The organism is Chromobacterium sp. (assembly GCF_041912965.1).
GTDB classification, from domain to species: Bacteria; Pseudomonadota; Gammaproteobacteria; order Burkholderiales; family Chromobacteriaceae; genus Chromobacterium; species Chromobacterium aquaticum.
This window is the reverse complement of the sequence record NZ_JAYSGF010000031.1, coordinates 1-55,208: the sequence shown is the minus strand read 5'-3', so window position 1 is coordinate 55,208 and position 55,208 is coordinate 1. Positions and strand designations below refer to the sequence as shown.

Genomic DNA, 55,208 nt, shown 5'->3' with positions numbered 1-55,208 from the left:
TACAGACCGACACCGATTCCGTGGTGGCCAGCATGGGCGAGGTGGGGCCGCGGGTGGACAGCGGCGTGAGCATGGCGCGGCAGGCGGCGGACGCGCTGAGCCGCATCCGCGGCGGCGCTCAGTCCGCGCGCGACAATATCCGCGCGGTGGCCGGCGCGGCGGCGGAGCAGGCCGAGGCCAACCGCGACGTGGCCGGCAATATGGAGCAGGTGGCGGGCCTGGCCGGGCAGACCCGGGCCACCGCGCTGGAGGCCGAGGCCGAGGTCAAGGCGCTGGAGACGCTGGCGACCGGGCTGCGTCAGGCCGCGGCCAGCTTCAGGCTCTAGCGCCGCCGCCGGCCGCAGATGGTAAACTGCCGGCCATCGCGACTGAATGAAACAGGATGGATACCTTGTCGGCAAACATTATGGATACCCGCTCCACGGCGCCTCAAGAACCGCTGGATCCCACGCCGGCATTGGCGCGGCTCTTGGCCGCCCATGGCCTGCCTTGCCAGGAGGCCAAGGGCTGGTTGCTGCCGCACGCTCAGCTGCCGGCGATGGGCGCGCACTGGACGCCGGGCGAGAACAATGGCCGGCTGGACGTCCATGTGTTGCTGGACAACGATGTCCGCATGATGGAAAGCTTCGCCGGCCTGGGCGCGGGCCAGCAGGGGCTGGACGACGCGCTGGAGAATTTCAGCGCCAATGTGCTGCACGTGCTGCTGGCCGGCCTGTGGGGCATCGCCGACGAGGCCGAGGTCACCGAGCGGCGCTGGGAAATCGCCGGCCGCGATTATATGGCCTACATCGGCAACTTCGGCCTGCGCGGCGCGGCCGAGCATCTGGAACAGCCCTTGTTCGAAGCCTTGTTCCGCCAGGCCACCGCCGCGCTGCGCGCGGAAAAGCTGGACCAGGACACGCATTGGTCGCGGCTGTTCTTCTGTAATCTGAACGGCGAGTTCGTCACGGAAGCGCTGCTGGACAATCAGCGCTGGGAGGCGGGGCTGAGCATGCTGGGCGCCTTGCCGTGGCCGGCGGCGCAGGGTTATTACAGTCTGCGCCATTTCATGCTGCTGCGCGCGGTGTGAGAACCTGTTTACGGTCTCGCGAGCTAGGGCGAGACAAGGCGAAAACGAGCGAAAAAGCGGAATGTACAGGTGGTACATGAGCATTTTGAGCTTGGTTTCAACGCCCATTTCTATCCATCCCGCCGACGCGCAGCAGATCGTAAACCGGCTCCTCAGCCGCGGTAGCCGTCCGGGTCTATGCCATGCTTGGCGAACTTGTTGTACAAGGTCTTGCGCGGAATGCCCAGCAGCTCCGCCGCCTGCATTACCTGGCCCTGGGTGCGCAGCAAAGCCTGTTCTATCAACTGTTTTTCATAGGCGTCCACCCGCGCGTCCAGCGCGCTGGGCGCATAGGCCTCCGGCTCGCCGCCGTCCGGCGCCACGCCCAGCACATAGCGTTCCGCCGCATTGCGCAGCTCGCGCACATTGCCCGGCCAGGTTTGCGCCTGCAAGCGGCCCAATAGCGCCGGCGGCGCGTCCGGCACCGGGCGGTCGAAGCGCGCCGAGGCCTGTTCCACGAACCACTGGAACAGGTCCGGGATATCCTCGCGCCGTTCGCGCAGCGGCGGCAGCCGCAGCGACACCACATTGAGGCGGTAGTACAGATCCTCGCGGAAGCGCCGCTGCTGGCTGGCCAGTGCCAGATCGTCCTTGGTGGCGGCCACTACCCGGCAATCCACCGGCACCAGGCTGTTGGAGCCCAGCCTTTCCACCACCCGCTGTTGCAGCACCCGCAACAGCTTGGCTTGCAAGGCCAGCGGCATGCCTTCGATCTCGTCCAGGAACAAGGTGCCGCCGCTGGCGTATTCGATCTTGCCGATGCGGCGCTTGAGCGCGCCGGTGAAGGCGCCGGCCTCGTGGCCGAAGATTTCGCTCTCGAAAATGGATTCAGGCAGTCCGGCGCAGTTCAGCGGCACGAAATGACGTTCGCGGCGGCGGCTCCAGGCGTGCAGCGCCTGCGCCACCATTTCCTTGCCGGTGCCGGTTTCACCGTGGATCAACACGTCGGCGTCGGTGTCGGCGATATTGGCCAGCGTCTCGCGCAATGCCTGCATCGCCGGGCTGTGGCCGATCAGCACCGGTCCGTTGCTGCGCGCCAGGCTGGCGCGCAGTTGGCGGTTTTCCAGCGTCAGCCGCCGCTTGTCCAGCGCGCGCAGCACGGTTTCGCTCAGCCGGCCCGGCGCATAGGGCTTCTCGATGAAGTCGTAGGCGCCGGCGCGGGTGGCCGCCACCGCCATCGCGATGTCGCCATGGCCGGTGACCAGGATCACCGGCAGTTCCCGGTCCAGGTTCAGCGCCTGTTCCATCAGCTCCAGGCCGCTGAGGCCGGGCAGGCGCACATCGCTGAGCAGCACCGCGCGCTCGTCGCGCCGCAGCAGGGCGAGCGCGCTTTCGGCGTCGGCGCAGGCTTGCACCGGCAGGCCGGCCAGTTCCAGCGATTGCAGCGTGGCCATGCGCACCGCCGTATCGTCTTCGACATAGATCACGCCGATGCCGGCGCTGGCGGAGGAAGGAGGGGGGCTTGTCATGGCGTGGGCTCGCAGGGCCAGTTGATGATGAAGCAGGCGCCGCCGTCCGGATGGTTGCCGGCCTCGATGCGGCCGCCGGACTGCTCGACGATTTCCTGCACGATGGCCAGGCCCAGGCCCAGGCCCTGACCGCGCGGCTTGGTGCTGTAGAAGGGCTCGAACAGATGCGGCAGATCGGCGTCGGCGATGCCGGGGCCGTGGTCGCGCAGGCGGAATTCCAGCATGCCGGCCTTGTGCAGCAGGCTGATTTCCAGCTGGCCCTGTCCCTGCGGCCGCATCGCGTCTATGGCGTTGCTCAGCAGATTGGTGAACACCTGTTCCAGGCCGATGGCGTCGCAGGCGATGGCCGGACATTGCTCAGGCAATTGCTGCGTCAGCGTGATGCGCGCCTCGGTCAGCGCCGGTTGCAGCAGGGTCAGCGTATCGCGCAGCGCGGCGAGCGGGTGGGTCTGGCCCAGCGGGCCGCGGTGGCGGCGGGCGAAGGTTTTCAGATCCCGGGTGATGTGGGCGATGCGTTCCACCAATTGCGAGATCTGGCCCAGATTATCGCTGGCGGCGTCGGCGCGACCGCGTTGCAACAGGGTCACCGCGTTGTCGGCGAAGGCGCGCAGCGCCGCCAGCGGCTGATTGATCTCGTGCGCGACCCCGGCCGCCATCTGGCCCAGCGCCGCCAGCTTGCTGGCCTCGGCCAGTTGACCGCGGGTGATGCGCAGGCTGTTTTCGGTCTGGATGCGTTCGCGGATTTCCGCCGACAGCTGGGTATTGCTCAAGGCCAGGTCGCGGGTGCGTTCCGCCACCTTGCGTTCCAGTTGATCGTGCGCCTGCTGCAAGGCTTGCTGCGCCGCCAGTTGCTCGCGCAGCCGGCGCAGGCGCAGCCGCCAGTAATGCCACAGCGTCAGCAAGCCCAGGCAGCTGACCAGCAGCGTGCTCATGATGGCCAGCAGCGTCAGGTTGCGGCCGTGCATGTCCACCAGCAGCGTCAGCGTCCAGCCGGTTTGCGGCAGTTGCTGCCGGATCTGCAGATAGCGGCCGGCCAGCAGCTTGCGCTCGCTGTCCGGCGCCAGCCAGGCCTGCCGCCGCCAATCGGCATGCGGCTGCAGCAAGGCGAAAGGGTGCAGCTTGGCGCCCAGGTATTGGCGGGTGGCGTCGATCTGGCGGCGCACCTCGGGCGGCAGCGGCTGCCAGGTGGCGAATTTCCAGTCCGGGTTGGCGCTGAGGAAGGCGACGCCGTGGCGGTCGCTGACCAGCACCGGCTCCGCGCCTTTGCGCCAGGCTTCCTCCAGCGGCGCCAGGCTGACCTTGACCACCGCGACGCCGACGATGCGGCGGCCGGACAGCACCGGCCAGGACAGAAAGTAGCCGGGCTCGCGGCTGGTGCTGCCTATGCCGTAGAAGCTGCCGGACAGGCCGGCCAGCGCCTGCTGGAAATACGGGCGGAAGGCATAGCTGTTGCCGACGAAGCTGTATGGCGACATCCAGTTGCTGGACGCCAGCGCGATGCCGTCCACGTTGACGATGAATAGCGCCGAGGTGCGCGACTGCCGGTTCACCTGCTCCAGATAGCGGTTCAGCGCTTCCACCCGGCGCGGATTGCGCGGCTCCGCCAGCAGGTTGAGGATGTCCTGGTTCAGCGCCAGCACATAGGGCAGGTAGCGGTATTGCTCCAGCGTGGCGCTCAGGTTGGCGGCGTGCATCTCCGCCCGGTGTCGGCCCTCGCGCTCCGCCTCGGTCACCAGCATGCGGCTGGCCAGGATCCAGCCGCCGCCCAGCACCAGCGCCGGCAACAACAGGTAGGGCAGGCTTTTCAGCAGAAAACGCAATGCGCGGATGAGCATGGCAGCGGGCGGAAATCGGTGACGCCTCAGTCTACCGCAGCTTGCAGCTCCGCGGCCTCGTGGCGTGAGTGTTCCTCCATCACCAGCCGGGTCAATTCCCGTTTCAGGTCGTTGAAGCCCGGCGCGCTGGGATCACGCGGCCGCGGCAGCTCCACCCGCACGTCGCGCTTGATGGTGCCGGGGCGGTAGGTCATCACCACTACCCGGTCCGCCAGGTAGATGGACTCCTCTATGCTGTGGGTGACGAAGATGATGGTCTTGCCGCTTTCCTGCCAGATGCGCAGCAGCTCGTCCTGCAAGGAGCGCCGCGTCAGCGCGTCCAGCGCGCCGAAGGGCTCGTCCATCAACATCACCGGCGAATCCAGCGCCAGCACCCGCGCGATCGCCACCCGCTGGCGCATGCCGCCGGACAGGTCCTTGGGAAAGCGGTGGCGGAAATCGCGCAGGTGCAGCTTGTCCAGCAGCGGCTCCACCGCGGAGCGGATCTCGGCCGGGGAGCGCTTCTGGATTTCCAGGCCGAAGCCTATGTTTTGCTCCACCGTCATCCATGGAAACAGCGCGTATTCCTGGAACACCATGCCGCGGTCCGGCCCGGGCGCGGCGACGCGTTGGCCGGCCACCAGGATCTGTCCGCCGCTGGGCGGCGCGAAGCCGGCGATGGCGTTGAGCAGGGTGGATTTGCCGCAGCCGGACGGACCCAGCAGGCAGACGAACTCGCCGGCCTGGATGTCCAGCTGGATATCGCGCAGGGCGATCACGTCGCCGCCCGGCGTCTTGAATACTTTTTGCACTTGTTGCACTTCGATCTGGGCGCTCATGCCTCATCCTTCCATGTCGCGCAGCAGTGGGGGCCGCTGTTGCGCGAATTCGTTCTTTGCGCCGCGCCCGTGTCGAGACGGGCCCGGCGGCGCGTTGTGATCAGCGTCTGTTCAATGTTTCGCGAGCTAGGGCGAGACAAGGCGAAAACTGCCGCGAAAGCGGAATGCACGCGTGGTACATGAGCATTTCGAGGCGGCGCTCACCTTGCGACGATCCACAACGCGCAGCAGACATTGAGCGGGTTCTTATTGGTCGATGCCGCGATGCCACTTCAGCAGACGGTTGTTCAGCCCCTGCATCAGCACATCGATCAACAGGCCGAGAATGCCGATGGTGACCATGCCGGCGATGACCTTGTCGGTCCAGAAATACTCACGTGCCTCCATGATGCGGTAGCCGACGCCGCTGTTCACCGCGATCATTTCCGCCACGATCACCACGATGAAGGCGGTGCCCATGCCCACCCGCGCGCCGGTGAAGATGAAGGGCGTGGCCGCCGGCAGGATCACCCGGCGGAACAGGGTGGCGCGGCTGGCGCCCAGGTTGCGCGCGGCGCGGATATAGATGCCATCCACATTGCGCACGCCGGAGATGGTGTTCATCAGAATGGGGAAGAACGCGCCTATGGTGATCAGGAACACCGCCGGCGGATTGCCCAGGCCGAACCACAGGATGGACAGCGGGGTCCAGGCGATTGGCGGAATCGGCCGCAGGAACTGGATCAAGGGATTGAACGCCCGGTACACCGGGTCGCTGACGCCCATGAACAGGCCCAGCAGCAGGCCCAGCCCGCCGCCCAGCGCGAAGCCCAGCACCACGCGCCACAGGCTGGCCGCCACGTCGTGGATCAGCTCGCCGGACAGCAGCCAGGCGAGATAGCCGCCCGCCGCCGGATCGTAGGCTTCCAGTGGCTGCCAGTAGGCCAGCCATTTCTGCAGCACCGCCAGCGGCGAGGGCAGGATTTGCGGATTGATCCAGCCCAGGCTGGAACTGGCCTGCCAGAACAAGAGGATGGCGATGGGCACCGCCAGGCTGGACAACAATGGTCTCAGCCGGGAAAACACAGTCTGCTGCATGAATACGCTCCCACCGCCGTCAATTAACCTTGAGTTCCTGTTTGGCCTTGCTCAGCAAGTCCAGCTTCACCCAGTCCGCCGCCTTGGGCGGCTTGGCCATCTTGCCGATGCCGTACTGCTGCATCATGTCGGTGGTGGTCTGGATATGGGCCACGCTCAGATCGTAGCTATAGGGGGAGTTGGAGATCGCGTCCTGGAAGTCGTCGGCGCTGATCTGATTCTTGAACATATTCTCGCGCACGTATTTTTCCGCCAGCTTGGGGTTCTTGATGAAGGTATTGGTGGCCTCCACGAAGCATTTGATCAAGCGTTCCGCCACGCCGCGGCGCTCCTTGTACATCTTCTCGGTCATCACCAGGGTGCGGATGGGCTCGCCCAGCGGGGTGTCGTAAGGCTTCAGCACTTCCACGCCGAAGCCCTTGTTGATGGCCTGGGACGATTGCGGCTCGGACTGGCTCATCGCGTCTATCTGCTTGCCCAGCAGGGCCTGGTTCAGGTCGGCGAAGGGCATGTAGATCACCTGCACATCCTTGCCCGGCTTGTCGGACCAGCTGAGCTTGTACTTGGCCAGCTCCGCCGCCAGCAGCAATTCCTGCGCGCCGCCGCGCGCCACGCCCACCTTCTTGCCCTTCAAGTCCTTGACGCTCTTGATGCCGCTGTCCTTGGCGGCGACGATGCGCGCGCCGCCCTTGGCGAAGCCGGCCACCGCGAAGATGGGCGCGCCACCGGCGCGGCCGGCCACCGCCGCGTCCGCCGCGCTGGCGGCGATGTCCACTTCGCCGGCGACGATGGCGGGCATGATGTCTATGCCCTTGGCGAACATGCGCTCTTCGATCTTGAGATCGTACTTGGGCGCAATTTCCTTCATATAGCTGATGGCGCCATAGTGAGCGAACTTGAGATTGCCCAGCCTGACCACGTCGGCGGCCTGGGCGGACAGAGAGATGCCGGCGCTGACGGCGGCGAGACAGAACCAGGTGCGGATGCCTTGCATGATGTTTCTCCTTTGTGAGTAGGGAGCCGGGCTATGCTCGGCAACCTTTTATTTATACGACGTTTGCATTTCAACGGCGCGGCCTTGCGCTGCGGTCTGACTTACTTATGCAAGGCGCGTGCCAGCGCGCCTGGGGCGCAAACGACTGATTTATATGGGTAGAAAGGGAGGCGCGTGGCCGGATTCAGCCAGCGTCGCCGCGGACTGTGCCAAAACTGGCGCAGATGCGCGGCGACCTTGGTTATTATTAATTTATTTAATATTTCGCGGTCGTGAACCCATCATCTCGCGCAGCGCTTCCTCCCTGGTATTGACGCGGTCGATGTAGTCGAAGATATCGATGGGGAAGACCAGCACCTGCTCGATCAAGGCGAAGAAGCCGGCCCAGTAGCCGCGGACCGCGCTTTGATCGCTGAAGTCGATGTCGCCGGCAATGCGCGCCAGCAAGGCATGGCCATGGCCGTTGGGATTGTCTTGCACATACTGGATGTAGTGGCCGGCGAACTCGCGGCCTATGCGGTAGGCCTGGTGGTAATTGTCGGCGGGCGGCACTTGCCAGCAATGCAGGCGCAAGTGGCCGGGCATGATGGCGACGAAGGGCAGCTCCTGGTGCGGCACCGGCTTGGTGCCGGGCCGATAGTGCCGACGGAGTGGGAGTTTGACTGACATGCGCTCTCTCCTGAAACAAGGTTTAGCCGCATCCGGGTCGGAGGGCTGGGCAGACTGGCGTGAAGATATTGGGGCTCGGGACTTGCCCGATGCCCCCCATGGTCTATCCGGTAAGGAAGGACGGATGGTTCTGGGACGGGGACAAGACGCTGTTGGCGTCCGGTCCGCGGTGGCGAGGCCAGATTGATGATCTGGGCGCCGCGGGTTTGGCGGCACGCTGAAATAGTGCCGAGCGCTCTCGCGGGGGTCAAGGCGGCACGGAGCGGCGCGAGCGGGCGGCGCCGGCGGAGGCCGCAAAATGTATTCATCTCGTATGGCGGGATGTGGATAATGACGCGCTCGCGCTATTGGCTTATCGCTTCCGCGCGGCGGCGCGCTGCCGCGCTTGACCAGGATATCTTTAGAATCATGTTGAACGACATCAAGACCCCGCAGCCCTTTCTGCAAGTGTTCCCGGAACCGGAGTCCGTGTTCGCCGAGCCGGTGCGGCAATACGCCAAGCATCTGCTGCCCTGCGTCTCCATAGACCTGGCCGCCGTCGATCCCGCCTGGTCCGGCTGGATTCACTTGGTGGCGCCGGTGGAGCCCTGTGATGGCTATGTCGGCGACGGCAGCGAGGCGTTTCATAATGACTATCTGGCCAGCAACTGGCTGGCTTTCCGCCTGGATGAGGCCAATCGCTACCATTTGCTGGGCGATTTCCGCTATTTCCTGGCGGAGGACATGCCGGAGCCGCCACCGGCGGACGCGGCAGACGAGCATGGCTGGCTGCGCGAGCACTGCGCAGCGCAACATGCGTCCTACCAGGCGGCGAAAGCGCGTTATCGGCGTCTGGGCGCCTTGCACTACGTCGGCGGCCCTTTCATCAGCGAGGACAGCGATTTCAGCGCCGATGAACCATCCAATCTGATCGATCAGCTGGGCGGCGGCGTCTACGGCGGCAACTGGACCAGCCCCAGCGCCTTGCCGCTGGATGAGGAGGACGAAGAAAACGTGGTGCCGATAGACCCGGACGGCAAGCGCTTCCGCTTTGTCGCCTGCGTGACCGGGTACGATTACGTCGCCAATGGCGCGGACACCATCCTGCTGTTCTACGAACCGGACAGCAAGGTGGCCTTGTTGACCTTTGACTGGTCTTGAAAGGCCGCAGCGGCCGGAGCGCCTTGGCTCGCGGTGGTGCGCGAGCTGATGAGCCAATGCTTGGTCGAGTTTGATCAGGAGGGAGCATGGAAGAACAATCGATGACGTTGCCGATCACGCGCGGTCTGCTGCGACAGGGCATAGACCCCGGTCTGCCCCTGGAGGCGATGTTGCGTATCGTCGAGGCGGTACAGGAGTTGCTGGCCTTGCCGGACAACGACTTCATGTGGACATCGTGGCGCGATGCGGAACAGGCGCTGGCCGAGGTGGTTCCGGAGCTGGCGCGGCTGCGCGCCGGCCAGTTGCCGGAGCGGTCGGCGCTGGTGCGCTGGTTCGCGCCCACCTGCTATTTGCAGGAAGTCAGCATCAGCAGCGGCTGGAGCGATGCCTATATCCAGTTGGCGGCCTGGTTCGACGAATTGGAGCCGCGATTGTGGCCGGCGGCCTAGCGTCCGCCGCTACAGGCATGAATCACCACCGCCGCTTGCGGCGGTTTTTTATTGCCCTTGGCATTGGTTTTTTTGTGTTTTATGCGCAATGAGCGATTTTTGCAATTTCCGGCGGAACCCCGGCTTTACGCTCATGTCCATTAGCAATTCATGTTTCTCTTATTTTTGGACGGGCTAAGAACGTGTTCACGATCTCGCGAGCTAAGGCGAGACAAGGCGAGACAAGGCGGAAACGAGCGAAAAGCGGAATGTACTCGTGGTACATGAGCACGGAGCTCGGTTTCAACGCGGTATCGCCGACGCGCAGCTGATCGTAAACAGGTTCTAAAACCGACCTCCGAAAGCCGATCATGCCCACCTCCTGTTGATAATCACTTGGAGTCCGTGATGACCCAAAGCACTACTCGGCGTTCGCGCTGCTTGTGCGGCCTGGCAGCCGCCAGCTTGCTGCTGACGTCGCCGGCGATGGCCGCCAGCTTTGTGCCCGACACCTTGTTGAAGTCGGTGTTGTATTACAAGACCAAGAACCGCAGCCATGCCGATCTCGGCGGCGACAAGATCGCCGGAGAGTTTCTGAAAACCCCCGGCTCGGCCTATTCCGAACTCAATCTCCAGCCGCCCATCATCAACTCCATAGAGTGGAATAACGCGCTCAGCGATTTCAATCGCTATCATCGCGTCAATCTGACGCTGGACGATTCGGTCAAATTGTTCGCCAGCGAGGCGGGCCTGAACAAGGCCTTGCCGGGCGTGGACGTGGATCTCAACCGCCGCCGCGCCGGCTACCGCCAGGACGAGGACAAGCTGGTGTTGGCCAATGCCTTCAAGGCCGGGGTGGATGGCGACATCTTCTACAAGAGCCTGGACGTGTTCGGTTATGGCTACAGCACCATAGCCGCCAAGTTCGCGGTGGCGGCGCAGTTGCTGCGCAACGCGACGCAGCAAGTGCCGGTGGCCAAGCAGTTGCAGAACGGCATCCGCAAGGAGGTGCTGGACCGTTATCTGAGCGGCGCCACCACCGGCGTGAACAGCCTGTCCGAGTACGACAAGCATTATCTGATGAACCTGCTGCACAACGAGGTGCGGCGCACTCGCTTTAACTCGGCCGGCTTCAAGAACGGCCAGTTCCAACCGGCCGCGCAGTTCCGCGTGGCGCGCCTGGCCGCAGCCTACCAGGACCGCAAGGGTTATCTGTTCGACTTCCCCTGCGCCAAGGACGGCAAGAATCTCTACCCGGAGAGCAGCGGCAAGCTGTGCTACGCCAATATGACCGACCAGAAGCTGAGCGACTGGTATCGCAAGCTTTATCAGCAACAAATGAAGCCGCATCCGCCGTCCGAGCGGGAAAGCAGCGGTTTCCAGCGCCTGGCCAAGCTGTTGCTGCCGATTGCGTTGCTGATGGAGGGCATGGCGGCGATGGAGTTCTTCTCCACCTTGGAAGCGTCCGAGCTGGGGGCCGAGGCGGCCTTGACCGAAGAAGAAGTGGCGGCCAGCGAGTCCGGCTATCTCAGCCGCTTCTGCCGGATTTGAGCTTGGCGATCAAGCGATGCGAACAGGATTGAAATCATGACGATGCATACATTCAAGCAAGCGCGCGCGGCGGCGGCCGCCGTTCTGATGCTGGCGCTGTCCCAGGCTGCGCTGGCCGGGGCGACGGTGGATATCAGCAAGGTGAGCGACAAGAACAGCCTGGTGCCGGGCGAGTTGGTCAACGCGATGGAGTACCATGTCAACGGCGTCAGCGGCGCGGCCAAGGCCAACCCGCCGTCCTCGTCCAAGCTGAAGAACCTGGCGGCCAAATGGCGTGGGGCCACCGTGGCCCGCTTCGAGTACAGCTATCCGGGCGGCACCCGCGTCTACAACGCGATGTCCGGCCAGGACACCGCCGATTTGCTGTACGAGGCCAATTCCGCCGGCCACAAGGCCTATCCCGGCTATCTGCGCCAGAGCAGCGTGGAAAAGGCCGCCACCAATGTGAACGTACCCAACGGCAAGCTGTCCGCCACCATAGGCCAGCAGGCGACGGACGCGGAATTGAAGGCCTTGAAAACCTTCGAGAAGGATATTCTGGACGGCGCGGTGCCGCGTGGCGGCCGCATGGTCGGCTATATTTCGCAGGCGCCGTGCGCGTCTTGCGACAATGTGATCCGCCAGCAATTGGCGAATCAGACCGACTATGTGTCCGACATCAAGATATCCTATCTGCCCAAGGCGGCGGAGGAGGCGGAAGGCAGCGCGGCGCGCGAGCTGGCGCACGAGTTCAACGGCCGCCGGCTGCAGTCCTTGAAGGATAATGTGATGTCCTTGCGCGGCAATGCCGCGGCCAGGCTGAATGTGGGCGGCGGCACCGCCGGCTGCTTGTAGATCGTCCGGCTTAAGCCCGGTTTGGCGCCTGTCGGCGCCGGCCGGGCTTTTTCGCGCCTGGAAGCGGGCTGTTCATTGCTGCCAGTGGTTGTAAATCGTTTGCAGTTTTCCGTTTTGCTGCAGCCGGGCCAGCGCGGCGTTGAACGCCGCGGCGCGGCTGTCGCCCTTGGCGAAGGCGACGAAGCGCGGCATTTCCACCAGCGGCTTGGGCAGGATGCGCACATGCGGCAGCGCGCGCAGCTGGCGCGCGTAGTAGAGCAGCTGGCCGCGATCGCCGACGATCAGATCGATGCGGCCGGCCAGCAGCATCAGCAATAGTTGCTCGGGATTGGTGGCGCTGGCGTCGCGCTTGAGCGGAGCCTTGTCGTAGGAGGATTCGTAGGCATAGCCATGGACCTGGCCGACGGTGAAGGGGGCGAGGTCGCCCAGGGTGCTCCAGTTTTGCAGCGAGTGCTGCTTCAGCACCATGAAAACGGTGCGGCCGGTGCGTATCGGGCCAGCCAGCTCGTACTGGTTGCGCCGCTCGGCGGTGCCGGCGAACTGGAAGGCCATGTCCACGTCGCCGTTGCCCAGCATCTGTTTGACACGCTCCCAGGGATAGAGGTGAAGCTGGTAGGGAATTCGGGTTTCCGCCATTACCGCCTGCACCAGCTCCACGTCCAGGCCCTGCGGCTTGGCATCGGCCTCGCCCTGATAGCTGTAGGGCGCGAACTGGACATCGCCGGCGATGCGCCATGTTGCCGGCGGAGCCGCCCAGGCCGCCCCGCAAAACAACAGCATGCTCAACACACGCCTCATGGTTGCTCCCGCCGTCGTCGCCCTTCGTCGGTATAGCCGGGAGCGGCCGCAGCGGCAAGGGGGAGGCGGGCGGCGATGGCGAATGAAAAAGCCCATCCGTAGCCGGATGGGCCGGGCTTGGCGTGGCGGGGCTTAGGCTGTCGCCGCCGCCGCGGGCGCCGGCTTTTTCAGCGCGCGCAGCATCAGGGCGGTGATGGCGGTGCCGGCCAGCAGCGCCAGCAGATAGAAGCCCAGATGGCTGACGGCGTTGGGAATGGGCAGCACGAACACGCCGCCATGCGGCACTTTCAGCTCCACGCCGGCCAGCATGGAAATGGCGCCGGCCACGGCCGAGCCCAGCATCAGCGCCGGGATCACCCGCAGCGGGTCGCGCGCGGCGAAGGGAATGGCGCCTTCGCTGATGAAGGCCAGGCCCAGCACGCCGGCGGCCTTGCCGGCCTCGCGTTCGTCGGCGCTGAAGCGGTCGGCGAACAGCTTGGTGGCCAGCGCGATGCCCAGCGGCGGGGTCATGCCGGCGGCCATGGCCGCGGCCATCGGCGTATATACCTGGCTGGCGATCAGGCCGGTGGAGAAGGCGTAGGCGGCCTTGTTGACCGGGCCGCCCATGTCGAAGGCCATCATCGCGCCGATGATGGCGCCCAGCACCAGCGCGCTGCTGCCCTGCAGGCTTTTCAGCGCCTCGGTCAGCATGCCCAGCAAGGCGGCCACCGGGCCGCCGATCACGTAGATCATCAACAGGCCCACCAGCAGCGAGCCCAGCACCGGCAGAATCAGCACCGGCTTGAGGCCGTCCAGATTACGGCCCAGCTGGATCTTGCGGTTCAGCCAGTCGGTGCCGTAGCCGGCGATGAAACCGGCGATGATGCCACCAAGAAAGCCGGAGCCCAGGCTGGCGGCCAGCATGCCGCCCACCATGCCGGGCGCGATGCCCGGGCGGTTGGCGATGGAGTAGGCGATGTAGCCGGCGAGGATGGGCACCATCAGCGCGAAGGCGGATTTGGCGCCGATCTGGAACAGCGCCCAGGCCAGCGTGCCCTTGTGGGCGTCGTCGAAGGCGTAGATGCCGCCCAGCGCGAAGGCCAGCGCGATCATGATGCCGCCGGCGGTGACGAAGGGCAGCATGAAGGACACGCCGGTCATCAGATGCTTGTACGGGCCGCTGCGCTCGCTGGCCGGTTTTTCCGGCGCGGCGGTGGCGCCCAGGTGGGGCGCGGCCTCGGCGAGGGCGCGCCGCAGCAGGCCCTGGCCGTCGCTGATGGCCGGCTTGGTGCCGCTTTGGAACAGGCGCTTGCCGTGGAAGCGGCCGAGTTCCACCTGGGTGTCGGCGGCGATGATCACCAGGTCGGCTTCGGCGATTTCGCCGGCGCTGAGCGTGCTCTGCGCGCCGACCGAGCCCTGGGTTTCCACGCGGATGCGGTGTCCCAGCGCCTGGGCCGCCTGGCTCAGGCCTTCGGTGGCCATGAAGGTGTGGGCGATGCCGGTGGGGCAGGAGGTGATGGCGACGATGAACAGCGGCGCGGCGTCCGGCGTCCGGTTCAAGGCGGCATCGGCGGCTTGGCGCAGCGCGGCGGCGGGATCGGCCAGCGCCAGATCCAGGCTGACGGCGCGGCTGGGCAGCGCGGCCAGCGCCGGGCGGGCGGCGGCGCCGACCAGCAGCAGGCCATGCGCGGCGGCGATGTCGGCGTCGCTCAGCGGCGGCGCGCCGTCCAGTTCCACGCTGAGCTGGTGTCCTTGTTGCAGGGCGGCCTGACGCAGCGCTTCCGCGGCCAGGCGGCCCTGGGTGCTGCGGTCGCCGGAGGCGATGATGGCGAGCAGGTTCATGTTGTCTTCCTCTGGTGTTGTTCGTTGCGGCCGATCGTAAACAGGCTCTCAGAACGTGTTTACGATCTCGCGAGCTAGGGCGAGACAAGGCGAAAACGAGCGAAAAAGCGGAATGTACAGGTGGTACATGAGCATTTTGAGCTCGGTTTCAACGCCGTATCGCCGACGCGCAGCAGATCGTAAACAGGTTCTCAGTCCAGATGGCGTAGCTGGGCCTGGGCCGCCAGCGCGCGCACTTGCTCCGCGGGCGGCAGATGCGGTCCGACCCGCGCCAGCTTGGCGGCGGCGAAGGCCACCGCCAGCCGCGCGGCGGCGGGCAGCGCCAGCGCGTCGCGCCAGCCGGCGGCCAGGCCGGCCACCAGCGCGTCGCCGGCGCCCACCGTGCTCAACGGCCGCTGCGCCGGCAGCGTCGCCAGCAGCGCCTGGCCGTTCTCGACGAAGAGCGCGCCTTCGGCGCCCAGCGACACCACCACCCGTTCCACGCCGGCTTGCAGCAGTTCGCGCGCGCAGGCGAGCAGCGCGGCGCTGTCGGGCAGGCTGCGGCCGGCCCATTGCTCCAGTTCTTGGCGGTTGGGCTTGACGCAGTGCGGCGGCGCGGCGCCGTTCAGCGCCAGGCGCAGCGCCTCGCCGCTGCTGTCCAGCAGCAGCCGCGCGCCTAGCGGGCGCAGGCTGCGCAGCAGGCGGGCGTAGCCGTCGGCCGGCAGGCCGGGCGGCAGGCTGCCGCACAGGGCGACGATGTCGCCGGGTCGCAGCGCGGCTTCCAGGTCGGCGCTGACTCGATCCAGCTCGGCGGCGTCGGCGGCGATGCCGGGCAGATTGATGTCGGTGGTGTCGCCGCCGGCGAGCTCGGCCAATTTGATATTGATCCGGGTGTCGCCGGGGAGGCGCAGCATGCGGTCGGCGATGCCCTTGGCCTGGAACAGTTGTTCGAAGGCTTCGCCGTTATTGCGGCCCAGCAGGCCGCAGGCGCTGACCGGCGCGCCCCAGTCGGCCAGGCAGCTGGCCACATTGACGCCCTTGCCGCCGGCGTTGCTGCTGGCGCTTTGCGCCAGGTTGACCGCGCCGGGCGTCAGCCGCTCCAGGGTCACGGTCTGGTCCAGCGCCGGGTTCAGCGTGACGGTATAGACGCGCGCGCTCATGACAGCTCCCGCGCCAGCATGCGCACTTCGTCGGCGCTGTCGCAGGCCAGCGCCTGTTCCGCCAGCTCGCGCAGTGTCTGCAGGCTGTTGGCGCACAGCTTGGCCTTGACCGCGGCGGCGTCGCGCGGGCTCATTGATAGCTCGGACACGCCCAGGCCGGTCAGCAGCGCCGCGCCGAAGGGGTCGCCGGCGATGCCGCCGCAGACGCCGACCCAGCGCTGGCGGCGGGCGGCGCCGGCCACGGTCTGGCGGATCAGCCGCAGCACCGCCGGGTGCAGGCTGTCGGCCTCGGCGGCCAGCTCCGGGTGCTGGCGGTCCATCGCCAGCGTGTACTGGGTCAGATCATTGGTGCCGATGGAGAAGAAGTCCACGTAGTCGGCAAGCTGATCGGCCAGCAGGGCCGCGGCCGGCACTTCCACCATGATGCCCAGCGGCACTTCCGGCGCGTCCAGTTCGCGGCGTATGCCTTCGCACCAGCCCTTGAGGCGGGTGATTTCCTTCAGCGAGGTGATCATGGGGAACATGATGGCCAGCGGCTTGCCGCCGCGGGCGGCGCGGTAGAGCGCGCGCAGCTGCGGTTCCAGCAGATCGCGGCGGCGCAGCAGCAGGCGCGAGCCGCGCATGCCGAGGAAGGGGTTTTCCTCGGCCGGCAGCTTCAGGTAATCCACCTGCTTGTCGCCGCCTATGTCCAGCGCGCGCACGATCAGCGGCCGGCCGTCCAGCGCCGCCATCATCGCGCTATAGGTGTGGAATTGTTCATCCTCGCTGGGCGCCTGCTCGCGCTCCAGGAACAGGAATTCGGTGCGCATCAGGCCCACACCCTCGGCGCCGGCGTCCAGCGCGGCCGCCACCTGGTCCGGGCGGTTGATATTGGCGGCGATTTCCACGCGGTGGCCATCGGTGGTTTGCGCCGGACGCTGTCTTTGCTCGGCTTGCTGCTGCAAGGTCAGCAGTTGAGCGTCCTGCCAGGCGCGGGCGGAGGCCAGGTCCGCGGCGCCCGGATTCAGGTAGAGGCGGCCGCCGATGCCGTCCAGAATGGCCGGGGTGCCGTCGGCGATGTCCAGCAGCGCCGGGCCGCCGGCCACCAGCGCCGGCAGGCCCAGGGTGCGCGCCAGGATGGCGGTGTGCGAAGTGGGGCCGCCCTGAGCGGTGGCCAGCGCGCGCACGCGGCCGGTGTCCAGGCTGGCGGTGTCGGACGGGGTGAGGTCGGCCGCCAGCAGAATGCAGTCGTCGCCGTCGATATCGGCCAGGGTGGCGCCGTTCAGCGCAGGGTCCAGCTGGCGCAGCACGCGGCGGCCGACGTCGCGCAGGTCGGCGGCGCGCGCCGCCAGCAGCGGATTGCCGAGCGCGGCCAGCCGTTCCGCCATGCGTTCCACCGCCTGGTGCCAGGCCCATTCCACGCCGTGGCCGGCCACCATCAGTTGGCAGGCCAGGGTGATCAGATCGGTGTCGCTCAGCAGTTCGGCCTGGGCGCGGAAAATGCCGGCCTCTGCTTGGCCCAGCTTGGCGGCGGTGGCGGCGGAGAGTTCGGTCAGTTCGGCGCGGGTGGCGTTCAGCGCCGCGTGCAGGCGGTCGCCGCCCTCGCCCAGAGCCACCGGGCGGTCCGGCACGTTCAGACGGCCGGCCTGCAGCACGCGCACGCGGCCGATGGCGAGGCCGGGGCTGGCGGCGACGCCGGCGATGGACAGCGGCCGGCCGGGCGGGGTCCAGCCCTGCTGCGCCGCCAGCAGTTGCGCTTTTTGCGCGGCCAGCGCGGCGTCGGTCTGTTCCTGGGCCGAGGCGTCGCGCATCGCGGCCAGCAGGCCGGACAATGCGGCGGCGGCGTCCTGGCCCTGGGCGGACACGGTCACGGTATCGCCGTGGCGCAGGCCCAGCTGTAGCAGGCTGATCAGGTTCTTGGCGTCGGCGGCGTCCTGGCCGTGGCGCACTTGCAGTTGGGCGGCGTGACGGCGCGCAGCCTCCACCCATTGCGCGGCCGGGCGCGCGTGCAGGCCGTTGGGGTAGTCGACTATCCATTGCGCGCGCTCGGCCAGGTCGGCCGCCGCGGCGTCGGCGTCTGGCACCGGCGCCGGGCTCTCCTCCAGCAGCGCCAGCATCCGGGCCGGATCCGCGGTGGTGAACAGCTGTTCCAGCCGTACCTGGTCTTGCAGCAGCCGGGTCAGCCGGCGCAGCAGGGTGATGTGTTCGTCGGACTGGGCGGCGATGGCGAAGACCAGGCGGGTGTGCTGACCGGGGTTCCATTCCAGCCCGTCCGGAATCTGCACGATGGCGATGCCGGTGCGGCGGATCAGCTGGCGGTCTTCCACCATGCCGTGCGGGATGGCCAGGCCGTTGCCCAGAAAGGTGTTGGCCACTGCCTCGCGTCGCAGCAGGCTGTCGATATAGGCCGGGTCTATGCAGGCGGCGTCGGCCAGCAATTGACCGGCCAGCCGAATGGCGGCCTCCTTGTCGGCGGGCTGGCAAGCCAGCCGGATCAGTTCCGGCTGGATCAGGGAGGAAGGCGATCCGGTGTCGTGCATGGCGGTCTCTATCTATCTGTTCAGGGGGGCGGCTCTGGCCCGGTACGCTTGAGGGCCGCGAACAGGTTCATAGAACCTGTTCAAAGCCTGCTGCGCTTTGGCGATGCGGCGCTGAGAACACCCTCGGAATATTCATCTCAGCCGCAAAGCCTTGTTTTGTCCTAGCTCGCGAGATCGTAGACACGCTCTTGGGAGCTGTTCAATACAGTGCTTAGCGGATAGGCCTGGTTTCCGCCATCCGTCTTTAACGGTGGCTTGACCGGCTCATGAGCTGAGTGCATTGAAAACGATTACATTTTGACTGTCAATATGGCGCAGTCGCTGCCGCTACAGATTTGCGATGTCGCAAGATACCATGTTGTAAAATGGTGTTTTCAGAGTATGCTTGCTGGCATTTAACCCGGATTACGGCTAAGAAAACGATTTCATATGACGGTCAGCATCAAGGATGTGGCGCGGGCGGCGGGCGTGTCGGTGGCCACGGTGTCGCGGGCCTTGGCCGACGGCCCGGTGAGCGAGGGGCTGAAAGCCAAGGTGGCGGCGGCCATCGCCGCCACCGGCTATCGGCCCAATCTGTCGGCCAGGCGGCTGCGCTCGCAGCACAGCGACACGATAGGCCTGATCGTGTCCGACATCCGCAACCCCTTCTTCACCGCGGTCAGCCGCGCGGTGGAGGATGTGGCCTATCAGGCCGGCATGCGAGTGATTCTATGCAATACCGACGAGAACCCTGACAAGGAGGCGATGTACCTTCGGCTGATGCAGGAGGAGCGCGTGACCGGGGTGATCTTCGCCGCCACCCGCGCGACGGCGGAAGCGCTGGACGCGCAGGCGCTGGGTTTCCCGGTGGTGCTGATAGACCGCGCCGCGCCAGGCGGCGCGGCCGACGCGGTGGTGCTGGACAATGCCGCCGCCGCCGGTTTGTTGGTGGACCATCTGCGCGAGCAGGGCCATGAGCGCATCGGCGGCCTGTTCGGCAACACCAGCAGCACTGGCGCGGAACGCCACGCCGGCTTTGCCGCGGCGCTGACGGCGGCCGGGCTGGACGCGCCGGCGCGTTTCGTCGCGCCCACGGCGGAGGCGGCGCAGCAGGCGGTGTCCGCCTGGCTGACAGAGGCGGAGGCGCCGCGGGCGCTGGTGATCAGCAACGGCTTGCTGCTATTGGGCGCGATGCGCGCGGTGCGTGAGCTGGGCCTGGAACTGCCGCGGCAACTGGCGTTGGCCGGTTTCGACAACGACAGCTGGACCGAGCTGGCGGGGCCGGGGCTGACGGTGATAGAGCAGCCGGTGGACGAGATCGGCCGCGCGGCGATGGCGATGTTGCTGGAACGGTTGGAACAGCCGCAGCGGCCAACGCGCAAGGTGGTGTTGAGCGGGCGGCTGGTGGTGCGGGGTTCCAGTCTGGCCGCCGGCTAGCCTCCGCGGTAGCGAGTTGATGTGGGGACAAACACGGCCGGGCGCTTGCGCCCGGCTTTTTCTTGGCGGAGCCACGCTCCAGCGCTTACGCGTTTTCTTTCTTCTTCACCGCGCCGTCATCGAGATTCCGCATGATTGGGATTTCTGCGCAATCCAGCTGCGTCTCCCGCTCCGAGATGAAGTCCGGGGGACCGCTGCCTGCCGCAGACCTAGCGCTCCCAACTTTCGCGATGAAGAGCAAGTTGCTAGCCTATTGCAAATTTCTTCCACACATTGTTGCTTAGTCGGAAAGAAAAACCCATGAGTAAGCTTGATCCATGCAATCACAGGCAAGGATGGGAAGCCGCGCTGATTTTAGTCACTGCCTTATGGGGATGGTCGTTTGTTGCCATTCATGATGCGCTACGCTATCTGAGCGACTCAGCGTTTAATGCCTATCGGTTTCTCATCGCTGCGCTGGTGATGCTGATGGTGGTGTTGCTAAAAGGGAGTCGATTCTCTCGGCAGGATATTGGCGGGGGTATTGCCGCCGGGCTTGCGTTATATTTGGCCTTCTTGTTTCAAACCAAGGGATTGGCTTACACCACCGCCTCCAATGCTAGCTTTATTACTGGATTAGCCGTTGTCTTCACCCCGCTGTTTGCTTATTGGCTGTTAAAGACCCGCCCGGAAAAACGTCAGCTACTCGGCGCAGCCACGGCGACGATTGGGCTTGCCTTGCTGACCTTGAAAAATCTGGTCATGCATTGGGGAGATCTGCTGGTTGTGCTCTGCGCGGTTTCATTTGCTTTGCATATTGTTATTTTGTCCAAGGCCAGCAAAACAGCGAGGGTGTTAAATATCGCCTTTGTCCAGGTCGCGGTTGTGGGAGGCTTATCCTTGCTGCAGTCGTTGGCATTGAATGAGTTTGCGCTTCCCTTTCGAAGCGAGACGATTAATGCGATTCTTGTTATTGCCCTATTGGGAACGGCAGTCGGTTTTTATGTGCAGACCCAGGCCCAGGTTGCCTCGTCACCTAATCGAATCGCATTGATCATTGTGTTGGAACCGCTTTTTGGTGGTGTTTTTGCTTATTTTCTGGCAGGTGATCGGTTATCGCCTTTGAATTTATTGGGGGCAGGGTTGATTGTTCTGGGCATGCTGATCACGGAGTTTAATTTTAAGGCAAGCCGCGCTGAAACTGATTAGAGCGGCTAATATTGTCGGTTTCACGGCAGAGGCAAGTCGGCGCAACGCAGTATCAGGGGTTTGTTAACCGATCTTACCTTCACTGCGCGCCTTGACGTCGCCGCACTCCACGGACCAGGCCGCGCGGCGTGTTGACCACGCGGTCACAGGGTTTTGGAAAGAATGTGAGCGGCGCCCGCTGCTCGTCACCTTGATAAAGGATGAAGACGGCCGGTATGTGGATTTAAGAACCTGTTCAAAGTCTGCTGCGCTTCGGCGGGATGGATATAAATGGGCGTTGAAACCAAGCTCAAAATGCCCGTGTACCACTTGTACATTCCGCTTTTTCGCTTGTTTTCGCCTTGTCTCGCTCTTGCTCGCGAGACTGTGAACAGGCTCTAAGGGGCTGTCGTCCGGCGGGCCGCGCGCGGCGGTCTCGACCCGGCGCGCCACGGGCCTCGACCGCCGCGGACGCGCCGGCAGGAGGGTTTAGCCTTGTTGGATCAGCGCGCGCAGCACGCGCTTGCAGGCGGCCAGGTCCTGCTCGTCCAGCCCGGACTGGATATCTTGCTGCTGTTGTCTGGCGATGCGCCACAGCGTGGCGGCTTGTTCACGGCCGAGCGCCGTCAGTTCATGGCCGGTGTCGCCGCGCGCCAGCAGCCCTTTGCGCAGCAATACCATTTCGGCCAGTTCTATTTCCGTCGCCGGCATCGCCACCTCGCGCTGCAACGCGCAGGCATCCAGGCCGGAATGCTGCTCCAGTACCAGCAACATGCGCGCCTCGCCGCTACTGAGCCCGGTGGCGAGCTGGCGCGGCTGATAGCTGGCCTGGTAGGCCTGCAGCGCCTGGGTCAGCAGGTAGAGCAGATTGTCGCCCAGCCAGCCCGGCAGCGGTTCCGCTGCGGTGGCCGGCCGGCTGCGCGGCAGCGCGGCGGCATACATGCCCTGGTGGTAGAGCAGCGGCGCGGCGCCGAAGTCGTCGAAGGCTTCGACCAGGCCCAACAGAATCCAGTGATCGCCGCCGTCCAACTGCTGGTGCAGCCGGCAATGGAAGCGGGCGGCGCAGCCGTCCAGCAGCGGCGCGCCGCCGCGCCCGGCCTCCGGTTCCAGGCCGGCGAACTTGTCGGCGGCGGCGCGGGCGAAGCGGTTGGACAGTTCGATCTGGTCGGCGGCCAGCACGTGGACGACGAAGTGGCTGGCCTGCGCGAACACCGGATGGCTGGCCGAGCGCTTGTCCAGGCTCCACAGCACCAGCGGCGGGTCCAGCGAGACGGAGTTGAAGCTGTTGGCGGTGACGCCGGCGCGTTCGCCGTCCGGCGCGGCAGCGGTGACGACGGTGACGCCGGTGGCGAAGTTGCCGAGCGCGCGGCGCAGCGCGCGCGCGTCGTGGGCAGGGGCGGGTGCGTTCATGGCGTGTCCTCGGGGCCGCCCGGCGCAAGGCCGGGACGGCGCGGGTGGGGAGCGGAGAGGGCGGTTTGAAGCCTGTTCACGATCTCGCGAGCTAGAGCGAGACTTTGACCTGTTTACGATCTGCAGCGCGTCGGCGATACGGCGTTGAAACCGAGCTCAGTGCTCATGTACCACTCGTACATTCGGCTTTTTCGCTCGTTTCCGCCTTGTCTCGCCTTAGCTCGCGAGATCGTAAACAGGTTCTTAGAACCTGTTTACGATCTGCTGCGCGTCGGCGGGATGGATAGAAATGGGCGTTGAAACCGAGCTAAAAATGCTCATGTACCACCAGTACATTCCGCTTTTTCGCTCGTTTTCGCCTTGTCTCGCCTTAGCTCGCGAGATCGTAAACAGGTTCTTAGACCATGGCCGGGTCCGGCTCCAGTCCCAGCAGCGAGCGGCCGAGGATCTGCGCGCAGACGTCGTAGTCGGTATAGGCGTGGGCGCCGGTCATGTGCGCGTCGCGGAACAGCCGCTGCGCCTCGTTCTCCAGCCGCCAGCAGTTGCCGCCCATGGATTCGAACAAGCGGTCCACCGCCTGGATGCACATTTTCACCGCATAGGCCTGGTTGGTGCGCCAGAACGCCAGCGTCTCAGCGTTGGGGTAGCGCTTGGCCACGCCGTGTTCGGCGTGTTCGCGCCAGGTGGCTTCCAGCAAGGCGCGCGCGGCCAGCACCTGGTGGGTGGATTCCGCCAGCCGCATATAGGCGGGCAGGGCGGCGCCGACCTGGACGCCGGTATAGGCGCGGATGCGATTGCGGCTGCGCTCCTTAAATACTTGCAGCATGCGTTCGGCCACGCCCAGGCTGACCGCGGAGAAGCCGCTGGCGAAATAGGGGCGGTAGGGCGCGTAGAAAATCTTGCTGTCCGGGTACAGACCGAAGCCGGCGGAGCGGCCTTCCATCATGTCCTTGGCGGCCTCGATGCGGTGTTCCGGCACGAAGACGTCGCGCACGATCAGGGTCTTGGTGCCGCTGCCCTGCATGCCGGCGGCGTGCCAGTCGTCGCGGATCTGATAATCCGCGCGCGGCACCACCGCGAAGCAGTACTGCGGGCTGCCGTCGGCGCCCGGGCGGCGGAAGCCCAGTATCGCCCATTCGGCGTGATCGCAGCCGCTGCTCCAACCCATTTCGCCGCTGAGCAGCACGCCGCCGTCCGCGGCTTCGGCCCGGCCCAGCGGCGCGATGCTGCTGCTGGCGGTGGCGTCCGGATTGCTGCCCCAGACCTCCTCTTGCAGCTGGGCGGAAAACAGCGCGATCTGGTGGCTGTGGGTGGCCAGCAGGCTGATCGCCCAGGCGGTGCTGGCGCAGGCACCCGCCAGCGTCGCCACGCAGTCGGCGAACTCGGGCAGGCTGATTTCCAGGCCGCCGTATTGCTTGGGTTGGAAGGCGCGGTGAAAGCCTATGCCTTTCAGCAGGGCGACGTTTTCCGGCGGCACGGTGCGTTCTTCTTCCGCCCGGCGCGCGTTGGCGGCGATGGTGGGCAGGATGGGACTCAGGGTTTCCAGCAGGGGATTGGGATGGCGCATGGTGGTCTCCTTTGTGCTTGATGGCGCTGAAGCGGCCCGCTATCCATGGCGGGCGGCATAATAATGAATACCTTCAGCGAATTTGCATTATGGGTAGCCTTATGGCGCAGTGGAATGCACCTTACGAGCCATTGCTGGTACTTTTCATGAGATTCCGGCGCCACGGATATCGGTGGCCGGCGCGCGCGGCAGCCGTATCGGCGACGCGGCCTGCTCGGCTTCGTGTTCCGGTCCCAGCGGGATGTCGCGGCGGTCGCGCAGCAGCAGCACGGCGGCCAGGCCGATCAGCGTCATGCCGCTCAGGTAGGCGGCCACAGCGGCGGTGGAGCCGGTCTGGGCGATCAGCGCCTTGGCTATCATCGGCGCGAAGGCGCCGCCCAGGATCGCGCCCAGCGCGTAGGAGATGGATACGCCGGAGAAGCGCACCGAGGCGGGGAACAGCTCGGCGTAGAACGCCGATTGCGCGCCATAGGTCAGGCCGGTGCCCACCGACAACAGGCACAGCGCCAGCAGTACCGCCGGCAGGCTGGCGCTGTTCACCAGCGGGAACAACAGCAGCACGCCGGCCAACTGCACGCCGAAGCCGATGATGTAGACGCGGCGGCGGCCGATGCGATCCGACCAGACGCCGGCCAGCCAGGTGAAGGCCATCCAGCAGGCGGAGGCGAAGGCGACGGCTAGCAACACCGGGGTGCGCTCCAGGCGCAGCGCGCCGGCCGGGTCGGTGGTGTAGTTCTGGATGAAGCCGCCGGTGGTCATGTAACCGACGGCGCTATTGCCGGCGAACACCAGCGCGGCCAGCAGCACCAGCGGCGCGTGATGGCGGAACAGGTCCAGCACCGGGGTGCGCGAACCGGCCTTGCGCGCCTTGATTTCCTCGAATACCGGGCTTTCCTCCACCGAGCGGCGCACCCATTGGCCGATGAACAGCAGCACCACGCTGAACAGGAAGGGCACGCGCCAGCCCCATTCCAGGAAGGCGTCGCCGGGGGACACCACCCCGCTCATCAGCGCGAACACGCCCGAGGCCAGCAGCAGGCCCAGCGGCACGCCTATCTGCGGAAAGGCGCCGTAGCGGCCGCGCTGGCCGGGCGGCGCGTGTTCCACCGCCATCAGCACCGCGCCACCCCATTCGCCGCCGGCGGAGATGCCTTGCAGCACGCGCAACAGGATCAGCGCCAGCGGCGCCAGCAGGCCGGCGCTGTCATAGGTGGGCAGCAGTCCGATCAGCGCGGTGGAGGCGCCCATCAGCACCAGGGTCAGCACCAGCATCGCGCGCCGGCCCAGCCGGTCGCCGTAATGGCCGGCGAGAAAGGCGCCCAATGGGCGGAACAGAAAGCTGACGCCGACGGAGGCGAAGGCGATCAGAGTGGCGAACTGCTCTCCGGCCGGGGCGAAGAACAATTTGTTGAACACCAGCCCGGCGGCGCTGGCGTAAATGAAGAAGTCGTACCACTCGATGGCGGTGCCGATCACGGTGGCGTAGGCGACTTTGCGCGCATTGGCGGGCGCGCCGGGGTGGGGATGCTTCATCTTGCGTTCTCCTCGGGGTGGTGCCGACTGGCGGCGGAGCGCGGCGCCTTGTTATTGTGTGGTCGCCGCGCCGTGGTTCAGTAGCTGGAACCGTCCGGCGGGGCCGCCGCCGGTGTGAAGGCGGCGGCCAGCGCTTCGGCGCGGCGCGCCAGCAAGGTGGTGTCGACGCCGACGGCGACGAAGCGGGCGCCCAGTTCGAGCAGGCGGCGCGCCTGGGCCTCGTCGGCCATCAGGATGCCGGCGGCCTTGCCGTGACGCTGGATGCGGACTATGGCGTCGTCTATCGCCGCGCGCACGTTCGGGTGGTCGGGCCGGCCGGGATGGCCCATGTCGGCGGCGAGGTCGGCCGGGCCGATGAACACGCCGTCCACGCCGTCGGTGGCGGCGATGGCGTCCAGCTCGGCCAGACCGCGCCGGGTTTCCACCTGGACCAGCACGCAGATTTCGCTGTCGGCACGCGTCAGGTAGTCCGGCACGCGGTTCCAGCGCGAGGCGCGCGCCAGCGCGCTGCCCACGCCGCGGATGCCGCGCGGCGGATAACGGGTGGCCGCTACCGCCTGCGCGGCGTCCGCCGCGCTTTGCACCATGGGCAGCATCAGCGTTTGCGCGCCGATATCCAGCAATTGCTTGATGCGCACCGGGTCGTTGCTGGCGGCGCGCACCACCGGGTGGCAGGGATAGGGAGCGATGGCCTGCAGTTGCAGCAGCACATCGTTCAGCTCATTGGGCGCGTGTTCGCCGTCTATCAGCAGCCAGTCGAAGCCGGCGCCGGCCAGCAGCTCGGCGCTGTAGGGGCTGGCCAGGCCCAGCCACAGGCCGATCTGGCTGCGGCCGTCGCGCAGCGCGGCCTTGAAGGGGTTGGCGGGGAGTTGCATGGCGGTTCCTCGAGCGGGTTCAGACGAAGCGGCAACTGATCGCGCCCAGCGGGCCGTAGTCGACGTGGAAGGTGTCGCCGGCGCGCGCCGGCACCGGCCGGGTGAAGGAGCCGGCCAGGATCACCTGGCCGGCCTTGAGTTCGACGTCGAAGGGCGCGAGCTTGTTGGCCAGCCAGGCCACGCCGTTGGCCGGGTGGTTCAGCACCGCGGCGGCGACGCCGGATTCCTCGATCACGCCGTTGCGGTACATCAATGCGGCCACCCAGCGCAGGTCCAGCTCGCGCGGGCGGATAGGGCGGCCGCCCAGCACCACGCCGGCGTTGGCGGCGTTGTCCGCTATGGTGTCGAACACCTTGCGCGGGCGCTGGCTGTCCGGGTCTATGGACTGGCTGCGCGCGTCGATGATTTCCAGCGCCGGAATCACGTATTCGGTGGCGTCGTAGACGTCGAACAGCGTGGCGCCGGGGCCGGACAGCGGCCGGCCCAGGATGAAGGCCAGTTCCACTTCCACCCGCGGCACGATGAAGCGCGACACCGGAATATCGGCGCCGTCGTGGAAGAACATATCGTCCAGCAGCGCGCCGTAGTCGGGTTCGTCTATCTGCGAGGACATCTGCATCGCGCGCGAGGTCAGGCCTATCTTGTGGCCCTTGAGCTTGCGGCCTTCCGCCAGCTTGAGGTCCACCCAGCAGCGTTGGATGGCGTAGGCGTCCTCGATGGTGATGTCGGGGTGGTCCAGCGAGATCTGGCGGATCTGCCGGCGCTCGCGCTCGGCGTCGTGCAGGCGGCAGGCGATGCCGCGGATCTGGTCTTGGCTCAGCATGCGGGGTCCTCAGGAGGGCTGGCGGAAGCGTTGATGCACATTGTTGTGCTTGAAGTTGAGCGTGGCGGACAGCTCGGTCAGTTCGAAGCTGAGCGCCAGGTAGCGCTGGGCGAACAGCGGCTCGAAGTGGCGCTGGATCAGCGCGAATACCTGTTCGGCGGTGGCGCGGCGCTGCGTCTCGCTGCGGCCGCTGCCGATCTGCAGCCGACAGTGGACGAAGGCGTAGTCGGCTTCGCCGTCGGCCATGCGCCAGGTGTCCAGCCAGTGGGCGCGGCTGCGGATGCCGGCCAGCGGATACAGGCCGCTGGCGGCCAGGCAGTCGTGCACCTGGCGGAACAGGCCGGGCAGGTCGGCCTGCTCGCGCAGGTTGTCGGTGCATTCAACGGTGAAGTGCGGCATGGCGCTCTCCTTGCGGCTCCACCGGCAGCACCACATTGATCTGGCCGGTGCCGGAGCTGCCGAAATAGGGGGTGATGATTTCGGCGCGGCCGCGGTAGCCGTCCCAGCCCAGCGCGCCCAGCAGCATCGCGGTGTCGTGCATGAAGCCCTCGCCGTGGCACTTCTCGGCGTACTCCGGCAGCATGCGGCAGAAGGTCTGCCAGTCGCCGCGCCGCCACATTTCCACCACTTCCTGGTCCATGCTCTCGAGGAAGGGGCTCCAGGGCTTGTGCAGGTATTGGTCGGCGGTGCCGTTCTGGGCGAAGCGGTGCGATAGCGAGCCGCTGGCGAAAAAGGCGACGCGGCCGTCGTAATCGCGCTCCACCGCCTCGCGCATCGCCGCGCCCAGCCGCGCGCTGTCGGCCAGGTCGTGCACCGTGCACAGCGCGGCCACCGACACCACCTTGAAGTGCTGGTCGGCGTTCATATAGCGCATCGGCACCAAGGTGCCGTATTCCAGCGCCAGCGTGGTGGCGTCGTGGGCGCGGGTGTGCACGCCGGCGGCGGTGGCGGCCTCGGCCAGCAGCTTGCCCAGCGCGGGGTTGCCCGGGTAGGCGTAGGGCATGTTCTTGATGAAGTGCGGCAGCTCGTTGCTGGTGTATACGCCTTCGAAAGCCGGCGCGCAGTTGACGTGGTAGCCGGAATTGACCAGCCAGTGGGTGTCGAACACCACGATGGTGTCCACGCCCAGTTCGCGGCAGCGGCGGCTGATCTCCTTGTGGCCGTCTATCGCCGCCTGGCGGCAGCCTTGATGCGGGCCGGGCAGTTCCGACAAATACATGGACGGCACGTGAGTGATCTTGGCCGCCAGGGCTAGGGTTCCCATTGCATTCTCCTCGGTGCGACTGGCCGCGGGCCGGCGCAGTCTCGCTGCTGGGTTTGGTGTCGCGCCGGGCCGGCCGTCTGCGCGGCCTTGGCTCCGGCGCCGCGTCAGGCTTGCTCCGCGCCCCAGCGCGGAATGAAGTGGCCGCCCATGGAGACGCAGACGTTCTTCACCTCGGCAAAGGCCTCGAAGCTGTATTCACCGCCTTCGCGGCCGACGCCGGAGGCCTTGACGCCGCCGAAGGGCTGGCGCAGATCGCGCACGTTCTGGCTGTTGATGAAGACCATGCCGGCCTCGATGCCGCGCGCCAGCCGGTGCGCCTTGCCGATGTCCTGGGTCCAGACATAGGACGCCAGGCCGTAGTCGATGTCGTTGGCCAGGCGCAGCGCGTCGGCCTCGTCGTCAAAGCGCAGCAGGCAGGCCACCGGGCCGAAGATTTCCTCCTGGGCGATGCGCATGCGGTTGTCGACATCGGCGAACACGGTGGGGCGGATGAAGTTGCCGGCGGCCAGCGTGTCCGCCAGGCCGGCCGGGCGTTCCAGGCCACCGGCCACCAGCCGCGCGCCTTCTTCCAGGCCCATGCGGATATAGCCGGTGACCTTGTCGTAGTGCTGGCGGGAGATCATGGCGCCCACCTGGGTGTCGGGGTTTTGCGGATCGCCGACGATCAGCCGCTGGGCGCGGGCGGCGAATTCCGCGACGAAGCGGTCGTAGATGCCGTTCTGCACGAAGATGCGGCTGCCGGCGGTACAGCGCTCGCCATTGAGGGAGAAGATGGTGAACAGCGCCGCGTCCAGCGCGCGATCGAAGTCGGCGTCGTCGAACACCAGCACCGGCGATTTGCCGCCCAGCTCCATCGAGTATTTCTTCAGCCCGGCGTTCTGCATGATGCGCTGTCCGGTGGTGGTGCCGCCGGTGAAGGACACCGCGCGCACGTCCGGATGGCGCACCAGCGCCTCGCCGGCGTCGGCGCCATAGCCCTGCACCACGTTGAACACGCCGGGCGGAATGCCGGCTTCCAGCGCCAGCCGGCCCAGTTCATTGGCGGTCAGCGGGGATAGCTCGGACATCTTCAGCACCGCGGTATTGCCCAGCGCCAGGCAGGGCGCGGTCTTCCAGGTGGCGGTCATGAAGGGCACGTTCCACGGCGACACCAGCGCGCACACGCCCACCGGCTGGTACAGCGTGTAGTTCAGCATCTGCTCGTCCACCGGATAACTGTGGCCGTTCATGCGGGTGCAGACTTCGGCGAAGAAGTCGAAATTGTGCGAGGCGCGCGGGATCAGCACATTGCGGGTCTGGTGGATGGGCAGGCCGGTGTCCAGGGTTTCCAGTTCCGCCAGCAGCGGCACTTCGCGCTGGATCAGCTCGCCCAGCTTGCGCATCAGCCGCGCGCGTTCCTTGGCCGGGGTGGCCGCCCACTTGGGAAAGGCGGCCTTGGCGGCGGCCACCGCCAGGTTCACTTCCGCGGCGCCACCTGCGGCCACTTCGCAAATGGCGGCGCCGGTGGCCGGATTGTAATTGGTGAAGCTGTGCTGACTGGCCACTTCGCGGCCGTCTATCCAGTGCTTGATCATGCTGGCTCCTTGATTGCGGCCTGGCGGGCAAGCCAGTCCGCTTCGCTGACGATGTGATTGAGCAGCCGCCCGACGCCCTCGACTTCCACGACGACTTCGTCGCCGGGGCGCACGTCGGACAGGCCTTGGGGCGTGCCGGTGGCGATCATGTCGCCCGGCTGCAGCGTCATGAAGGCGGACAGGTATTCGATCAGGTGGGGGATGTCGAACACCATGTCGCGGGTATTGCCGCTCTGGACCCGGCGGCCGTTGACATGGGTGGCCAGCTCCAGGCTGTGCGGATCGGGTACCTCGTCGCGGTCCACCAGCCAGGGGCCGATGGGGGTCAGGCCGTCGCGGTTCTTCACCCGTAGATTCGGCCGGTAGTAGTTTTCCAGATAGTCGCGCACCGCGTAGTCGTTGCACACGGTGTAGCCGGCCACATAGTCCATTGCCTGGGCTCGGCCCACCTTGCGCGCGGTCTTGCCTATCACCGCCACCAATTCGCACTCGTAGTGCATATATTCAACATTGTCCGGGCGCATCGAATATTGGCGATGGCCGGTCAGCGTGGCGGGCGTCTTCAGGAACACCAGCGGCTCGCTGGGCGGCTTGAAGTCCAGTTCCGCGGCGTGGTCGGCGTAGTTGAGGCCCAGCGCGAACAGGGTGCCATGGCAGGGCGGCAGCCATTCCACCTCGGTCTCGCCCAGGCGGCGGCCGTCCGGCAGCAAGAGCGCGCCGTCGGCGTCGGCTTGCGCGCGCCAGATCTGGCCCTGGTAACGGATGCGGGCGTGTTTCATCGCGGTTCCTCCTCGGAGGTGACGATGTTTTCCAGGCGGCCTATGCCGTCTATCTCCACCGCCACGGTGTCGCCGGGACGCAGCCGCGCGCCGCGCGGAGGCGTGGCCACGATCAGCAGATCGCCGGCGTAGAGGGTGAGGAACTGGCTGACGTCGGCGATCAGTTGGGCGACGCCGCGCAGCCAGTCGGCGCTGTCATTGGTTTCCACCAGCGCGCCGTTGACATAGGTGCGCACCTGCACCCGCTGCGGATCGATCGCGTCGGGGCCGGCCTCGGGGCCGATCGGGCAGAAGCCATCGCGGCACTTGGCCTGGATCGCCGGCCGGTAGAAGCTGGTTTCCGCCAGGCTGACTTCGTTGACCACCGCGTAGCCGCCGACATGGGACAGCGCGTCGGCCGCGTTCACGCGGCAGGCGTCGCGGGCGATGCGTACCGCCAGCGCGCCGCCGGCATAGACGGCGTCGCTTGCGGGGCAGGGAATGGGCGAGCCGGCGGCGCTGAGGGTGTTGTGCGGCTTGACGAACAATACCGGCGCCCGCGGCGGACCTTGGTAGGGCGGCTGTTCAAAATCCGCCGCCAGCGCCTGTTGCAAGCGCCGGTGGTTAAGCGCCGCGCCATATACTGCGGCGGGGCGCTGCTCCATGGCAAGACTGGCCAATGGCATTTTTTAACTCCTTGTTATTGAAGTGGAAGCACGCTGATTAAAATATTCATTAATATGTTAAAGTTTATAGCGGCGATGACAGCGGCCTGTCAATGCTTATCGATGTTGCACTGCGGATAACACCCGGACGGAAACCTGGAGCGCGCGGCGCGGTCAAGGGCCAAAGGGCATGCGAGGCCATGCCGCCAGCCTGATTCGGCGCGATTGGCGCCCGCGGCTGGGACTATGGCGAAAAAGTCACAAGGAGGCATGAGATGGGCAAAAGCCAGCGCGATGCCGGCGCGCGGATACCGAATATCGACATCGGCAAGGCTTACGACAGCCCGTGCGAATCCGTCGACATCCATTGCGAGTCCTTTGGCCGGCTGGCGGCTTTCTTCGGCCGCAACATGCCGGTGCACCGGCACGATCGCTGCCTTCAGCTGCACTATCTGGCCAGTGGCGATATCCGGCTCTACCTGGAGGAGGTGCACTACCAGGCGCGGGCGCCGCTATTGTTCCTGACGCCGCCGACGGTGCCGCACGCCTTCATCACCGGCGCCGACGCCGACGGCCATGTGCTGACCCTGCGCCAGGAGCTGGCGCATGACTGGCTGGCGGAGGCGGGGCTGCCGGCGCTGGACGCGCCGTTCAGCGTGGAGCTGGCCGCTGTGCCGGCGGCGGCGGAGATAGGCGGGCGGCTGCCGCAGCGGCTGGCCCAGCTGCAACAGGAGGGCATGGCGCGGCGTCCGGGCGGTGGGCTGGCGCAGCGGGCGCTGGCGCAATTGATCCTGATCGACGTGCAGAGGCTGGCTCAGCAGCCGCGGCCGGACGGCGGGCGTCGCCGCGCGCCGCGCGGCGATTTGCAGCTGTATCACCGTTTCAACGCCTTGATCGACGCGCGTTACCGCGAGCACTGGGGGCTGGAGCGCTACGCGGCGGAACTGGGCGTCGGCGCGGCGCGACTGAACGACATCTGTCGCCGGCTGGCGGACCTGTCATCCAAGCAGCTGGTCTATGAGCGGCTGCTGCTGGAGGCCAAGCGCCTGCTGATCTTCTCCAATGCGTCGGTGCATGCGATCGCCTACGAACTGGGCTTCAAGGACCCGGCGTATTTCTCGCGTTTCTTCCTGCGGCAGACCGGGCTGACGCCCAGTGGCTACCGGACCGGCCATGCGTGAGCGGCGCGCGGCGCCGCCTGGTGGGCCTGGCCGCGCTCCAGCGTATGGGAGGGCAATTCGCCGAACAGCTTGCGATAGTCGCTGGCGAAATGGCCCAGATGATAAAAGCCCCAGTTGCCGGCCGCTTCGCGCACGCTGCGGCCGGGGCCGGCCTGCAGCAATTGGCGGCGCACCGCGTTGAGGCGGATCGAGCGCAGATAATCCACCGGCGTGGTGGCGGCCACCCGCTGGAAGCTGTTTTGCAGCGTGCGGCGGCTGACGCGCAGGCGGCTGCACAGCTCCAGCACCGTCACCGGTTCGTCCGGCTTGGCCAGCGCCAGCGCCTGGCTGCGCCGCACGATGTCGCAATGCGTGGCGTAAGTGAGGTCGTCGCGGCGCTCGCGCAGCCCGCCGTCGGCCAGCGCCTCTTGCAGCAGGCCCAGCAACTGGTGTCGGATCACTTTCTGATTGCCGGCGAAGTCCAGCAATTCCGGCCGCCGCCGCGCTTGCTCGAACAGGCCGGTCAATAGCGCGCGCAGGGCCTGCAGCGCATCCGGGCGCGCGGTGAACACCGGCGTCTTGCCGCGCGCCTCGCGCACGACGGCGCACAATTCCGGCGTCAGCTCGGCCAAATCCTCATAAGGCAGGGATACCTGGATGGAGTCCGCGCCGGGCGGCAGGTGGAACACGAAGTCCTCGCCGCCGCGCAGCACCATCAGCGCGTCGCTGGGCACGGCCACGCCTTGCAGGCTCAGCGGCGACGGCGCTTGTATCGGTATCGCGAAATGCGCCATGCCGCCGGGCGCGCGCCCCTGCTGCACCACGCGCTGGTTGAAGCTTTCGCGGAACACGTCCAGGCGCGCCGCGCATAGGCGGCTCAGCGCGCTCTGGAAGCGGCCGCCGCTGATCTGGCTGTACAGCTGCTGCCAGCCGGGCAGGGCCTCGGCGTGCAGGTGGGCGTCGTCGAAACAACTGGCTGCGGCAATCATCTGTCTTCTCCGGTGGATGAGACGGTTTTTGCTGTGGCGGCGGAATGTCCGCCGCTGGTTCCGTCTGTCGATTATCAGATGATTAATATGTTATTGAAATCGAAATGTCCAGTTGAGAATGGGTGCTTAATCATTGTTTTTGCTTGGTGTTTCCCATGCGCGACATGCTGCGCCGCAATGCGCGGAGCGGGCTTTGCGCTTTGCCGATTTGGGATCAGCCGCCGCGGCGCCCATGCGTATATTGGGCCATCGCCGTCCGGGATTGAGCGGCGGCAGGCTGGGTAAACCAAGGAGACGAGCATGGATCAGCAACTGGTGCCGGTGCTGGCGGCGGTGCAGGACTTTCTGCAGCGCGAGCACGGCTTGTGGATTGACGGCGGGTCGCGGCCGGCGCTGTCGGGACGGCGCAGCGAGGTGCGCAACCCGGCCAGCGGCGCGGTGATCGCCAGCGTTGCGGCCGGCGACGCCGCCGACGCGGACGCGGCGGTGCAGAGCGCGCAGCGCACTTTTGCCAGCGGCGCCTGGTCCGGGCTGCGGCCGGCCGAGCGCGAACGCATCCTGCTGCGGCTGGCGGACTTGCTGGAAGCACACGCTGAGGAACTGGCGCAGTTGGAAACCCTGAACCAGGGCAAGTCCATCCAGCTGGCGCGGGCAATCGAGGTCGGCGGTTCCATCGAGTTCGTCCGCTACATGGCCGGCTGGGCCACCAAGATCACCGGCGAAACCATGGAGGTGTCGATTCCGGCGCCGCCGGGCGCGCGCTTCACCGCGTTCACCCGGCGCGAGCCGATAGGCGTGGCCGTCGGCATCGTGCCGTGGAATTTCCCTTTGATGATCGCGGTTTGGAAGCTGGTGCCGGCCTTGGCCGCTGGTTGCTCGGTGGTGTTGAAACCGGCCAGCGAAACGCCGTTGACCGCGCTGCGGCTGGCGGAGCTGGTGCAGCAGGCCGGGGTGCCGCCGGGGGTGGTGAATGTGGTGACCGGGCCTGGAGCCAGCGTCGGCCAGGCGCTGGCCGGTCATCCGCTGGTGGGCAAGGTCAGTTTCACCGGCTCCACCGAGGTGGGCAAGACCGTCGGCCACGCCGCGCTGGACAATATGACGCGCTTGGGGCTGGAGCTGGGCGGCAAGAATCCGATGCTGGTATTGGCCGACGCCGATATCGAGCGCGCGGCGGAGGGCGCCTTGCTCGGCGCCTTCCTGAATCAGGGCCAGGTATGCGCGGCCGCCTCGCGCTTGTATGTGCATCGCAGCAAGTTCCAGGCGCTGACCGAGGCGCTGGCGGAGGCCATCGCCGGCATGCGGCTGGGGCCGGGACTGGATTTGAACGCCCGCGTCAATCCGCTGGTGTCGCAGCGCCAGCAACAGGCGGTGTGCCGGCTGCTGGAGCGCAGCCGCGCCCAGGGCGCGAGGGCCTTGACCGGCGGCGGCGCGGCGGCGCTGCCCGGCTACTTCGTGCAGCCCACGCTGCTGGTGGATGTGGCGCCAGACAATGTGGCGGCGCGCGAGGAGATCTTCGGCCCGGTATTGGCGGCGGTGCCTTTCGACAGCGTGGACGAGGCGGTGGCGCTGGCCAATGACACGCGTTATGGACTGACCGCCAGCCTGTGGACCCAGGACCTGAGCGCGGCGCTGAACATCGTGCCGCGCATCCAGGCCGGCACGGTCTGGGTCAACAGCCACATCCCGCTGGACCCCGGGCTGCCTTTCGGCGGCTACAAGGAGTCCGGCATCGGCCGCGAGTTCGGCAAGGGCGCGGTGGAGAGCTTCACCGAGATCAAGTCGGTCTGCATCGCCCATTGAGCGCGGACGCGCTTCCACTTTCATTCAGGAGAAAGACATGTCTTACGACACTGCCCGTTTCTGGCACCCGATGCTGCACCCCAACGCGATGAAGCAGCGCCAGCCCATCCGCATCGTGCGCGGCGACGGCTGCCATGTGTACGACGATCAGGGCCGCCAACTGGTGGATGGCGTGGCCGGCTTGTGGAACGTCAATGTCGGCCACAACCGCGCCGAGATCAAGCAGGCCATCGTCCGCCAGCTGGACGAGTTGGAGTATTTCCAGCTTTTCGATGGCATTTCCCACCCGCGCGCCGAGGAATTGTCCGCGCAATTGATGGAGATGCTGCGACCGGAGGGCATGGCGCGGGTGGTGTTCGGCAGCGGCGGATCGGACGCGGTGGAAACCGCGCTGAAGCTGGCGCGCCAGTACTGGCGCGTCAAGGGTCAGCCGGACCGGGTCAAATTCATCGCGCTGAAGCAGGGGTATCACGGCACTCACTTCGGCGGCGCCTCGGTCAACGGCAACACGGTGTTCCGCCGCAATTACGAGCCGCTGTTGCCCGGCTGCTTCCATGTGGAAACGCCGTGGCCCTACCGCAATCCCTTCACCGAGGACCCGGAGGAACTGGCGGAGATCTGCGCGCGGATGCTGGAGCGCGAAATCCTGTTCCAGAGCCCGGACACCGTGGCCGCCTTCATCGCCGAGCCCATCCAGGGCGCCGGCGGCGTCATCGTGCCGCCGGCCAGCTATTGGCCGCGGGTGCGCGAGGTGTGCGACAAGTACGGCGTGCTGCTGATCGCCGACGAGATCGTCACCGGCTTCGGCCGCAGCGGTTCGATGTTCGGCAGCCGGCTGTGGGGGGTGAAGCCGGACCTGATGTGCCTGGCCAAGGGCATTTCCTCCGGCTATGTGCCGCTGGGCGCCACCGTGGTCAACCAGCGCGTGGCCGACGCCTTCGCCGCCAACCAGGACTTCGGCGGCGCCATCATGCACGGCTACACCTATTCCGGCCATCCGGTGGCCTGCGCCGCCGCCATCGCCAATCTGCGCATCGTGGAGCAAGAGAATCTGCCGGCCCGGGCGGCGGAAATGGGCGACTACCTGCTGGCCAGGCTGCTGCCGCTGGCGGAGCGTTATCCGGCGGTGGGCGAGGTGCGCGGCAAGGGACTGATGCTGGCGCTGGACCTGGTCAAGGACAAGGCCAGCCGCGAGCCGATAGACCCGCAAAGCGGCTATGCCGACAAGGTGGCCGAGATCGCGCGCCAGGCCGGGGTGCTGGTGCGGCCGGTGGGCAGCAAGATCATCCTGTCGCCGCCGCTGGTGTTGCAGCGCGAACACGCCGACGCCATCGCGCAGGCCTTGGAGGCCGGGCTGGCCGAGGCCTGAGCCGGCTGGCCCGAACGGGGACGAGTTGACCGCGCCGGCACTGCGCCGGAGTCAGGGCCTGTTCAAAGCCTGGCGCGCAAGGTTTTACTGAGCGCGGTGGGTATTGAACAGGCTCTCGGAGAGCGAAGGCCGGAGCGGCGACAAGAGAGAGGGAGGAGACGCAATGTCGATGCAAGAATGCTTGAGCCGCTGCCTGAGCCGCGGCGTAGTGGGTTTCCCGGTGGCCTTGGCCAGCGCGGTGGGCGTGGTGATGGCCAGCCCGGTGATTCTGACCGCCACCAGCGGCTTCGGCATGGCCGGCGGTACGTTCGCGCTGGCGCTGCTGATCGCCTATCTGATGATGCTGGCCCAGGCCACCACCTTCGCCGAGGCGGCGGCGATGCTGCCGACTTCCGGCGCGGTCTACGACTATATCAGCGCCGGCCTGGGCCGCGGCCTGGCCATTGCCGGCACCTTGTCCGCCTATCTGCTGGTGCATGTGTTCGCCGGCACCGCCGAGACCATTCTGTCCGGCATCATGGCGCTGGTGAATTTTGACCATCTGAACACCATGCTGGAAAAAAGCGGCAGCGCCTGGATGGTGGGCGTGGGTCTGGTGATCGCCTTCGGCGCGCTGAATGCCTTGGGCGTGACCGTGTTCGGCGAGGCCGAAGTGGTGTTGACCTTCGGCATGTGGGCGACGCTGACCACCTTTGGCGTGGCCGGCCTGCTGCGCGCGCCGGCGGTGGATCTGGGCGGCTGGTTCGGCGCGCCGCTGCAATGGGGCGATCCCGGTCTGCTGCTCAGCCTGGTGGGCATGGCGATGTTCATGTTCGTCGGCGCCGAGCTGGTGACGCCGCTGGCGCCGGAGCTGCGCGATTCCGGCCGCGCCATTCCGCGGGCCTTGAAGCTGGGGCTCAGCGGCGTGGCCGTCGCCATGCTGCTGTTCGGCGCGGCGATGACGCGGCAGGTGGCCAATCTGCCGCTGGACCCGGCCCAGCCGGCGGGCCCCAGGCTGCTGGACACGCCGATGGCGCTGCCGGCCTTCGCCGAGCGGGTGATGGGGCCGTTCGGCAAGATCTGGCTGGGCATAGGCCTGCTGCTGGCCGGCGCGGCGACGATCAACACCCTGATGGCGGCGCTGCCGCGCATTCTGTATGGCATGGCGCAGGACGGCGCGCTGCCGCGCTGTTTCGCCTATCTGCATCCGCGCTTCAAGACGCCGTGGTGCGGCATTGGGCTGGCGGTGCTGATTCCCTGTGTTCACGCCTGGCTGATCCGCGGCGATCTGGAGCGCATCATGCCCTTGGTGCTGGCCGCGGTCTGCTCCTGGGGCGTCGCCTACCTATTGGTGACGCTGTCCATCGTGCGGCTGCGGCTGACGCGGCCGGATTTCCCGCGCGCCTACCGCTCGCCATGGTTCCCGCTGCCGCAGATCGGTTCGGCGCTGGGCATCGTGCTGGCGATCTGTTTCATCACGCCGCCGGGCATGCAGGCGCGCGACATTTACGCGCCCTTCGGCCTGATGCTGGGGCTGACCCTGTTGTACGCGCTGCTCTGGACCGTGCTGGTGCAGAAGGTCAACCCTTTCCGGCCGGTGCCGCTGGAACAGATACTGCGCGCGGAACTGAGCGAGCCGGAGGACGAAGCGCTGCGGCGGGAGCTGGAACGTGTGGCGGCGGCTGGTTGAGGCCTGGTCGCGGCCGCGCGGCTACCGTCCCGGCGCGACGCTGGCGCGGCTGCGCAGCGACTGGCCCGGCTTGGAAGGCGAGGCGGCATCCGCGGCGGAGCAAAGCTTCGCGTTTCCGCACGGCGTCTGGTCCTTCCTGGTGCGGGAGCGGGTGGAGGCCGGCTGGATGGCGCATCTGGTGGCTTGCGAGTTCTGCCTGAGCCTGCCGGTTTCCGATCCGGTTCCCGCGCGCATCCGTCTGCGCCATCGCGGCGCCTGGCGGCGGCAGGGCGTCGCCGTGGATTTGCTGGCCGGCGACGCGGTACGGCTGGCGCCGCTATTGCAGGCCTTGCGCGCCGACGCCGATGTGCGCGCCGCGCTGATGCCGCTGGACTTCCGCCGCTGCGAGCTGCGGGGCGGGGCCGATGGCTGGTCCTTGCTGATCGAGCCCTTCGGCGCCAGCGAAGTGGTGTGCCTGCTGCCGCCCTTGCGGCGTTATATCCGGCTGGGGCCTATCCAGCGCCTGGCGTTGCTGGCCAGCATGGCGGCTTGCCGACGGGTGTTGCTGGCGTTGAATTGAGGTTCTAAGAACCTGTTTGCGATCTGCTGCGCATCGTGAAACGTGACACGGTGACTACCGCTTCGAAATGCTGATGTACCACGAGTACATTCCGTTTTCTCAGCGGCTTTCTCCTCGTCTCAGATTCTGGGGGGCTGGTCGCGGCGCGGGCAGCGGCAGGCGCTCAAGTTGCTCCAGCAGGCTGAGCAGCAAGTGCAGCTTGTCGGCGCTGAAATGGTTTTCGATCTGCTGGTAGCAGGCGTGGGTCAAGGGCAGGATGCGTTCGGTCAGCGTTCTGCCCATGCTGGTGGGCGTGACGATCAGACGGCGGTTGTCGTTGCAATCGCGGGCGCGATGCACCAGCTGAGCCTTTTCCATGCGCACCAGAATGCCGGTCAGGCTGGGCGCGTGGATGCAGGCGCGCAGGGCGATGACGCCGGCTTCCATCTCGCCGTTCTCGGCCAACAGCCGCAAGATCCGCCATTGTTGCTCGGTCAGGCCGAAGTGTTTGAGCACTGGGCGGAAATAGGACATCACCGCTTCGCGCGCCAGCAACAGGCGCTGCGGCAATTGCGGATGTTGGCTGTTCTGCGGACTTGGCATGGGCTGGCGTTCGGTAAAGTTAATAAGTTAACATTGTATAGCTTAATCAAAGCGGAGGCGACAGTGTCCGCCACGCATGAGATCAGGAGGGAATGCGATGTCCTTGCACAATAAAGTGATCGTGATTACCGGGGCGGGTTCCGGCATAGGCGCGGCTTGCGCGCGCGCGTTCGCCAGTCAGGGCGCCAGGGTGGCGCTGATCGGCCGGCGTGAGCCGCCGCTGCAGGCGCTGGCGCTGGAAACCGGCGGCCTGGCACTGGCCGGGGACGCCGCCGACGGCGCGCACTGGACGGACGCGTTGGCGCGCATCCACGCGCGCTGGGGGCGAGTGGACGGGCTGCTGGCTTGCGCCGGCGGCCTGGGCATGGGCTCGGCGCTTGCGACCGACGACACGGCCTGGCGCGCGGCGCTGAGCGTAAATCTGGACACCGCCTTTGTGTCAGCGCGCGCCTGCCTGCCGGACCTGATCGCCCAGCGCGGCAGCATGGTGCTGATGGCCTCCATCGCGAGCCTGGCGGCCGTGCCGGAGGCCTGCGGCTATGTGACGGCCAAGCATGCGCTGCTGGGCTTGACCCGCTCGCTGGCCAAGGATTTCGGCCCGGCCGGCGTACGCGTCAACGCGGTCTGTCCCGGCTGGGTGCGCACGCCGATGGCGGATCTGGAAATGCAGCCGCTAATGGCAGCGTATGGTGAGGACCTGAAGGCAGCTTACCGGCGCGTGAGCGCCGATGTGCCGCTGCGGCGACCGGCGGAGCCGGAGGAGGTGGCGGCGGTGTGCCGGTTCTTGCTGTCCGATGAAGCCGCCATCGTGCATGGGGCCTGGCTGGCGGCGGACGGCGGCGCCACCGCGGTGGATGTGCCGACGCTGGCTTATTCGCGGCTGGCGGCGGAGACCGCGGGCTGAGCCGGGACGACATTGACGACGCTGGCCCGCGCGCCCACGCGGAAGCTGCGGCTGGCGCCGAAGTCCCGCCCCTGGTAGCCGAAGATCTTGCCGTCGGTTTGCATCCGCTCCAGGTCGATCAGCAGCACGCCCAGCGTGGGAATGATTTTTTCGCGCCAGACAAACAGGTAAAGCCCTTGCGCCAGTTGGAAGCCGTGGCAACGATCGACGTCGGCCAGCCCTTGCTCCACGCCTTCCAGACAGTGCCAGGCGTAGAAATGGTCGTTCAGGTAAATATGCTCGTAGCACTCGGTGGGGCTGTAGCGGTAGCGGTTGCGCATGCCCACCAGTGCGCCGCAGCCCGGCGGCGGCGCTTCCGTCGCCGGACGGTTGATCGCGCCGTGGGCGAAGCTCACGGCGACGCCGCTTTGTTCCAGCTCGCGCTCGGCGCGTTCAAAGGCGGATAGCCTGACATCGGCGGCGTCGGGCAGGCTGCCGCTCACCAGGGTGCAGCGCTGCCGTCCGAGGTCCAGTGCCAGGCTGAGCGAGAGCCGGGCGTCGCCACCGTGGCGGAAGTCGATGAAGAAGACGCCGGGGCGCAGCGAATTGGACGCGTGATAACCGTCGACCTCGGCCAGCGCCGAGGCCAGGCCAGGGCGCACGATGTCGACGTGGGCGCGGCCCTCGCTGTCGAAGCGGCAGTCGGCGGCGCTGTTGTCGTCGAAGCACAGCAGCAGATTATTGCCGTCCAGTTCCTTGCTATGCGGCGGCGCCAGGCTGTCCGGCGCGAAGCCGTCGGCCAGCTCGCCGACCTGAATGAAGCTGGGGAGGATGTCTTGCATTGGGTGGCTCCTTTGGTTGGCGGATAACAGGCGCGGGGGTCTTGATGCCCGCGGCTTAAAGGCCGTGGCGTTCGGCCTGCGCCTGCAACTGCCGCGTTTGCAGGTCGCGCATCGCCGCGCCCGGCTGTTGCGCGACGACCAGCTCCAGCAGCGGATCCTCCACCGGGGTGCGGACGCCGGACAGCGCTTCCAGCGCGGCCAGGCCGCAGAAGGGCACATAGGCTTCGGAATAACCGCCCTCGTGCAGCATGGCCAGGCGGCCGCCGGCTGCGGCATCGGCGTATTCGACCAACTGCGTGGTCAGCGCGCGGAAGGTGTCGCTATGCGCCTGCATCCGCGCCAATGGATCCAGCGCATTGGCGTCATAGCCGCAGGCGACGATGATCAGCTCCGGCTGAAAGCGGCGCAGCGCCGGCAGAACCAATAGCCGCATCGCGTCCAGATAGGCCTGGTGGCCGCCGCCGGGCAGCAGCGGGATGTTGAGGTTGGCGCCCAGGCCTTCGCCCTCGCCGCGGTCGTCGGCGCCGCCATAGCCGGGTGGGTAACAGCCATCCTGATGCAGGGAGATGGTCAGCACATCGCCGCGGCGATAGAAAATGGATTGGCTGCCATTGCCGTGATGCACATCCCAGTCGACGATGGCGACGCGGCGCAGGCCGTGGCGGGCGATGGCCAATTCGGCGGCGAGGGCGGCGTTGGCCAGAAAGCAGAAACCCATTGCAGCGTCCGCCAGGCAATGGTGGCCGGGCGGACGCGACAAGGCATAGCTCTTGTCCGCCTCGCCGCTGAGCAGGGCGTCCACCGCCGCCCAACACAGGCCGGCGGACAGCTTGGCGATTTCATAACTGCCAGGGCCAATCGGCGCTTGCTGGCCCAGGATGCCGCCGCCGGCGTCGCTGAGCGCCTGGAAGCGTTGTAGATAGGCGGGTGTGTGCACGCGCAGCAGATCATCCTCATCCAGCGGCGGCGCGCTGCGCACTTGCAGCCGGGCGCTGAGACCGGACACGTCCATCAGACTTTTCAAGCGGCGCTTGCTGTCCGGCGATTCTGCGTGGCCGCCGCCGGAAGGCGGCTGCACCCAGCCGCCCACCGGCAGGATTTGTGCGTGTTGCTCGGCGCTGTGCCACAGGCAGAGTTCGTCGAAGAAAAAGGCGGTGCGCGGCGGCATGGCGGGCTCCGGTGAAGTGGCGGCGGTTTTGGTGTGCACGCGCTGGCCGCGCGAGGTCTTGGAGCAGGCTGGCAGCATCCAGCGGGCGCGGCAAGCGCCGGCCTCGGGCTTTGCCGATTTGGGATAGGCCCGGCGCAACACCGCCGGCTTCAGTGCTTGAGTCGGCGCAGCGCGTCCTGCAGCGCCTTGCGGTAGTCGGGCGTTTCCCGGGTCTGGGCGATGGCGTCCCACAGCTGGCGCGTCAGTTGAGGCCTGCTGTCGGCGAAAGCATGGGAAAAAATCAGGTAATAAGGTTTGGAGACCAGGTCCGGGCCGACTTTCTCTATCTGGTCCCGGTAGGCATGGTTGCCAGCCAGCAGGCTGTCGCCAGCCAGGGTCGGCAAGGCCACGCCGCTGAGACGGCGCGCCAGCAGCTTGTTCAGGTTCTGCTCGGGGTCGCGCGAGCTGTCGTCGACTTGCGCGCCCAGCGCCAGGAGCTGGGCAATCACCGAGAAGCCGGTTTGGGCGCCGATGGCGGCGTCGACATTGCTGAGGCGCTGGCCATCCCAGCCCAGTTTCGAACCTTTTAGCCGGTACAGGCTATAGCCGTCGGTATGCATGCGCAGCGCCGGGTCGGCGGCGTCGCCCTTCATTGGAAAGACGCCGATGACGAGCCGCTCCGGCTTGAAGCTGATTTCGAACAGCCCGTCGAGCTGATTGTTCTGCACCTCGCTCAGGCAGCGGGTCCAGGCCATCTGTTGGATTTCCAGTTTGACCTTGGCGGTGCGGGCCGCGGCTTTGAGCATCAGCAGGCTCAGGCTGGGGCCATTCAGCCGCCGCCACGGCGGGGACTCCATGTCCTCGGTGCACAGGCGGACACTGTCCGGCGACGGCGCGGCGGCGGCAAAGGCGCAAAACAGCGCAAGCAAGAGGCAAAGACGAAAACGCGGCATGGTGGCGGGGCTTGAGGGTGGTGGCTCTTCAAGTTTTTTGCGGCGCGGGGGAAAAAGCAAGCAAGGAAAGGACAGGGATGAACGCAAAAAAGCCGATTCGCGTAGAATCGGCTGGTTTCGCCGCCAGCTGCATGATCTGGCGCAATCGTGATTCGCAGTTTTTTTGGTGGAGGTAAGCGGGATCGAACCGCTGACCTCTTGCATGCCATGCAAGCGCTCTCCCAACTGAGCTATACCCCCGCACCGGCTGCGTTTCACAGTGCTGCGCAGTATATGGCAGGCTCCGATCCTTGTAAATAGCCGGCGCCATTTTTTTTGGATAATTTTCCGGGGGCGGCGCAGCCGGCGGCATAGGAGCCCGCCGGGGGCTCGGTTATAATCGTCAGTTCGCCAGCCATTCAACAGGAAGCAAGCCGATGTCGGTAGGGCATTACGAAAACTTTCCGGTGGGCTCCATTCTGCTGCCGCGCCGGATACGCCGCGCGGTGCATGCGATCTACCGCTTCGCGCGCTATGCCGACGATGTGGCGGACGAGGGCGACAACACGCCGCAGCAGCGCCTGGCGGAGCTGGACTTCCTGGGCGCGGAACTGGCGCGCATAGGCGCCGGCCAGCCGCCGGAAATGCCGATGATGCGCGAGCTGGCGGCGGCGGTGGCCGAGCATGGCCTGGATTTGCAGCCGTTTCATGATCTGCTGTCGGCTTTCCGTCAGGACGTGGTCACCACCCGCTATCGCGATTTCGGCGAACTCGCCGATTATTGCCGCCGTTCGGCCAATCCGGTGGGGCGGCTGATGCTGGCCTTGTACGGCGAGGGCGACCGCCGCTCGCTGGCGATGTCGGACGGCATCTGCACGGCCTTGCAATTGATCAACTTTCTGCAGGATGTGGAGCTGGACTGGCGCAAGGGCCGGGTCTATCTGCCGGGGCAGGATTTGCAGCGCTTCGGCGTGAGCGAGGCGCAGATCGCCGCGCGCGACGCCGGCGGCTTGTGGCAGCCGATGATGCGCGCCCAGATCGAGCGCGCGCGCAAGATGTTGCAGGCCGGCGCGCCGCTGGGCAAAGTGCTGAAGGGCAGGATGGGGCTGGAACTGCGACTGATCATCCTGGGCGGCGAGCGCATCCTGAAGAAGCTGCACGACTCCGGCGGCGATGTGTTCCGCCGGCGCCCGGTGCTGAACTGGCGCGACTGGATCTATATGTCGTGGCGCGCGCTGCGCGCGAAATGAGCGCCGCGGCGCGATGATGAAGAATATTGACGGATGGCGGTCCGCCGGGACCGCCGCCGCTTGGACAGGAGTGGCGCGTGACGCCTGATCAGTATTGCGAAGACAAGGCCGCGGCCAGCGGTTCCAGCTTCTACTATAGCTTCCGCTTCCTGCCGGAGCCGCGGCGCCGCGCGATTACCGCGCTGTACGCCTTCTGCCGCGAGGTGGACGACGTGGTGGACGAATGCCACGATCCCGGCGTGGCTCGCGCCAAGCTGGCCTGGTGGCGCGGCGAGGTGGCCAAGCTCTACCAGGGCGGGTCGGAACACCCGGTGATGCAGGCGCTGCAGCCGCATGTGGGAGCCTTCGGCCTGCCGCAGCGCGAGTTGGAGGAGATCATAGACGGCATGGAGATGGACCTGAGCATGGTGCGCTACCAGCGCTTCCAGGACTTGCTGCGCTATTGCCACCACGTTGCCGGCGTGGTGGGCCAACTGGCGGCGCGCATCTTCGGCCACAGCGACGAGAAAACGCTGGAATACGCGCATGAGCTGGGCATCGCCTTCCAATTGACCAATATCATCCGCGACGTGGGCGAGGACGCGCGCCGCGACCGCATCTATCTGCCGATGGAGGAGCTGCAGCGCTTCAACTGCCCGGCGATGGACATCCTGCATTACGAAGAGAGCGCGGCGTTCAAGGCGCTGATGGAGTTCCAGATCGAGCGCGCGCAGCAATACTATCGCCAGGCCTGGGAGCTGCTGCCGGCGGCGGACCGCAAGGCGCAGCGCCCCGGCCTGCTGATGGCGGCGATCTACCGCGCGACGCTGGAGGAAATCAAGTTGGACGGGCCGGCCAAGGTACTTAATCAGCGCCTGTCGCTGACCCCCATCCGCAAGTTGTGGCTGGCATGGAAAACCTGGACCTTCGGCTACCGGCCGTGAGCCGCGCATGAGCGGGCCGCGCATCGCCGTGATCGGCGCCGGCTGGGCCGGCCTCGCCGCCGCGGTGGAACTGGCCGGACGGGCGCAGCTGACGGTGTTCGAGGCCGGCCGCGAGCCGGGCGGTCGCGCGCGCCGCATCGGCGTGCCCGGCAGCCGGCTGGACAATGGCCAGCACATCCTGATCGGCGCGTATCGCGAATGCCTGCGGCTGATGGCCGCGGTGGGCGTGGACGAGCGCCAGGCCTTGCTACGCCTACCGATGCGCTGGCAACGCCAGGGCGGCATCAGCCTGAGCTGCCCGCGCTTGCCGGCGCCGCTGCATCTGGCAGTCGGTCTGTTGACGGCGCGCGGCATAAGCTGGCGCGACAAGGGCCGGCTGGCGCTGGCCTTGCAGCGTTTGAAACGGCAAGCCTGGCGGGTGGAGCCGGATTGCGCGGTGGCGCAATGGCTGGCGGAGCAGGGGCAGTCGGAGACGCTGATCCGCGAGTTCTGGCGGCCGCTGGTGCTGTCCGGGCTGAATACGCCGCTGGAACTGGCATCGATGCGAGTGCTGGCCGCGGTGCTGCGCGACAGCCTGGGCGCGGACCGCGCCGCCAGCGACCTGTTGCTGCCGCGAGTGGATTTGTCGGCGCTGTTTCCCGATCCGGCCTGGCAATGGCTGGCGGCGCGCGGCGCGGATTTGCGCGCCGGTCGGCGCGTGCGCGGCGTCGCGACGGATTCAGCGGGGGTGAGCGTGGACGGCGAGCGTTTCGATGCCGCCATCCTGGCGGTGGCGCCGTATCACGCGGCGGAACTGACGGCGGAGCCAGCGCTGCGCCAGCTGACCGAGGCTTATCGTTACTGGCCTATCTATACCGTATACCTGCAGTTTGACAGACCGCTGCGCTTGCCGGCGCCGATGTGCGCCTACAGCGGCGGGGTCGGCGACTGGCTGTTCGACCGCGGCGCGCTGATGGGCGAGACCGGCTGGGTGGCCGCGGTGATGAGCGCGCCGCAGCATCTGGACGCGCTTGCGCAGGAGGAACTGGCTGCTCTGGTGGAGGCCGAGGTGCGCCGGCTGGACCCGCGGGCCGGCCCAATGCTTGGTTTCCGGGTGCTGACGGAGAAACGGGCCACTTTTGCCAGTTTGGTCGATATGAGGCGACCGCCGCAGCCAAGCCCGGTACAATCGCTTTATTTGGCGGGAGATTGGACGCATGCTGAATATCCTGCCACTTTGGAGGGGGCCGTGCGGAGCGGCGTGGCTGCCGCCCGCGCGGTGATTGCAAGACTGTGAACCGGCCGCGCCGCGTGAGCGCCGCCGCCGAGCCTGATTACAAGATAGCGAAAAAAATGACGACAGATATCGCCTCTAACGCATTCAAGGACCGCGTGGTGCTGGTCACCGGCGCCACTCAGGGCATAGGCCGCGAGGCCGCGCTGACGCTGGCGCGCCATGGCGCCACCGTGGTATTGCTGGCGCGCAGCGTCAAAGGCCTGGAGAAGGTCTACGATGAAATAGCGGCCGCCGGCGGGCCGGAGCCGGCGGCGGTGCCGCTGGACCTGCTGAAGGCGGCGGAGGGAGATTTCAACAATCTGGCGATGATGATCAAGCGCGAACTGGGGCGCCTGGACGGCATCCTGCACTGCGCTTCGCATTTTTACGCGCTATCGCCGCTGTCCAATCAGACGGTGGAAGAGTGGATGGACCAGTACCGGATCAATACCGTGGCGCCGTTCGCGCTGAGCCGCGCCTGCCTGCCGCTGTTGAAGGAATCTCCGGACGCCGCGGTCTTGTTCGTCGGCGAAACCCACGCGCTGCACCCGGCGCCGTACTGGGGCGGTTTCGGCGCGTCCAAGGCCGGGCTCAATTATCTGACCCAGGTGGCGGCCAATGAATGGGATGTTTATCCGCAGCTGCGCGTCAACCAGCTGATTCCGGGGCCGGTGAATTCGCCGCAGCGCAACCGCACCCATCCGGGCGAGGACAAGTCCGAGCGCGGCGATCTGGCGGACCTGATGCCGCATCTGCTGTACTGGCTGGGGCCGGCGAGCCAGGGGCGCAGCGGCGAGATCGTGGAATTGGATCTGCGCGCCCGGCGCGCTTGAAGGGAAGGGGTAGGCATGAGCATACGGCGATGGCTGTGGTTGCCGTTGCTGCTGGCGCTGGCCGGCTGCAACTGGGTGGGCAACGTCACCGGTTTGACCAAGGACGCCAACAAGGCGATAGGCGCGGCCTGTCGCCAGACCGGGCGTTCGCTGGAAGAGTGCTATCTGCGCAACCCCGAAGCCGACAAGGCGGCGATCTACGCCGGCTGGCGCGAGATGAACGAATACATGGCCAAGAACAAGCTGGACACCATGGAGCCGCCACGGGAGGCCTCGTCGCCGGCAGGAATGCCGGCGCCCACCGCCAGCGGCCACGGCGCCGCGTCCGCGCCGATGGAAAAATCCAGTGCCAACGCCGTGCCCTCCGGCCCCAAGCCCTTGAGCAACGAAGAGGCCGAGCGCGCGGCGCGCACCGATCCACAAGTGGAGGCGGTGCTGGCGGCGATACGCAACAAGCCGGCCGGCGAGGGCGGCGGAAAGTCCAAGTCGGCCTCCGGCGCCGAGCCGGAGCAAAAACGGCTGCTCAACATCATCAATGAACTCAACAAGAACAGCGGCGCGCCTGGTTCGCACAGCTGATTCCCCTTCCCGTTTTCCCTGATGGCAAAAATCAAAACCGTTTTCAGTTGTGCCGAGTGCGGCGGCCAAACGCCGAAATGGCAGGGCCAGTGCCCGCATTGCAATGCCTGGAACACGCTGACCGAGGCGGTGCAAGCCGCGCCGGCGGCGAACGCGCGCTTTCAGTCCTGGAGTGACAGCGCCACCCAGGTGCAGAAGCTGTCCGATGTGCAGGCCGAGGAAGTGCCGCGCGATCCGTCCGGCATCGAGGAGCTGGACCGGGTGCTGGGCGGCGGCGTGGTGCGCGGCGCGGTGATTCTGATCGGCGGCGATCCCGGCATCGGCAAATCCACGCTACTGCTGCAGGCGCTGTCCGAGATCGGCGCGCGCCGCAAGGTGCTGTATGTGTCCGGCGAGGAATCGCCGCAGCAGATCGCACTGCGTGCGACCCGCTTGTCGGTGGTCACCGACCGGGTGGACCTGCTGGCGGAAATCCGCCTGGAGGCCATCCTGGAAACGCTGAAGCGCGAGCAGCCGGAAGTGGCGGTGATCGACTCGATCCAGACCTTGTACACCGATCAGGTCACCTCGGCGCCCGGCTCGGTGTCCCAGGTGCGCGAATGCGCGGCGCAGCTGACGCGCATGGCCAAGCAGACCGGCATCACCATTCTGCTGGTGGGCCATGTCACCAAGGAAGGCTCGCTGGCCGGCCCGCGCGTGCTGGAGCACATGGTGGACACCGTGCTGTATTTCGAGGGCGATTCCCACTCCAACTACCGGATGATACGCGCGATCAAGAACCGCTTCGGCGCGGTCAACGAGCTGGGCGTGTTCGTGATGACCGATCGCGGTCTCAAGGGCGTGTCCAATCCCTCGGCCATCTTCCTGTCGTCCTATCGCGACGATGTGGCCGGCTCCTGCGTGCTGGTCACCCAGGAGGGCAGCCGACCGCTGCTGGTGGAGATTCAGGCGCTGGTGGATGACTGCCACGGTTTCCAGCCCAAGCGGCTGACCGTGGGCCTGGAGCAGAACCGGCTGGCCATGCTGCTGGCGGTGTTGCATCGTCACGGCGGCGTCGCCTGCTTCGATCAGGATGTGTTCCTCAACGCGGTGGGCGGGGTCAAGATCAACGAGCCGGCGGCCGACCTGGCCATCATCCTGGCCATGGTGTCCTCGCTACGCAACAAGGCCTTGCCGGAAAAACTGGTGGTGTTCGGCGAAGTGGGCCTGGCCGGCGAGGTGCGCCCGGTGGCGCGCGGCCAGGAGCGCCTGAAAGAGGCAGCCAAGCTGGGTTTCACCCGCGCCATCGTGCCGCAGGCCAACCGGCCGCGCCAGCCGATAGACGGACTGCAGGTGATCGCGGTGGAGCGCCTGGATCAGGCGGTGGACTTCTGTCGCGAATGAGCGGTAAGAGCCTGTTTACGATCTGCTGCGTGTCGTGGAGCGTTACACGGTGAGTACAACTTCGAAATGCTCATGTACCGTGTGTACACTCCGCTTTCTCAGCTGTTTTCGCCTTGTCTCGCTTTAGCTCGCGAGATCGTAAACAGACTCTAAGAAAGTGGATAGCGAATGATAGAAGACCGAGACATAGAAGCGGAACGGCCGTATCTGTTCCGCTACGCGCTGGCGCAGCTGCGCGAAAGGGACGCCGCCGACGAGGCGGTGCAGGAAACGCTGCTGGCGGCGCTGGAATCGCGCGCCTCCTTCAGCGGCAAATCCACGCTGCGCACCTGGCTGACTTCCATCCTGCGTTTCAAGCTGATCGACGCCTTGCGCCGCAAGGGCAAGGAGAAGCTGTTCGAATCGCTGGAGGACGAGGCGGACGATGGCGACTTCGACGGCCTGTTCAGCCGCGACGGCCACTGGCGCGAACCGGTCAAGGCCTGGAGCGGCCCGGAGCAATCGCTGGTGTCGCGTCAGTTCTGGGAGGTGTTCGAGCAATGCTCGGAAGTGATGCCGCGCCGCACCGCGATGGTATTCGTGATGCGCGAGGTGATGGGCATGGAGATCGCGGAGATCTGTAATAATCTGGAGATCACCGCGACCAACTGTTCTGTGCTGTTGTATCGCGCCCGCATGAGCTTGCGGGAATGTTTTTCAATTCGCTGGAGCCGGGAGGCTAGCGTATGAAGTTGAGTTGTCGTCAGGCCAGCCGTCTGATTTCGGCCTCGCAGGACCGTTCCTTGAGCCAATGGGAATACGTGCGCCTGCGCGTACACCTGTTCATGTGCGGCAATTGCCGCAATTTCTCGCAACAGCTCAAGTTGCTGGGAGAGGCCGCGCGTCGGGCCGGCCGCGGCGAATAAGCCGGGCAAGGGCGCGCAAACCGGCCACGGGCGGTTTTTTCTTGGCTCCTGGTGAGTCATTTGTCATTATTTGGCGTGACCCATTGAGCCGAGGAGCCTATCTATGTCCGCCAGTGCGCTGCTGCAAACCCTGATCCGCGAACATGACAACGATGCGCATGCCGCCGCCGCGAGCCTGCGCCAGCTGGCCGCGACAGCGGCGGAGCTGGACGCCGAGCAATTGGCCAGCCTGAGCTGGCTGATCAACCACGTGCTGGGCGAGACGCTTGGCGATTGGCTCGCCGCCTGGGGCTTGCAGCGCCAGCTGCCGTCCGCGGCGCCATCGGCCAAGCAGTTGCGCAATCAGGCGGTGGCGGCCGGCGAGGCCGGCGCGGATCAGGAGGCGCGGGAACTGGGCCGATGCTTGGCCGTAGCGTTGGCCGTGCCGCCGCCCGCCGCCGAATTGGCGATAGCGTTGGCCGCCTTGCAGCATCTGGCGCCGTCGTTGGCATCGGGCGCGGCCTATCAGCGCTTGCGGGTTCTGCTGCCGATGACTGCGGCCACGGAGGCGGGCGCCGCCGACGCGATGTTGGCGGCCGCCTTGAGCAATGTGTTGTCCGGCTTGCTGGAGCGTGATTTGTCGGTGTTGGCCGCGGACGAAGCCGACGCGCTGCGCGAGGGCGCGGCGTTGGCCCGTCAGCTGTGGGCGCGCGCCGGCGGCTGGCTGCAGCAAGAGCGGGCCTGTTATCTGCAAGCGCTGGTGGCCAATGGCCTGAGGGAATGGGAGGCTGCGCGGATTTGGGCGTGGCAGGGCCTGGATCTGATCGCCACGCATGGCGAAGAAGCGGTGGACCAGGCCTTCCTGTTGCTGGAGCTGGTCAAGGCTTGCGGTCGGCTGGAGCAACACGAGGCTGCGGAGCAAGCATGGGCGCAAGCGCGGCGGCTGGCGGCCGCGTTCGAGGATGCCGAGTTGAAAGCCTGGTTCGAGCAACGCGCGGCCGCGCTGGCGCCGGCATAGCGCTTGCCGGTTCGCGGCCAAAAAGAAGCCGGCGTGAGCCGGCTTGAATTTTCAAGGGTGCGAAGAAAACTGGGTGTGGCTCAGCGCTTGCGCTTGCCGTTGTTGCTGACCTTGGCCGCCGCGCACTGATGCGGGCAGGTGGCGCACTGGCTGTCGCTGAGGCCGGCGCCGGTGAGCGATTGTTTAAGCGCACAGACCGAGCGGCGGCAGGCGATGAAGCGGATCTGGTTTTCCGAGGCCAGTTCGCGGAAATGGCGCATCACGTTGTGGCCCAGAAAGTCGGTGAACAGAATCAGCAGATCGGTGCCGGCGGGCAGGCGGTCCACCTTGCGCTGATGCGAGCTGTTGCGGCCACTGACATGACGATGGATGTTGATGCCGAAGTCGCGCAACACATCCGGAATATTGCCGAGGGTATCGGCTCCCACAAGCATGGCATTCATTGGACATCCCTTCCTGGTTAATTTTCCGAAATGATAATCGTTATCATTTAAGCGGTCAATCGCAAACTTTGAAATTGGCAATCAGGACAGGGTGGAACTGTGGCGTTTTGTTGGCTGCGTCCGCCCGGCAAGGCTCATGGACCGGGATGCGGCATGAGCGCCATGCATGCCTTGACCCGTGGAGGGCACTCGGCCCGGTCTTTTGGGCAGGGGACGCTGGGTGGCGATGTTAGCCATCGGTGTCGCAGTTGGAGAGTGCTGTTTGCATAACTCATGGCTGCCATCAGGTTTACGCATGTAACAGTGGCTAATAGCTGGAAATAAGAAGTATTTACAGTCCACGATTTTTAACGTGATTGCAAAAAAGCAACATGATTTCGGCATGGTTTCATGCCCCTCTTTTGTAGTGACTGCTCTAAATATGCGATGGGAATTTTTGGATATTGGATTCCGTGTTCCGGTTAGACGCTTGTTTAATAACGGTTTTGAGGTGTTAAGAAGTATTGCTTCAAACATAGTGCCCACTCGCTCTGAAGATTGAGAAGGGAGGCGTGGGAAAAGTTTATTGACGCTAATCATGATTAATTCGCACACTCGAATCGCCTTCGGTTCAGATCAAAAAATGAGCACATGAATGCTCTCGAAGAGCCATAAACCCGACGAGGTCAGTGGCCGGATGAACTCACAAAGGGATTGGAGAATCATGAACTATCGCAAGAAGAGAATCGCGCTGGCGCTCGCCATGCTCGGCGCCGGAGCCATGCCTCTGGCCCATGCGGACGACAATAGCGGCACCCTGGACCGAGTGGAAATCACCGGTTCCAACATCAAGCGCTCCATCAAGCAGGAGCAGGCGATCCCGATGACCATCATCAAGACCGATGACCTGATCAAACAGGGCATGACCTCGGTCGAGCAAGTGGTCAACAGCCTGGCCGCCAACCAGTCCACCCAGGGCGCCAACGCCGCGGTGGGCGCTTCCACCGGCGGCGCGTCCTACGCCAGCCTGCGCGGCCTGGGCCACCAGTACACCCTGATCCTGCTGGACGGCCGCCGCATCGTGAACCAGCCGATGGACGGCACCTCGGTCGACCTCAACGCCATCCCGCTGACGGTGATAGACCGCATCGAAGTGGTGCGCGACGGCGCCTCCGCCATCTACGGCACCGACGCCATCGGCGGCGTGATCAACTTCATCACCAAGAAAACCATGCAGGGCCTGTCCATCGGCGGCGAGTTCCTGTCCCCGCAGCGTTCCGGCGGCCAGGAGCGCAGCGTCAACCTGTCCTACGGCTACGGCGATCTGGGCAAGGACGGTTTCAATATCTACGGTGCTTACGAGTATCACAAGACCAACAAGATCATGGCCACCCAGCGCGATTTCGCGTCCCAGATCACCAGCAGCACCAAGCGCAGCGTCAACAGCTTTCCGCCCAACTACCTATTGCCCAGCGGCGACCTGATCACCGGCTCGCCCAATTGCGCGCCGCCGTATTCGACGCCGGACGGCAGCGGCGCCTGCTCGCAACTGTATTCGCTGTTCCCGTCGATCCAGCCCGAGGTCGAGCAGCAGACCGGCGTGCTCAAGGGCACCACCCGCATCGGCGACCACGAGCTGTCGCTGCAATACCTGGTGACCGAGACCAAGAACACCACCTGGGTGGCGCCGACGCCGTTCTCCGGCGACGTGACTTCGCCGACCGCGCCGGGCCAGAACCCGGCGGACGGCCCGTTCCCGGTCTATGGCCGTTCGGTGCCGGCCGGCGCGCGCGTGGACAGCACCACCGCCACCACCCAGCGCCTGCAGATGAACCTGGAAGGCCTGATCGCCGGCTGGGACTACCGCGCCGGCCTCGGCCACTCGGAAAGCAAGGTCACCCACGATCTGGAAGGCGGCTACCTGAGCCAGAGCAAGCTGCAGAACGCGCTGAACAACGGTTTTGATCCGGGCTCCTCCGATCCGGCCGCCTGGAAGCCGTTCTCGTCCAGCGGCCGCATCGAGCAGGCCAAGTCCAAGCTCGATCTCGCCGACTTCAAGGTCAGCAAGGAAGTGTTGCAACTGCCGGCCGGCATGCTGGCGGTGGCCATCGGCGCCGAGGCGCGCCGTGAAACCATCGAGCACACCTATAACCATGCGCTGTCCACCGACACCCTGAGCACCGGCCTGACCAAGACCAACGACGGCAGCGGCCAGCGCAATGCCCAGGCCTTGTACGGCGAACTGGACATCCCGGTGATCAAGCACCTGGACGCCAACCTGGCGGTGCGCTACGACCACTACAGCGATTCCGGCAGCTCGGTGAACCCCAAGGTCTCGCTGAAGTACCAGCCGGTGCCGCAAGTGCTGCTGCGCACCTCGGCCAGCACCGGTTTCCGCGCGCCCTCGCTGTACGACATCAACCAGCCTAACCAGCAGCAGCTGACCGCCAAGAACTACACCGACCCGGTATTGTGCCCGGGCGGCGTGCCCCAGCCCGGCGCCGGTTCCTCCTCTTGCGTCAAGACTCAGCAAAACCTGATGACTGGCGGCAACAAGAGCCTGCAGCCGGAAAAATCCTCGTCGATCTCGGTGGGCATGGTGCTGGAACCGGTCAAGGACCTGACCACCAGCGTGGACTTCTGGTGGACCAATATCCAGAACACCATAGGCTCGCTGAACGAGCAGACCATCTTCGCCAACCCGGGCAAGTATTCCAACCTCTTTGTCCGGGATTCGAAGAACAATCTGCTGTACGTGACCGATCTCACCGACAACCTGGGCAATACCAGCGCCGCCGGCGTCGATCTGGGCTTCTCCTACCGTCTGCCGCGCACCACCATCGGCGACTTCACGGTGAACCTGGACGGCACCTATATCAGCAAGCACAGCTTCCAGTATGAAAAGGGCGGCGCTTACTTCAGCGACCTGGGCGCCTACGTCAACGGCGGCCCCACCTTCCGCTGGCAGCACAATCTGGCGCTGAACTGGATGCACGGCGCGTGGAGCGGCATCCTGGCCCAGGACTACAAATCGGGCTACACCGACTCCGACCCCAGCCACATGGTCAAGCCTTACTCCACCTGGAACCTGTCCGGCTCCTACGCGCTGGACAAGAAGCTGACCATCACCGCCGGCATCAAGAACCTGTTCGACCAACTGCCGCCGTGGAGCAATCAGGGCGAAACCACGCCCCAGGGCTATGACCCGCGCTTCACCGACGCGGTGGGCCGCGCCTACTTCGTGAAGGCCAGCTACAAGATGTAACTCCGCCACCGGGACGGCGCCAGCCGTCCCGGATGGAGGGAGGACGCAGGAACCGGCCTTCGCGAGAGGGCCGGAGTGGCAGATGGCGGCCGCGTCGGCCCCAGCCCGCTCACAAGGCGGGGAGGGCGCCGGTCAAGCCGCAGCAATTGTGGGTATAAACATGACGAGCATCACAGCCAGAGGAGTCGGCGGTCCCCCGCCCAAGCGCCGCA

At 66.2% G+C, this 55,208-nt stretch carries 51 protein-coding genes and 1 tRNA gene (1 of these 52 running past the window's edge); 25 read left to right on the top strand and 27 right to left on the bottom strand.

Annotation, left to right across the window (positions count from 1 at the left end; all coding sequences use genetic code 11):
• Both ACE3QM_RS16280 and ACE3QM_RS16275 read left to right on the top strand, forming a co-directional pair.
• A protein-coding gene (locus tag ACE3QM_RS16280; RefSeq protein WP_374423351.1) for a methyl-accepting chemotaxis protein crosses the window boundary here: on the top strand, positions 1-326 show its 3' end. It extends 1,285 nt beyond the left edge of the window; the window shows 326 of its 1,611 coding nt (coding positions 1,286-1,611); its start codon lies beyond the left edge, outside the window; it ends in the stop codon at positions 324-326.
• Between the two features lie 65 nt (positions 327-391).
• On the top strand, positions 392-1,069 hold the full coding sequence (locus tag ACE3QM_RS16275; RefSeq protein ID WP_374423349.1) for a DUF6348 family protein: 678 nt from the start codon (positions 392-394) through the stop codon (positions 1,067-1,069).
• A 152-nt stretch (positions 1,070-1,221) separates the two neighbouring features.
• Here ACE3QM_RS16275 and ACE3QM_RS16270 read toward each other — a convergent pair whose 3' ends face one another.
• The 6 genes from ACE3QM_RS16270 to ACE3QM_RS16245 all read right to left on the bottom strand — a co-directional run bounded on the left by ACE3QM_RS16270 (position 1,222) and on the right by ACE3QM_RS16245 (position 7,970).
• Positions 1,222-2,577: a sigma-54-dependent transcriptional regulator gene (locus tag ACE3QM_RS16270; protein ID WP_374423347.1), complete on the bottom strand. Its 1,356-nt coding sequence runs from the start codon at positions 2,575-2,577 to the stop codon at positions 1,222-1,224.
• Entirely contained in the window at positions 2,574-4,412 is a 1,839-nt protein-coding gene (locus ACE3QM_RS16265; RefSeq protein WP_048409729.1) for an ATP-binding protein, read from the bottom strand. Before ACE3QM_RS16265 ends, ACE3QM_RS16270 begins: the two co-directional genes overlap by 4 nt.
• 26 nt (positions 4,413-4,438) lie before the next feature.
• Positions 4,439-5,230 carry an ABC transporter ATP-binding protein gene (locus ACE3QM_RS16260; RefSeq protein ID WP_374423345.1) on the bottom strand — a complete coding sequence of 264 codons (792 nt, stop codon included), beginning with the start codon at positions 5,228-5,230 and terminating at the stop codon, positions 4,439-4,441.
• A gap of 246 nt (positions 5,231-5,476) precedes the next feature.
• A complete protein-coding gene (locus ACE3QM_RS16255; RefSeq protein ID WP_048409731.1) occupies positions 5,477-6,307 on the bottom strand; it encodes an ABC transporter permease in 831 nt (276 codons plus the stop codon).
• 19 nt (positions 6,308-6,326) lie between these two features.
• Positions 6,327-7,301 carry an ABC transporter substrate-binding protein gene (locus ACE3QM_RS16250; RefSeq protein WP_374423341.1) on the bottom strand — a complete coding sequence of 325 codons (975 nt, stop codon included), beginning with the start codon at positions 7,299-7,301 and terminating at the stop codon, positions 6,327-6,329.
• Positions 7,302-7,553: 252 nt separating this feature from the next.
• On the bottom strand, positions 7,554-7,970 hold the full coding sequence (locus tag ACE3QM_RS16245) for a hypothetical protein (RefSeq protein ID WP_374423339.1): 417 nt from the start codon (positions 7,968-7,970) through the stop codon (positions 7,554-7,556).
• Positions 7,971-8,378: 408 nt separating this feature from the next.
• Here ACE3QM_RS16245 and ACE3QM_RS16240 point away from each other — a divergent pair, with 408 nt between their 5' ends.
• The 4 genes from ACE3QM_RS16240 to ACE3QM_RS16225 all read left to right on the top strand — a co-directional run bounded on the left by ACE3QM_RS16240 (position 8,379) and on the right by ACE3QM_RS16225 (position 11,923).
• Positions 8,379-9,110, top strand: coding sequence for a hypothetical protein (locus tag ACE3QM_RS16240; protein WP_374423337.1), 732 nt, complete (start codon positions 8,379-8,381; stop codon positions 9,108-9,110).
• Positions 9,111-9,196: 86 nt separating this feature from the next.
• Positions 9,197-9,559, top strand: a complete 363-nt coding sequence (locus ACE3QM_RS16235) for a hypothetical protein (protein ID WP_053074362.1) — start codon at positions 9,197-9,199, stop codon at positions 9,557-9,559.
• A 387-nt stretch (positions 9,560-9,946) separates the two neighbouring features.
• Positions 9,947-11,089, top strand: a complete 1,143-nt coding sequence (locus tag ACE3QM_RS16230; protein ID WP_374423335.1) for a hypothetical protein — start codon at positions 9,947-9,949, stop codon at positions 11,087-11,089.
• Between the two features lie 36 nt (positions 11,090-11,125).
• On the top strand, positions 11,126-11,923 hold the full coding sequence (locus tag ACE3QM_RS16225) for a hypothetical protein (RefSeq protein ID WP_374423333.1): 798 nt from the start codon (positions 11,126-11,128) through the stop codon (positions 11,921-11,923).
• A gap of 72 nt (positions 11,924-11,995) precedes the next feature.
• Here the strand turns inward: ACE3QM_RS16225 and ACE3QM_RS16220 are convergent, their stop codons facing one another.
• From ACE3QM_RS16220 to ptsP, 4 genes are all read right to left on the bottom strand, one after another.
• A complete protein-coding gene (locus ACE3QM_RS16220; RefSeq protein WP_374423331.1) occupies positions 11,996-12,721 on the bottom strand; it encodes a substrate-binding periplasmic protein in 726 nt (241 codons plus the stop codon).
• Positions 12,722-12,853: 132 nt separating this feature from the next.
• A complete protein-coding gene (locus ACE3QM_RS16215; protein ID WP_374423329.1) occupies positions 12,854-14,542 on the bottom strand; it encodes a PTS fructose transporter subunit IIC in 1,689 nt (562 codons plus the stop codon).
• A gap of 191 nt (positions 14,543-14,733) precedes the next feature.
• Positions 14,734-15,681: a 1-phosphofructokinase gene (gene pfkB, locus ACE3QM_RS16210; protein ID WP_374423327.1), complete on the bottom strand. Its 948-nt coding sequence runs from the start codon at positions 15,679-15,681 to the stop codon at positions 14,734-14,736.
• The gene (gene ptsP, locus ACE3QM_RS16205) at positions 15,678-18,200 is read right to left on the bottom strand and encodes a phosphoenolpyruvate--protein phosphotransferase (RefSeq protein WP_374423325.1); all 2,523 of its coding nucleotides are present in this window, start codon (positions 18,198-18,200) and stop codon (positions 15,678-15,680) included. The genes pfkB and ptsP overlap by 4 nt, the downstream gene beginning before the upstream one ends.
• Before the next feature lie 429 nt (positions 18,201-18,629).
• Between ptsP and ACE3QM_RS16200 the strand changes: the two genes are divergently transcribed.
• Complete coding sequence (locus tag ACE3QM_RS16200; RefSeq protein WP_374423323.1) at positions 18,630-19,616, top strand: LacI family DNA-binding transcriptional regulator; 987 nt, start codon at positions 18,630-18,632, stop codon at positions 19,614-19,616.
• 300 nt (positions 19,617-19,916) lie between these two features.
• Positions 19,917-20,804, top strand: coding sequence for a DMT family transporter (locus ACE3QM_RS16195; protein ID WP_374423321.1), 888 nt, complete (start codon positions 19,917-19,919; stop codon positions 20,802-20,804).
• Between the two features lie 468 nt (positions 20,805-21,272).
• Here the strand turns inward: ACE3QM_RS16195 and ACE3QM_RS16190 are convergent, their stop codons facing one another.
• The 10 genes from ACE3QM_RS16190 to ACE3QM_RS16145 form a co-directional block, all read right to left on the bottom strand.
• Positions 21,273-22,193 (bottom strand): p-hydroxyphenylacetate 3-hydroxylase reductase component, encoded by a 921-nt coding sequence (locus ACE3QM_RS16190; RefSeq protein WP_374423319.1) that lies wholly within the window; start codon positions 22,191-22,193, stop codon positions 21,273-21,275.
• A 397-nt stretch (positions 22,194-22,590) separates the two neighbouring features.
• A complete protein-coding gene (locus ACE3QM_RS16185) occupies positions 22,591-23,760 on the bottom strand; it encodes a p-hydroxyphenylacetate 3-hydroxylase oxygenase component (RefSeq protein WP_374423317.1) in 1,170 nt (389 codons plus the stop codon).
• Between the two features lie 144 nt (positions 23,761-23,904).
• On the bottom strand, positions 23,905-25,293 hold the full coding sequence (locus tag ACE3QM_RS16180; RefSeq protein ID WP_374423315.1) for an MFS transporter: 1,389 nt from the start codon (positions 25,291-25,293) through the stop codon (positions 23,905-23,907).
• 77 nt (positions 25,294-25,370) lie between these two features.
• Positions 25,371-26,168, bottom strand: coding sequence for a 4-hydroxy-2-oxoheptanedioate aldolase (gene hpaI / locus ACE3QM_RS16175; RefSeq protein WP_374423313.1), 798 nt, complete (start codon positions 26,166-26,168; stop codon positions 25,371-25,373).
• Positions 26,169-26,187: 19 nt separating this feature from the next.
• Positions 26,188-26,991, bottom strand: coding sequence for a 2-oxo-hept-4-ene-1,7-dioate hydratase (hpaH, locus tag ACE3QM_RS16170; protein WP_374423311.1), 804 nt, complete (start codon positions 26,989-26,991; stop codon positions 26,188-26,190).
• Between the two features lie 9 nt (positions 26,992-27,000).
• Positions 27,001-27,390, bottom strand: coding sequence for a 5-carboxymethyl-2-hydroxymuconate Delta-isomerase (locus ACE3QM_RS16165; protein ID WP_374423308.1), 390 nt, complete (start codon positions 27,388-27,390; stop codon positions 27,001-27,003).
• A complete protein-coding gene (gene hpaD / locus ACE3QM_RS16160; protein WP_374423306.1) occupies positions 27,371-28,255 on the bottom strand; it encodes a 3,4-dihydroxyphenylacetate 2,3-dioxygenase in 885 nt (294 codons plus the stop codon). Before hpaD ends, ACE3QM_RS16165 begins: the two co-directional genes overlap by 20 nt.
• Positions 28,256-28,359: 104 nt before the next feature.
• Entirely contained in the window at positions 28,360-29,829 is a 1,470-nt protein-coding gene (gene hpaE / locus ACE3QM_RS16155; RefSeq protein ID WP_374423304.1) for a 5-carboxymethyl-2-hydroxymuconate semialdehyde dehydrogenase, read from the bottom strand.
• Positions 29,826-30,608: a fumarylacetoacetate hydrolase family protein gene (locus ACE3QM_RS16150; protein WP_048409750.1), complete on the bottom strand. Its 783-nt coding sequence runs from the start codon at positions 30,606-30,608 to the stop codon at positions 29,826-29,828. The genes hpaE and ACE3QM_RS16150 overlap by 4 nt, the downstream gene beginning before the upstream one ends.
• Positions 30,605-31,273 (bottom strand): fumarylacetoacetate hydrolase family protein, encoded by a 669-nt coding sequence (locus tag ACE3QM_RS16145; protein WP_374423300.1) that lies wholly within the window; start codon positions 31,271-31,273, stop codon positions 30,605-30,607. The genes ACE3QM_RS16150 and ACE3QM_RS16145 overlap by 4 nt, the downstream gene beginning before the upstream one ends.
• Positions 31,274-31,527: 254 nt before the next feature.
• Here ACE3QM_RS16145 and hpaA point away from each other — a divergent pair, with 254 nt between their 5' ends.
• Complete coding sequence (hpaA, locus tag ACE3QM_RS16140) at positions 31,528-32,433, top strand: 4-hydroxyphenylacetate catabolism regulatory protein HpaA (RefSeq protein ID WP_374423298.1); 906 nt, start codon at positions 31,528-31,530, stop codon at positions 32,431-32,433.
• On the opposite strand, the gene ACE3QM_RS16135 is transcribed toward hpaA, so the two are convergent.
• On the bottom strand, positions 32,412-33,401 hold the full coding sequence (locus tag ACE3QM_RS16135; RefSeq protein WP_374423296.1) for a helix-turn-helix domain-containing protein: 990 nt from the start codon (positions 33,399-33,401) through the stop codon (positions 32,412-32,414). The genes hpaA and ACE3QM_RS16135 overlap by 22 nt on opposite strands.
• A gap of 300 nt (positions 33,402-33,701) precedes the next feature.
• Between ACE3QM_RS16135 and ACE3QM_RS16130 the strand changes: the two genes are divergently transcribed.
• The 4 genes from ACE3QM_RS16130 to ACE3QM_RS16115 all read left to right on the top strand — a co-directional run bounded on the left by ACE3QM_RS16130 (position 33,702) and on the right by ACE3QM_RS16115 (position 38,798).
• Complete coding sequence (locus ACE3QM_RS16130) at positions 33,702-35,201, top strand: aldehyde dehydrogenase family protein (protein WP_374423293.1); 1,500 nt, start codon at positions 33,702-33,704, stop codon at positions 35,199-35,201.
• 37 nt (positions 35,202-35,238) lie between these two features.
• Positions 35,239-36,570 carry an aspartate aminotransferase family protein gene (locus tag ACE3QM_RS16125; RefSeq protein ID WP_374423291.1) on the top strand — a complete coding sequence of 444 codons (1,332 nt, stop codon included), beginning with the start codon at positions 35,239-35,241 and terminating at the stop codon, positions 36,568-36,570.
• Between the two features lie 163 nt (positions 36,571-36,733).
• Positions 36,734-38,239, top strand: a complete 1,506-nt coding sequence (locus ACE3QM_RS16120) for an APC family permease (RefSeq protein WP_374423289.1) — start codon at positions 36,734-36,736, stop codon at positions 38,237-38,239.
• The gene (locus ACE3QM_RS16115; RefSeq protein WP_374423287.1) at positions 38,220-38,798 is read left to right on the top strand and encodes a DUF3156 family protein; all 579 of its coding nucleotides are present in this window, start codon (positions 38,220-38,222) and stop codon (positions 38,796-38,798) included. Before ACE3QM_RS16120 ends, ACE3QM_RS16115 begins: the two co-directional genes overlap by 20 nt.
• A gap of 99 nt (positions 38,799-38,897) precedes the next feature.
• Here ACE3QM_RS16115 and hpaR read toward each other — a convergent pair whose 3' ends face one another.
• Positions 38,898-39,380 (bottom strand): homoprotocatechuate degradation operon regulator HpaR, encoded by a 483-nt coding sequence (gene hpaR, locus ACE3QM_RS16110; protein WP_231463509.1) that lies wholly within the window; start codon positions 39,378-39,380, stop codon positions 38,898-38,900.
• A 97-nt stretch (positions 39,381-39,477) separates the two neighbouring features.
• On the opposite strand from hpaR, the gene ACE3QM_RS16105 reads away from it, so the two are divergent.
• Positions 39,478-40,284 carry an SDR family NAD(P)-dependent oxidoreductase gene (locus ACE3QM_RS16105; RefSeq protein ID WP_048409758.1) on the top strand — a complete coding sequence of 269 codons (807 nt, stop codon included), beginning with the start codon at positions 39,478-39,480 and terminating at the stop codon, positions 40,282-40,284.
• Here ACE3QM_RS16105 and ACE3QM_RS16100 read toward each other — a convergent pair.
• From ACE3QM_RS16100 to ACE3QM_RS16090, 3 genes are all read right to left on the bottom strand, one after another.
• Positions 40,251-41,105, bottom strand: a complete 855-nt coding sequence (locus ACE3QM_RS16100; protein ID WP_374423284.1) for a MoaF C-terminal domain-containing protein — start codon at positions 41,103-41,105, stop codon at positions 40,251-40,253. The genes ACE3QM_RS16105 and ACE3QM_RS16100 overlap by 34 nt on opposite strands.
• Positions 41,106-41,160: 55 nt before the next feature.
• Positions 41,161-42,273 carry a class II histone deacetylase gene (locus ACE3QM_RS16095; RefSeq protein WP_374423282.1) on the bottom strand — a complete coding sequence of 371 codons (1,113 nt, stop codon included), beginning with the start codon at positions 42,271-42,273 and terminating at the stop codon, positions 41,161-41,163.
• Between the two features lie 149 nt (positions 42,274-42,422).
• Complete coding sequence (locus tag ACE3QM_RS16090; RefSeq protein WP_231463517.1) at positions 42,423-43,109, bottom strand: ABC transporter substrate-binding protein; 687 nt, start codon at positions 43,107-43,109, stop codon at positions 42,423-42,425.
• Between ACE3QM_RS16090 and ACE3QM_RS16085 the strand changes: the two genes are divergently transcribed.
• On the top strand, positions 43,108-43,356 hold the full coding sequence (locus ACE3QM_RS16085) for a hypothetical protein (protein ID WP_374423280.1): 249 nt from the start codon (positions 43,108-43,110) through the stop codon (positions 43,354-43,356). The two genes, ACE3QM_RS16090 and ACE3QM_RS16085, sit on opposite strands and share 2 nt — an antisense overlap.
• 13 nt (positions 43,357-43,369) lie before the next feature.
• Here ACE3QM_RS16085 and ACE3QM_RS16080 read toward each other — a convergent pair.
• Positions 43,370-43,445 (bottom strand) — tRNA-Ala (locus tag ACE3QM_RS16080).
• Between the two features lie 176 nt (positions 43,446-43,621).
• Between ACE3QM_RS16080 and hpnC the strand changes: the two genes are divergently transcribed.
• The 9 genes from hpnC (at position 43,622) to ACE3QM_RS16035 (ending at position 51,309) form a co-directional block, all read left to right on the top strand.
• Positions 43,622-44,434, top strand: a complete 813-nt coding sequence (gene hpnC, locus ACE3QM_RS16075) for a squalene synthase HpnC (RefSeq protein ID WP_374423278.1) — start codon at positions 43,622-43,624, stop codon at positions 44,432-44,434.
• 77 nt (positions 44,435-44,511) lie between these two features.
• Entirely contained in the window at positions 44,512-45,357 is an 846-nt protein-coding gene (hpnD, locus tag ACE3QM_RS16070; protein ID WP_374423277.1) for a presqualene diphosphate synthase HpnD, read from the top strand.
• Positions 45,358-45,364: 7 nt separating this feature from the next.
• Positions 45,365-46,633, top strand: coding sequence for a hydroxysqualene dehydroxylase HpnE (gene hpnE, locus ACE3QM_RS16065; RefSeq protein ID WP_374423275.1), 1,269 nt, complete (start codon positions 45,365-45,367; stop codon positions 46,631-46,633).
• Between the two features lie 56 nt (positions 46,634-46,689).
• Positions 46,690-47,445 carry an SDR family oxidoreductase gene (locus tag ACE3QM_RS16060; RefSeq protein ID WP_231465063.1) on the top strand — a complete coding sequence of 252 codons (756 nt, stop codon included), beginning with the start codon at positions 46,690-46,692 and terminating at the stop codon, positions 47,443-47,445.
• 15 nt (positions 47,446-47,460) lie between these two features.
• Entirely contained in the window at positions 47,461-48,024 is a 564-nt protein-coding gene (locus ACE3QM_RS16055) for a hypothetical protein (protein ID WP_374423272.1), read from the top strand.
• Positions 48,025-48,045: 21 nt separating this feature from the next.
• Positions 48,046-49,407, top strand: a complete 1,362-nt coding sequence (gene radA / locus ACE3QM_RS16050) for a DNA repair protein RadA (RefSeq protein WP_048409763.1) — start codon at positions 48,046-48,048, stop codon at positions 49,405-49,407.
• A 168-nt stretch (positions 49,408-49,575) separates the two neighbouring features.
• The gene (locus ACE3QM_RS16045) at positions 49,576-50,136 is read left to right on the top strand and encodes a sigma-70 family RNA polymerase sigma factor (protein WP_048409764.1); all 561 of its coding nucleotides are present in this window, start codon (positions 49,576-49,578) and stop codon (positions 50,134-50,136) included.
• Positions 50,133-50,312, top strand: a complete 180-nt coding sequence (locus ACE3QM_RS16040) for a zf-HC2 domain-containing protein (RefSeq protein WP_048409765.1) — start codon at positions 50,133-50,135, stop codon at positions 50,310-50,312. The genes ACE3QM_RS16045 and ACE3QM_RS16040 overlap by 4 nt, the downstream gene beginning before the upstream one ends.
• Positions 50,313-50,415: 103 nt before the next feature.
• The gene (locus ACE3QM_RS16035) at positions 50,416-51,309 is read left to right on the top strand and encodes a hypothetical protein (RefSeq protein WP_374423269.1); all 894 of its coding nucleotides are present in this window, start codon (positions 50,416-50,418) and stop codon (positions 51,307-51,309) included.
• Positions 51,310-51,389: 80 nt separating this feature from the next.
• On the opposite strand, the gene ACE3QM_RS16030 is transcribed toward ACE3QM_RS16035, so the two are convergent.
• Positions 51,390-51,752 carry a DUF2325 domain-containing protein gene (locus ACE3QM_RS16030; protein WP_048409767.1) on the bottom strand — a complete coding sequence of 121 codons (363 nt, stop codon included), beginning with the start codon at positions 51,750-51,752 and terminating at the stop codon, positions 51,390-51,392.
• Between the two features lie 703 nt (positions 51,753-52,455).
• Here ACE3QM_RS16030 and ACE3QM_RS16025 point away from each other — a divergent pair.
• On the top strand, positions 52,456-54,996 hold the full coding sequence (locus ACE3QM_RS16025) for a TonB-dependent receptor (RefSeq protein WP_374423266.1): 2,541 nt from the start codon (positions 52,456-52,458) through the stop codon (positions 54,994-54,996).
• Positions 54,997-55,208 lie beyond the last annotated feature (212 nt).

What these genes read in the sequence shown, in the direction of transcription:
- ACE3QM_RS16270 (WP_374423347.1), bottom strand. Translation starts at nt 2,577, where the DNA reads ATGACAAGCCCCCCTCCTTCCTCCGCCAGCGCCGGCATCGGCGTGATC.
- ACE3QM_RS16265 (WP_048409729.1), bottom strand. Translation starts at nt 4,412, where the DNA reads ATGCTCATCCGCGCATTGCGTTTTCTGCTGAAAAGCCTGCCCTACCTG.
- ACE3QM_RS16260 (WP_374423345.1), bottom strand. Translation starts at nt 5,230, where the DNA reads ATGAGCGCCCAGATCGAAGTGCAACAAGTGCAAAAAGTATTCAAGACG.
- ACE3QM_RS16255 (WP_048409731.1), bottom strand. Translation starts at nt 6,307, where the DNA reads ATGCAGCAGACTGTGTTTTCCCGGCTGAGACCATTGTTGTCCAGCCTG.
- ACE3QM_RS16250 (WP_374423341.1), bottom strand. Translation starts at nt 7,301, where the DNA reads ATGCAAGGCATCCGCACCTGGTTCTGTCTCGCCGCCGTCAGCGCCGGC.
- ACE3QM_RS16245 (WP_374423339.1), bottom strand. Translation starts at nt 7,970, where the DNA reads ATGTCAGTCAAACTCCCACTCCGTCGGCACTATCGGCCCGGCACCAAG.
- ACE3QM_RS16240 (WP_374423337.1), top strand. Translation starts at nt 8,379, where the DNA reads ATGTTGAACGACATCAAGACCCCGCAGCCCTTTCTGCAAGTGTTCCCG.
- ACE3QM_RS16235 (WP_053074362.1), top strand. Translation starts at nt 9,197, where the DNA reads ATGGAAGAACAATCGATGACGTTGCCGATCACGCGCGGTCTGCTGCGA.
- ACE3QM_RS16230 (WP_374423335.1), top strand. Translation starts at nt 9,947, where the DNA reads ATGACCCAAAGCACTACTCGGCGTTCGCGCTGCTTGTGCGGCCTGGCA.
- ACE3QM_RS16225 (WP_374423333.1), top strand. Translation starts at nt 11,126, where the DNA reads ATGACGATGCATACATTCAAGCAAGCGCGCGCGGCGGCGGCCGCCGTT.
- ACE3QM_RS16220 (WP_374423331.1), bottom strand. Translation starts at nt 12,721, where the DNA reads ATGAGGCGTGTGTTGAGCATGCTGTTGTTTTGCGGGGCGGCCTGGGCG.
- ACE3QM_RS16215 (WP_374423329.1), bottom strand. Translation starts at nt 14,542, where the DNA reads ATGAACCTGCTCGCCATCATCGCCTCCGGCGACCGCAGCACCCAGGGC.
- pfkB (WP_374423327.1), bottom strand. Translation starts at nt 15,681, where the DNA reads ATGAGCGCGCGCGTCTATACCGTCACGCTGAACCCGGCGCTGGACCAG.
- ptsP (WP_374423325.1), bottom strand. Translation starts at nt 18,200, where the DNA reads ATGCACGACACCGGATCGCCTTCCTCCCTGATCCAGCCGGAACTGATC.
- ACE3QM_RS16200 (WP_374423323.1), top strand. Translation starts at nt 18,630, where the DNA reads ATGACGGTCAGCATCAAGGATGTGGCGCGGGCGGCGGGCGTGTCGGTG.
- ACE3QM_RS16195 (WP_374423321.1), top strand. Translation starts at nt 19,917, where the DNA reads ATGAGTAAGCTTGATCCATGCAATCACAGGCAAGGATGGGAAGCCGCG.
- ACE3QM_RS16190 (WP_374423319.1), bottom strand. Translation starts at nt 22,193, where the DNA reads ATGAACGCACCCGCCCCTGCCCACGACGCGCGCGCGCTGCGCCGCGCG.
- ACE3QM_RS16185 (WP_374423317.1), bottom strand. Translation starts at nt 23,760, where the DNA reads ATGCGCCATCCCAATCCCCTGCTGGAAACCCTGAGTCCCATCCTGCCC.
- ACE3QM_RS16180 (WP_374423315.1), bottom strand. Translation starts at nt 25,293, where the DNA reads ATGAAGCATCCCCACCCCGGCGCGCCCGCCAATGCGCGCAAAGTCGCC.
- hpaI (WP_374423313.1), bottom strand. Translation starts at nt 26,168, where the DNA reads ATGCAACTCCCCGCCAACCCCTTCAAGGCCGCGCTGCGCGACGGCCGC.
- hpaH (WP_374423311.1), bottom strand. Translation starts at nt 26,991, where the DNA reads ATGCTGAGCCAAGACCAGATCCGCGGCATCGCCTGCCGCCTGCACGAC.
- ACE3QM_RS16165 (WP_374423308.1), bottom strand. Translation starts at nt 27,390, where the DNA reads ATGCCGCACTTCACCGTTGAATGCACCGACAACCTGCGCGAGCAGGCC.
- hpaD (WP_374423306.1), bottom strand. Translation starts at nt 28,255, where the DNA reads ATGGGAACCCTAGCCCTGGCGGCCAAGATCACTCACGTGCCGTCCATG.
- hpaE (WP_374423304.1), bottom strand. Translation starts at nt 29,829, where the DNA reads ATGATCAAGCACTGGATAGACGGCCGCGAAGTGGCCAGTCAGCACAGC.
- ACE3QM_RS16150 (WP_048409750.1), bottom strand. Translation starts at nt 30,608, where the DNA reads ATGAAACACGCCCGCATCCGTTACCAGGGCCAGATCTGGCGCGCGCAA.
- ACE3QM_RS16145 (WP_374423300.1), bottom strand. Translation starts at nt 31,273, where the DNA reads ATGCCATTGGCCAGTCTTGCCATGGAGCAGCGCCCCGCCGCAGTATAT.
- hpaA (WP_374423298.1), top strand. Translation starts at nt 31,528, where the DNA reads ATGGGCAAAAGCCAGCGCGATGCCGGCGCGCGGATACCGAATATCGAC.
- ACE3QM_RS16135 (WP_374423296.1), bottom strand. Translation starts at nt 33,401, where the DNA reads ATGATTGCCGCAGCCAGTTGTTTCGACGACGCCCACCTGCACGCCGAG.
- ACE3QM_RS16130 (WP_374423293.1), top strand. Translation starts at nt 33,702, where the DNA reads ATGGATCAGCAACTGGTGCCGGTGCTGGCGGCGGTGCAGGACTTTCTG.
- ACE3QM_RS16125 (WP_374423291.1), top strand. Translation starts at nt 35,239, where the DNA reads ATGTCTTACGACACTGCCCGTTTCTGGCACCCGATGCTGCACCCCAAC.
- ACE3QM_RS16120 (WP_374423289.1), top strand. Translation starts at nt 36,734, where the DNA reads ATGTCGATGCAAGAATGCTTGAGCCGCTGCCTGAGCCGCGGCGTAGTG.
- hpaR (WP_231463509.1), bottom strand. Translation starts at nt 39,380, where the DNA reads ATGCCAAGTCCGCAGAACAGCCAACATCCGCAATTGCCGCAGCGCCTG.
- ACE3QM_RS16105 (WP_048409758.1), top strand. Translation starts at nt 39,478, where the DNA reads ATGTCCTTGCACAATAAAGTGATCGTGATTACCGGGGCGGGTTCCGGC.
- ACE3QM_RS16100 (WP_374423284.1), bottom strand. Translation starts at nt 41,105, where the DNA reads ATGCAAGACATCCTCCCCAGCTTCATTCAGGTCGGCGAGCTGGCCGAC.
- ACE3QM_RS16095 (WP_374423282.1), bottom strand. Translation starts at nt 42,273, where the DNA reads ATGCCGCCGCGCACCGCCTTTTTCTTCGACGAACTCTGCCTGTGGCAC.
- ACE3QM_RS16085 (WP_374423280.1), top strand. Translation starts at nt 43,108, where the DNA reads ATGTCCTCGGTGCACAGGCGGACACTGTCCGGCGACGGCGCGGCGGCG.
- ACE3QM_RS16090 (WP_231463517.1), bottom strand. Translation starts at nt 43,109, where the DNA reads ATGGAGTCCCCGCCGTGGCGGCGGCTGAATGGCCCCAGCCTGAGCCTG.
- hpnC (WP_374423278.1), top strand. Translation starts at nt 43,622, where the DNA reads ATGTCGGTAGGGCATTACGAAAACTTTCCGGTGGGCTCCATTCTGCTG.
- hpnE (WP_374423275.1), top strand. Translation starts at nt 45,365, where the DNA reads ATGAGCGGGCCGCGCATCGCCGTGATCGGCGCCGGCTGGGCCGGCCTC.
- ACE3QM_RS16060 (WP_231465063.1), top strand. Translation starts at nt 46,690, where the DNA reads ATGACGACAGATATCGCCTCTAACGCATTCAAGGACCGCGTGGTGCTG.
- ACE3QM_RS16055 (WP_374423272.1), top strand. Translation starts at nt 47,461, where the DNA reads ATGAGCATACGGCGATGGCTGTGGTTGCCGTTGCTGCTGGCGCTGGCC.
- radA (WP_048409763.1), top strand. Translation starts at nt 48,046, where the DNA reads ATGGCAAAAATCAAAACCGTTTTCAGTTGTGCCGAGTGCGGCGGCCAA.
- ACE3QM_RS16045 (WP_048409764.1), top strand. Translation starts at nt 49,576, where the DNA reads ATGATAGAAGACCGAGACATAGAAGCGGAACGGCCGTATCTGTTCCGC.
- ACE3QM_RS16040 (WP_048409765.1), top strand. Translation starts at nt 50,133, where the DNA reads ATGAAGTTGAGTTGTCGTCAGGCCAGCCGTCTGATTTCGGCCTCGCAG.
- ACE3QM_RS16035 (WP_374423269.1), top strand. Translation starts at nt 50,416, where the DNA reads ATGTCCGCCAGTGCGCTGCTGCAAACCCTGATCCGCGAACATGACAAC.
- ACE3QM_RS16030 (WP_048409767.1), bottom strand. Translation starts at nt 51,752, where the DNA reads ATGAATGCCATGCTTGTGGGAGCCGATACCCTCGGCAATATTCCGGAT.
- ACE3QM_RS16025 (WP_374423266.1), top strand. Translation starts at nt 52,456, where the DNA reads ATGAACTATCGCAAGAAGAGAATCGCGCTGGCGCTCGCCATGCTCGGC.